Genomic DNA, 57,671 nt, shown 5'->3' with positions numbered 1-57,671 from the left:
CAGGTCACAATAGTTACCCCCCAACCTGATGAAGTTCTCCCAAAAAACGCAGTCTCAGTCAAGTTTCAGGTAAAAGATCTGCCTATATTTAAAGATGCCCAATGGGATTTGGGGCCTCATCTCCACGTAATTCTAGATAACCAACCTTACATAGCGGTTTATGACCTGAATCAGCCTCTAGTTTTACCAGACTTATCTCCAGGTACCCATACCCTGCGCGTTTTTGCTTCTCGTCCGTGGCACGAAAGCTTCAAAAATGAAGGTGCTTACGCCCAGACAACATTTCACGTTTTCACTAAAACTGAAGATAACAACCCCGATGCTGCACTCCCAATGCTAACCTACAGCCGTCCTAAAGGCGACTATGGGGCAGAACCAATTCTATTAGATTTTTACTTAACTAATGCCCCTCTGCACCTGGCATCTGAGTTAGATGGCAATAATCCTATTAATGATTGGCGCATTCGTTGCACAATTAATGGTGAAAGCTTCATTTTGGATCGCTGGCAAGCAGTTTACCTCAAGGGCTTTCAACCTGGGCAAAACTGGGTAAAGGTAGAATTTCTGGATAATCAGGGAAATCCTGTAAAAAATGCCTTCAACACTACAGCCAGACTAATCAATTACCAGCCTAAGGGTAAAGATACACTTTCCAGAATTGTCAGAGGGGATCTGAAAGCTGATGAGGTGCGTAGCATTGTAGATCCAAATTACACTGCGAAGAAATCAATTACTGAACCGACACCCACCCCTACTAAAATTCCCACTGTTGAAACAATACCCAAACCAATACCTTTACCACTTCCTGAAACTACTGAAATTCCAGAGATACCCCCAACTGAGTTAAAACAACCAGAAGTAAAACCCACACCTAGCGTCTCGCCAACGCCAGAACCACAACTAGAAATTACACCCCAAGCTACCGAAGAACCAGAAACAGTAGTACCTGAGGTAGAAAAACCCAGATTTGGTAAATTTTTCCAGCGTCGTTCACGTCCTAGCATTGAACCAACACCTAGCGTCTCGCCGAAATTACCTGAAATAATTGAGTCGCCAACACCAGAACTACAACCAGAAATTACACCCCCAGCTACCGAAGAACCAGAAATAGTAGTACCTGAGGTAGAAAAACCTAGATTTGGTAAATTTTTCCAGCGTCGTTCACGTCCTAGCATTGAACCAACACCTAGCGTCTCGCCGAAATTACCTGAAATAATTGAGTCGCCAACACCAGAACCACAACCAGAAGTTACACCTGCGCCTCAAGTAGAAATATCTCCAGAACCACAGCTAGAAATACCTGAAAAGGAGGTTACTGAATCACCAACATCGAGATTTAGTAAATACTTCCAGCGTCGTCCGAGTCCAACTTCTACGCCTGCGCCTAATGTGTCTTCAACACCAGAGATACCAGAAAATCCCATAGTGGAACCTCAGGAGGAATAGAAACACTTCGAGAAAACCCTTATTTACAAGTAAAAAGCCCACCTTGCGTGGGCTAAAATTTTTGTTTTAAGCAGGACTTACGCAAGTGTGACAAAAAATAAAAATTTTTTGCTTGTAGTCAGGGCTACTCTACGGGTTCTGCGAAGCAGTACAGCCCTTAGCATAGCTGCGCTTACCGCGGAGCGTCTCGCAGAGAGGACTAAAGTCCTCACTACAAACTTAAAATAATATGCCAGTTGCGTAAGTACTATTAAGTACCTGTAAATATTGTTGCAAATTATTTTTTATGTTTTTGCAGTTTGCAAGTTACTTCACAGTGATGAACAAGATATGCTACTAATCCTGTCCATCCGGTTTGATGATTTGCTCCTAGTCCTGCACCATTATCACCATTAAAATACTCGTAAAATAAAATTAAATCACGCCAATCTGGATGAGTTTTTAACAAATGATTGTTACCATGAACAGGACGATAATTTTCATCATTATTGAGGAAAATATGAGTTAATCTTTGAGATAACTCTGTTGCTATATCCAATAAATTCAGGAATTTACCCGAATTAGTAGGATACTCAATTGTAAAATCATTTCCTAAATATTCATAAAATTTGAGCAAAGACTCGATAATTAAATAATTCATTGGCCACCAAATCGGGCCGCGCCAGTTAGAATTACCACCAAACATCCCACTAGTAGATTCAGCTGGTTCATATTTTACTTGATGTTGTTCACCATTGACGTTAAAGGTATAGGGATGTTCGGCGTGAAATTTAGAAACAGAACGGATACCATAAGAACTCAAAAACTCGGTTTCATCTAACATTCTTCTCAGAATTAATTTGAGTTTTTCTGGACTGACAATAGCTAATAAGCGTCTAGATTTATAACCTGATTGTTCTAAAGAAGCAATATTTTCTTGGAGATGGGGGCGATTTTTAATAAACCACTCAAAGCGTTTTTTAAACTCAGGTAAATCTGCCAATACTTGTGAATCTAATGTTTCTACAGCGAATAAAGGAATTAAACCTACCATCGAGCGCACTTTAAGATGAATGCGTTCATCATGGGGTAGATGTAGGACATCATAAAAGAATTGGTCGGTATTATCCCACAAGTGGATACCATCACACACTAGATGATTCATCGCATCGGCGATATAAAGAAAATGCTCAAAAAATTTACTAGCGATATCTTCATATGCTGGGCGAGTTTTTGCTAATTCTAACGCAATTCCTAGCATATTTAAACAATACATACCCATCCAACTAGTGCCGTCAGATTGCTCTAAACTGCCACCTGTAGGTAATTCGGAACTGCGGTCAAAAATTCCAATGTTATCTAAACCTAAAAAGCCACCCTGAAAAACATTGTTACCATCATTATCTTTGCGGTTAACCCACCAAGTAAAATTAAGTAATAGCTTTTGAAAGACTCTTTCTAAAAAATCGGTATCAGCTTGTCCATAAAATTCTTTTTCAAGTTGATAAACTCGCCAAGTTCCCCATGCATGAACAGGAGGGTTAACATCGCTAAAATGCCATTCATAAGCAGGAATTTGTCCGTTAGGATGCAAATACCATTCACGCGTTAATCTATCCATTTGACGTTTAGCAAAATCTGGATCAATCATTGCTAAAGGAATTACATGAAAAGCTAAATCCCAAGCAGCATACCAAGGAAATTCCCATTTATCTGGCATAGAAATAATGTCATCGTTAAATAGATGCATCCATTCTTGGTTACGGACATTTTCTCTTTGCGGTTTTGGTTGGGTGGGATCACCTTTAATCCAATCTTCTACTACATAGTGATAATACTGCTTTGTCCACAGCAATCCTGCAAATGCTTGTCGCTGAACGTTGCGGATATCTGCGGATAAATTGCCTGGTGTTATATGATGATAAAATTCATCTGCTTCTTGCTGACGTAGAGCAAAAATTTCCTCAAATTCTTTTCCTAACGGCTCTTGAAGATTATCAATATCCGTTAATCGTAGGCAAATAGATTGAGTTTCTCCGGGAGCAATATTTAATTTGTAATGAACTGCTGCTTTAGTTCCTATCTGTTCAGGGTTGACTGCTGTAGTTTTTCCTTGAACAATGTAATTATTAATGCCATCTTTGACATAGGGAGAGTTATTAGGTACTCCAAAAATCAACTCATTATTAGTTTCATTTTCGGTAAATAACGTATTTTGACAGTTTTGAAAATAAAGCGATCGCCTGCCTAATGTCGGGTGATCAGCATCTATAATATTCGATGTTTTTTGTTCTAGTTTTGGCTTGGGTGCGTTTTCTTTCCAAGACCATGTATTGCGAAACCACAATGTAGGTAATATCTCTAGAGTTTTAGTTTCAGATGCTCGATTAATAATATTTATTTTAATTAAAATATCTTCATCAAAATTTTTCGCATATTCTACAAATACATCAAAGTATTCATCATTGTCAAAAATACCTGTATCGACTAATTCAAATTCTGGCTCATCATAGCCTCGGCGCTGATTCTCTGCTACTAATTCTGCATAGGGAAATGATTTTTGGGGATATTTATACAGATATTTCATGTATGCATGAGATGGGGTATTGTCAAGATAAAAATAATATTCCTTAACATCTTCCCCGTGATTACCTTCAGGCCCAGATAAACCAAATAATCGTTCTTTGAGAATAGGATCTTCACCGTTCCAAACTGCTAAAGCAAAGCACAATCGTTGATGATTATCAGAAATACCAGCAATGCCATCTTCACCCCAGCGATAGGTACGAGAACGAGCATGATCGTGGGGAAAATAGCTCCAAGCGCTACCATCAGAACTGTAATCTTCTCGTACAGTACCCCATTGGCGATCGCTTAGGTAAGGGCCCCATCTGCGCCAGTATGCTTTGCGGGTGTGGTCTTCTTCTAACCTTCTTTCTTCGGCGGTCATTTTTTTACCTCTTATACCAATTTGTTCCCAGCCTCTAGGGCTAAAATATCTTTGCATTTCTAGCTAAACTAGCTTGGTATAAACAAGCCTTTTAGTAAAATATGCTGCTTAATTAAAGTCAGTATAGCAGTCATATATTTGATGGTTTCTCTATCAATTGAAATAGTTTTACTCAGTCCCTCAAATTTTCTTCCTCTCCTTGGGGTACTCTGCATTTAGGTGATTATTTTCATCATTGAAAATCAAAAATCACGACCATACACATACCGCATTTCAAATCTGCTTTCTTCCCAAAGAGGTAGTAAAGCTTGTTTTGTAGCATTTAATTGCGATTGAGAAAAACGAATTTTTCCATGTTCGATAATCCAGATAAATATCCGCGTCATTAAATCTGCTTTCCAACTATTTTCATGTGTGGAATTATTGATTCTAGCTACTTGTTGAGATAAAGAATGCATAGCATCTTTGAAAGTTAGATATTCCCCATCTATTAAATCACTAACAATCTCATCTTTATTATTGACCCATTCTATTTTCCGCAAATTCCCTGTAATATAATCTATACCTATGATTGCCGAATCAGTGTTACGTACCAAGTCTGTAAATGATTGATAATATTTTTGCAATATTACAGCAGGAATATTTTCGACATAAATATTTAGCCAAGATTGAATATTTCGTAGATAAGGAATTAATTGTTTAATCTCGTTAATTTCGGAAATTGAAATAATATTAACTTGGCAATTGCCTATGTTTTTGCTTAATTCAAATTCCCATAATTGACATTTTTGTGAATAATAATCAATAACGTAAGGAATATATTTTTCTAATAACCACTGTTGAGTATATTTAGCTGTCCAAGTTCCTTGAGGCCCAATGTCTTGCTGCCATGAAGTTATTTCGCCTCTTTCTAAAGATTGTAAATGCACTTCATTGATTTCATACACAATATTAATTTTTTCTAATTTTGAGCCATAATTGTCAATTTTTGGCAATATAAACGCATGGTCACGAATACCTCGACTGATTCTAATTGATGTTGCTTCTTGATGAAAAATATGCCATTCAGATTTACCTTGAGCATAATTAAATTCTTGAGCGAATTTTTGCATTAATTCCCAGATTTTTGGATCTACAGAGAAAAGCTGAAATCCTCGAATACCTGCAATATCTATTAATGGAAACTCCCATGTTTCTAATATATTTTCCAATCCGATAACTAATTTCTTATAATCTTGGCAAATTGCATCAATACATAAACACAAATCTGCTGTTTCTATTGCAGATAAAATCACTGTTGTTTGTCCTAAACATACTTCAAAAGTATGATTATCTAACTGATGTAAAAAACGACGACAGCCCCAATGTGCTTGAGTATATAATCCTGTCATTAATTGGCTTAAAATATCTTGATGATTTAAATGAATTTTCAAGCCCCTTAAAGTTAAATTGCTAAATTGTATTTGACAATTACCTTCAGAAAAAGCTTTTGGTAAATTACATTCAACTAAAACTTTAGGTCTGACAATAATCAGGCGATCGCCTTCTCGAATTATGGTAGGCTCAAAGTCAGATTTTGATATAATTTCTTGTAAATTTGAATGCTGTGCTAGAGCTTTTTCGATAACAAAATATTTAATATATGAAAAATTTTGATTTTTATCAATGCTTTTAATATACTCAAAATGTAGTTGATTATAAAACTTAGATGCTAAATTAATGTTAATCAATAAATCTGTATTGATATCAAAAATAATTTCTTCTTGGCGATAGCTCAGACATTTGAATACATTAATCTCATATCCATTGGTAACTATGAAAAACAACAACTTGAGATAATTGCTATAAAATTTACCTTGTGCAATAGCATCTGCAAAGTTAGTAATATTTGGTTCTAAGCAGATAACAACAAATAAGGAGGTGTCTGCATTTTGATACACCACATTATCAGTAGAAAAATAAATATGAAATGGCTTGAGGTTTTTTGCTTGATTTTCATAATTATGGGTTTTTAGAGGAGATTTACTTTGTCTAAATTCTTCTGAATAGCCGAGATATTGAAACATCGGTAAAACTAATTTTGTTTCTACATCGGTTTCGTTTTGCAAAGTCCGACTATCAAAAGTTTGTATCCATTGAATAAACTGCTTAATTGTATTGGGAATAGACATTAGGCAATCTACCTGCTTGTATTAAGGGAATTTTTAAACCGCTAAGGCGCGAAATACGTCCAGGAAATCAAACGTTTTGGAGTATTCAATTTTGACAAAAATGCCTACATAATTCTATTCGCAGCTATACAAAAAATTAAAAGGTACAGCATTGCTGTACCCTTACTTTGTTGACTATGAAAGGCGCGGGCGTAAAGTTCTACGCTAACGCGGCTATTTCCTCTAGTAAGCCCTGAAACATCCTCAACCCATCACTACATCCCAATGAGGCATCTGATGCCCTTTCTGGGTGGGGCATCATGCCCAAAACGTTGCCTTGACGATTGCAAATTCCAGCAATGTTATTTAGTGAACCGTTGGGATTTTCTCCTGCATAACGGAAAACTACTTGCCCATTATCTTCAATCGCTGATAAGGTTGCTTGATCGGCATAAAATCGCCCTTCACCGTGGGCAATAGGCAGGGTGATAATTTCCCCAGTGGTGTAGGTTTGCGTCCAATTGGTATTAGTACGTTCAACTTTCAGGGGAACGCGATCGCAGATAAAATGCAAATCTTGATTCCTCGTTAATACTCCAGGTAACAGCCCCGCTTCAGTTAATACCTGAAAACCGTTGCAAATACCGAGAACGAATTTACCTTGTTTGGCATGGGTAATCACCTGCTGCATCACAGGCGAGAACCGGGCGATGGCACCACAGCGCAAATAGTCACCGTAACTAAAGCCACCAGGAACGATGACGACATCCAAGTCACTAATATCGGTTTCTTGATGCCAAACCATGCGAGTTGGTTGTCCCAGCAAGTCTCTGGTGACATAAGCCACATCACGATCGCAATTAGAACCCGGAAAAACCAAAACCCCAAATTTCATCTGTTTAATTGTTTAGTCAATAGGGACTGGGGCTAGGGACTGGTGACTAGGAACTGGGGAAGAGTTTTCCCCATACCCAATCTCCAATCCCCAATACCCGTTAAATGACTCCCGTCTGTGTTTCTACCTCTATCAAATCAAAGCGATAATTTTCAATCACTGGATTTGCTAGCATTTGGTCACAGATATTTTCGAGGTCTTGACGCGCTTTCTTCTCTTCAGTCGAAGTGATGGTTAGTTCGATGTACTTACCAATCCGCACTTGTTCCACGTTGTCGTAGCCCAGTTGCTGAAGACCGGATTGTACAGCCACACCAGCAGGGTCTAAGACTGAAGGACGAAGCGTTACGAAAATTTTAGCTATATACTTCCTTTGCACAGGCTTTTTGCTGAATGCTGCGATCGCTATACTATAACTTTCTGCCCCAACTGAGTGAAAATAAGATTACGGAGCAGTTACAGTTAATTAATCAGTTAGCCAGTATAACAGCTTCTATTACAGTGGCGAATTTCAATAATTGTCTATGAGAGCCATCCGCACCCGCAGTCAAGAACGTATTTTGAACCTCCTAAAAACTATCAAACAAGGTATTTCTGCCCAGGATATTTACGTAGAATTACGTAATCGTAATCAAAGCATGGGTTTAGCAACCGTTTACCGTTCCTTGGAATCTTTAAAACTAGAAGGTATGGTGCAGGTACGGACTTTGGCTAACGGCGAAGCCCTCTATAACCTGGCCCAACAAGATAAACACCACCTTACTTGTTTGCAATGTGGTGTCTCAATTCCTATTCATCAATGCCCCGTCCATAATTTAGAAGACGAACTAGAGTCCAGCCACAAGTTTAAAATTTTTTACCACACCCTGGAATTTTTTGGTTTGTGTAGTCAATGCCAGATGAATCACGCTACTGGCATTGCTACTGATTAATAAATCTGATGATTCAAAAGGGTTTTATTCAGAAATTCTCACTTCTAACTCCTGTTTTCTCAGTTGGGACGATTATTGTTTACACTTGGCATTTCACTGCCAAATAAGGGGTTAGCAGAAGCGTCGGAAACAATGGAACGCATCCCCTCTAAAGTGGCAGGAATACTGCGGGGGTCCATAAACATTACCTTGCTGCTGTCGCTGCTACCAATCTTCATACCCATTTCCAAATAATTTTGGGCAAGTAAGAACTGCAATGCTTCTTGCGCCCTTGGTTCTGTATTCAGAGTTTTGGTGATAATTTGTAGTGCTTCTGCTGTTGCTTGTGCCTTGAGAACTTGCTGTTGGCGTTCCGCTTGGGCTTGCAAGACAATGGATTTTTGTTGAGCTTCTGCGTGGAGAATTGTGGATTTTTGCCGGGCTTCCGCATCCAACACCTGCGCTTCTGCTTTACCTCTAGCAGTATTCACAGCAGATTCGCGTTCACCTTCAGAAGTGAGAATGGCTGCCCTTCTGCGCCGTTCCGCCGACATTTGTAATTCCATTGATTCCCTGACGGTTTGAGATGGGCTAATATCACGCAGTTCTACCCGCGTAACTTTCACCCCCCAAGGATCAGTAGCTTCATCTAAATCACGCAGCAAAGTTTCACTAATTTGAGCGCGGGCGGTAAAGGTTTTATCTAACTCTAATTTACCCATTTCCCCGCGAATTTGAGTTAGCACCAAGTTAGTCATGGCCGCCTGAAGATTTTCCACCTTGTACCAGGCTTTTTCCATATCCAAGATGCGCCAGTAAACTACTGCGTCTACTTCAATACCCACGTTATCCCCAGTAATACATTTTTGGGGAGGAATATCTAAGACTTTTTCTCGGATGGTTTGTTGGTAGACGATTTTATCCAAAAAGGGAATGACGAAATTTAGCCCTGGTTCCAGTTTTTTGTTGTAGCTACCCAATCTTTCTACCAAAGCTTCATTACCTTGATTGACGACTCTGACAGATCCTGCAACCGCAGAACCACCAAGGGCCAAAAAGACTAGCAAAAAGAAATTTTCTAACATTATTCATTCTCCTAATTTCTGAGTCGTCAGCATCCACTGTCAAGTTTTCGCTTAGTACTCAGCACGTTTATCGCAATAGGTATTCTGGCATCACAATCAAGGTGTTGCCTTCTCTGCGGACTACATACACTTTTTGATGGGGTGCTAAGGTGAGCTTTTCGTCTTCACATTGTGCGCGCCAAGAATTTCCCTCGTATAGCACCCGTCCTAGTTGTCCGGCGGGTATTTCTGTTAAAGTTTCGGCTAAAACTGCATTCTGAATTTTTGACTGGCGTCGTCGCGGTTGCAAATACCGCCGGGAAAGTACAATCAGCATTGTGGAAAGCAGTAACCAAACCGCAACTTGCAGCCATAAATTCGTCAAACCCACAAAAGATAGTAGCGCCACAATTAAGGCACTAATCCCCATCATGAATTCCACAAAAGCCGATGGTAAGAACAATTCCATTAAACACAGAACTGCTCCACCTAGAAGCCAGATTAATGTATAACTTGGCATATAACTTGGCATAGCGCCATCCTAGACACTACATTTACGTAGATGCATTTCTGAGATAAATACACCCAGATACAAACTGTTTACAGAAATCCAGGTTTGGTATTTGTACCATTCATCAATGTTTAATTAATTTCAGTAACAACTTGTAGTCAGGTGTATACAAATCCAGTCTATTCTAGCGTTCAAGTCTTTGACACTTAAATTTAACCGAAATTCACGAGTTAATTTATTCTTGAAATTTATACTTACATGATTTCTACATCCCAGATAATTTATTGTATAAATCCAGACTGTAGTGATCCCATTAATTTTGTGAGCGATCGCCTGTGTGCAAATTGCCAAACACCCTTAGTTCATCGCTATCTCTGGGCTATTGGCTCATGGACAGCAGAAGTATCACCAGGAACTAAAGTAAAAAATAGGTATGAGGTAATTACGCAACAAATTTGGTTGGATACTCAACCAGGACTACCGCCAGAGGTTCCTGAAGAGTTACCAAAAATAGTGATTCCTTACCTCAAATTATGTCAAGAACGGTTACACCTACCCGCAGCCTATGGATTTGTTAATTCCCCCACCGAAGATGCTGACGATATCCTGCTGCTGGAAAATGTACCCATAGATGAAACAGGACAAATTTACCCAAGCATTGCTGAAGCCTGGGAGCAAGTAACGTCCGTTAGACAAGTTTACTGGCTATGGCAAATCCTCCAACTGTGGACTCACTTATTAGAATTAGGAGTTGCCCAAAGTTTACTGATACCAGAAAATTTGCGTGTCCAAGGTTGGTGTGTCCGATTGTTGGAACTGCACCAAACAGCACCCGACCAAAAATTGAGTTTACAGGATTTAGCTCAAACTTGGCAGCCTTGGATAGCATCTGTAAATACCCCAGTCGCCTCAGAGTTAGAACGGATCATTCAACAGATGTGTAGCACTGAGGTAGAGTTAGAAATTATTACGACTCAACTCAATACTTTATTACTAGCATCGGCGGCAGAATTGCCCTTAAGTCTGAAGGTGGCAGGGGCAACGGATATTGGCCCGGAACTGAGACAAAATGAAGATAATTGCTACCCCATTGCTTCTACTGACCCAGATGAGCCAATACTTCCCCGTTTATCCATTGTTTGTGATGGTATTGGTGGACATCAAGGCGGTGAAGTGGCCAGCCAATTGGCTGTACAGTCCTTGAAATTACAAGTTCGTGCCTTATTAACTGAGGTATCAGAACAAAATGAACCCGTATCACCACAGTTATTACAAGAACAAATAGAAGCCAGCTTACGGGTAGTGAATAATGTGATTTGCTCCCGCAATGATGAACAGAAACGCCAAGGCCGAGAACGCATGGCCACAACCCTCGTGATGGCGGTGCAAGTACCGCAACGAGTGAAAACAATTTCTGGATGGCATTCAGACAATGCTCATGAACTGTATTTAGCAAATATCGGTGATAGTCGTGCTTATTGGATAACTCACAACTACTGCCAGCTACTAACAGTAGATGATGTTGTCGCCACAAGAGAAGTCCGCTTTGCCCGCAGTTTGTATCATCCAGCCCTTGAAAGAATGGATGCAACAGCCCTCACCCAAGCCTTAGGCACAAAAGATGCCGAATCTCTACATTTTGTCATGAAACGTTTTATTTTAGAAGAAGATGGCATATTACTCCTGTGTTCTGATGGCTTAAGTGACAATAATTGGGTAGAAAACTCTTGGCGAGATTATGCAGTTCCCGTTTTAACAGGACAGCTAGCCGTTGAAGATGCTATCAGCAATTGGATTAATCTAGCCAACGAGAAAAATGGTCATGATAATACTTCTGTGGTGATGACTGTTTGTCGAGTATCACGACAATATCTAGTCCCAGTTAGTCAATCGCAGTCGTCAGGAGAAATTATCAAAGTCCCAGAACCAGAAGCATCAGAAGAAATAGAACAATTAGTCAGATTAGAGGAGGAATCACCACAAATAGAAGCAGCCTTTTCTCTAGCAGACAGTTCTCAAGCATTACTAGATTTAGATTTGACACCAGAACCAATCCCCGCAACTCCAGTAACCCAAGTCAAACCAACAAAAAAACGTCAGCCTCTGTTACTGGTTGGGGGATTATTAGCTTTATTGATAGGGGGTACAAGTTTAGGATTATTAGCTTGGTGGCAACTTAATCCTCTACAATTTCAACAAATGTGCAGACAACTTCCCCAAAGAGTGCAAACACTTTGTCCCACGCCTAGATAATGAGGAAAGTGGGAACTGGTTATTTGCTTATTCGTATGGGATACAGGAATGGACGATTTCAATCGTCATCTCGGTGGTAAAATGATTTTTAGCGGTAAAGCGCATAATAAGGTGTTTCTTTGCCAGTGAAAGCTGGATTTCTTCACTCAAGATAGCTGGTTAATTCCCTCTGAGACGTACCGACGGACAAGGCCTACCCAGTTAAGTAAGAAAAGATAATTTTTTCGGTTGTAGAACATCAGATGACGGAAAACCCATCCACCGTACTGGCTAAATGATCTACATTGCGGTCTGGCAGTCCGTGAATGCTTGTGGAGGGCTAGACTACGACCTAGAAGTCGCAAAACTCAAGTCCCCTGTGAAGCAAGAATCCCCCGGCTTTTTGTCAAAATGAGCCGAGCGAAGTTTTTGCAGTCGTGGGAGTGTCAATGATGACAATTGAAGCCTGCGTGGGCAGGCTTTGTTTGTGTAGCAGTTACAAAGGTGTGAAACACAGCTTTTGCCTGAATGGGAGGTTACAAATTACTGTTATCAATAGTCTATTTTTTAAGAAAGCAGTTCAGTAAGGAATGCCTGTAGAGATGCTTGTGGAACAGCAAAAGCTAGGTGTAAATGTTGTTATGAAAGTTGGCGATCGCGTCCGTGTTAAAGAGTCGGTAGTAGTCTATCATCATCCTGAGCATCGAGGTCAGGCTTGTGACATCAAAGGTACAGAAGGTGAAGTCATGGGGATAGCTACTGAATGGCAAGGTAGGCCTGTCAGTGCCAACCTGCCGATTTTAGTCAAGTTTAGTAAAAAATTTAAGGCTCATTTACGTGAAAATGAATTAGAAATCATCTAACTCACTCACGAGCGGCGAAACCACTGCAAAATATTCAGTTCGCCGCGCATTTTTTTCAAGTCTTGTCGGTGCTGTTCAGCAGTTGCGTAATACCATTCACGATGACGCTGCAACTCTAAGCGCGTATGCACTTCCTGGTAAAACTGGTAAGTTATTTGGTAATTAGTAAAGCCTTCCTGTACTTCAGATTGAGAGGCTGGAATGATATAAGGTAAATTTTTAGACATAAGTATAAAGGTTAGGGGCTAGTACCGCTGCGCGGAAGTCAAAATTCAAAATATCTCTTTCAGAGACGCTACGCGAACAAAATTCAAAATTCAAAAAGCTTTTATTTTAGACTTTTCAACTTTGAGAAAAGGTATCCATAATTTACGCCTTACTTTACTAGAGGCTAGAAAATATATATTTTCCAATATAGCAATCATCATTAGAGCCAACCGCGCAAGCGATAGACAAAACTACCAATATATTCTTTGAGGGCGCTAGTAAATTGGTGGAGGTTGTTGGTATCAGGTAATAAATTGAGGATAGCCGCTTTGGGTGTGCTAGTAATTTCTTGCATTTCACCTTGACTGACTAGAAAATCAGTAGGTGCAGCAATAGCATCAATCCCTTGGCGTTGGAAAATTTTCAGCGATCGCGGCATGTGCATTGCCGATGTGACTAATAATACTTGGCTAATATTACGAGCCTCTAAAATTTTCTTGACATTTGTAGCGTTTTGATATGTATTCAGAGATTCTGGTTCTTGAATCAGGGCTTCAGAAGGAATACCAATAGAAGTGAGAACATCAGCCATATCCGCCGATTCTGGGGAACCACCGCCACGCCAATCAATGCGTCCCCCACTCAAAATAATCAGAGGAGCTTTATTTTGGCGATATAGTTGAGCCGCATAAATCACGCGATCGCCTGCTTCACTTAAATCAACAGTTGGTCTAGGCGGATAAGCTGATTTGGTCGCCCCACCCAATACTACAATGGCTTCAGCAGTAGGTATAGGGTCAGGTGGAAGATGTTGCCATTCGAGCGATCGCACCAAAGATTTAGATACCCAAGCATTACCACACAAGAATAATAAACCCAAAGCCAAAGAGATAGCGATCGCCGCTACACGTGGTCGTTTCCATAAGGTAATTAGTGCCACTATCAAACTCACACTAGCTAATCCCAGTGGATAAAAAAATAGTGGCAGCAGCTTAGAAAGGTATAAAAACATATTGTCTACTAGAAAATAAGGGAGATTAAAAAAGTATTTTTGTTCTTATCCCCTTGTCCCCTTGTCCCCTTGCTCTAAATTCCCAATCCCTCACCTTTCCCAAAACCTAAAATTAACACTACCAGAGGGACGACGATAACGCCGAGTAGTTCTTCTTTTCTGCTGTCTGGTGATTCTGTCTCTAGAGTTTTCATCTGTGACTACTTCTAAACTTTCAACTGGTAACTGAGTTCTCGCTACCTCATTGCTTCCCCACCAAGCGGTAATCCAGCCACCACCAATAGCCGCTATTCCTCCCAGCAAGATACTCATAGGTGGAGAATATCCCAAAAATACAAAGCCTAAGAGAAAAAATAACCAGTATTTAAGTCCAGCATCAATGCCATCAGAAGAAGCTACAGTTGTCGGCTGGGGACTGTGTTTACTGGCATTGGTAAACCAACCTAAAATTAACCCAGCAATAATTCCCAGGAAGATGCTCAGGGCTAATGTAAACCCTGCCATCAATAGGATGAAGATGAGGAATCCCCCAAAGATCAGTTGAGACAGGAATGCAGGCGATATGGGGGGCAAACCGTTATTTTTTTGTGCCATAAGATAAAAACACTATTGGCGAATTACTTGATCTAATTGTGCTTGTTGTGGTTTAGTTGTATCCCAAATTTGCACGTAGGGTTTTTCAGATGGGGTAAATGGTTCGGCTTGCTGGAGTTGTGATGTTAATAAATCTACTGTGGCATCAGCAATATCACCACTACGATTGGCAAGACGTTCTTGTACCACTTCTAAAGGTGCTGTGCAGTAAATAATTTGTAGAGGGATTTGGTGGATTTTGGCTTGAGCGATCGCTTCTTGTCGCAGTTGTTCTTTGTCATATTTGGCATCCAAAATTACATTAAAACCTTGATTAGCCAGTATAATTCCCAAATTCAGTAACCGCGCATAAGTTTTTTGGGTCATCTCAGGTGTATATAAATCATCCCCACCGCGTTCCCGCAGAGAAATTCCTCCCAAATGTTTCCGCACAGCATCTGAGCGAATCTGAATTGCACCCAATTGACGGGCTAAATATTTTGCTGTTGTGGACTTACCAGAACCCGACAAACCAGACATCAAGAAAAGTTTTCCTTGTTGGGGTTTAGTATACTCCCAAGACTGCTTGTAATAGTCGGCTGCTGTTTTTGTCGCTTCTTCTTTGGCCGCTGCTGGTACGTTGGGATCATCTAACAAAAATGAAGTCACCTTAGCGCGGACATAGGCTTGGCGGCTTAAATACAAAGGTAGTACCTGTAAGCCTTCCCAATCCCCTGTTTCCTCAACATAGGCATTTAAAAACGCATTACCTAAGTCTTGGCGTTGTCGTGCTTCTAAATCCATGACTGTAAACGCCACGTCATACATGACATCGACAAAGCGAAATGGCTCGTTAAATTCGATACAATCAAACAGGGTAATTTTCCCCTGCCACAGAGCAATATTTCTTAAATGTAAATCACCGTGACATTCACGAATATAGTTATTTTCAATTCTGCTGGTAAATAATTCTGGACGTTCTATAAAAAACTTATCTGTATATTGCTTTGTTTCCTTAAACTGTGGCTTTGTTTGGGGGCCACCTATGTATTTTTCAGTTTGCTGGTAGTTCTCATCAAATGCCGCCCGCACTTGCAGGATTTCTCCAAAACTACGAATATAATCATTAATTGCAGCCTGGGCATGGTATTGAGCAACAACACGGCCCAATTCTTCCATGTGGTCTTCAGTTAATTTACCTTGCTCAAATAATGTGGTAAACAACAATTCTTGGGGAAACTGACGCATTTTTAAGGCATATTCCACCGCCTTTCCGGTTCCTCCCAGATGATATTCCTCATCATTCACAGTCACAGGTAGCACTTCTAAATAAAGTTCAGCTGCACTGCGTTGATTTAAACGCAACTCTTCGTGACAAAAGTGCTGACGTTTTTCTAAAGTGGAAAAATCTAGAAAGCCAAAATTTACGGGTTTTTTCAGCTTATAAGCATAATCTCCCGTTAGTAGCACATAAGAAACATGAGTTTGAATAAGTTGAATTGGTTCTGTTACTGGATGGGGGTAAAATCCAGGCTGCAACATCTGCTGAATTAAAGCTGGAAGGTTGACTTCTGTCATAAAAATTTGGGGATCAGGCTTTTCTCGATGTTTCTTAATTACGAATTAGTATCATCCCATGCTTTCAAGCTGTATGACTAGCAGGCTGATAGCTTCACAAAAAAACCAGGGTTTAACCCCTGGTTCAATCAGCAATTATTACAAACTTTGAAGTAGTAATAAAGACACAATATATTTCTGTGTTAGCCTTCAGCGGAGGCAAAAAAGCTGATATGGTATGTTGTCCCCTTGGCTGGATGAGTTTGGACTTCTCTTAGTACTGTTGTACCACTCCATTCAAGCTCAGGGATATTCAATTCAATTTTTGTTTTGTTAACAGTAGCTTGTTTGAGCAAGCGCTCAACTGTTTTCGCTTCCACTACCAAAGAAATTGATTCGGTACCTTTGTGACCGTACAAATTGGCAGGGATAAGACCAGAACGGCGTAAAGCATTTGGCTTGCTACCTTCTGGGCGCTTTTGAGATTCGACTGTAATAGCCATACAAGTTGTTAGTTATCAGTTATGAGTTGTGGTTTGTCAGTTGTCATTTAATGACCAACTAAGCACTTAATAAAGATGCTGGTGTCCCATCAGGGTGCAATAAAGCACGTTTTGGCCCGTGAATTGGGTCTTCTACGATGATGGTTTGATCGCGGCTAGCTCCTAAAGAGACTATGGCGATGGGAACTTCCATTAATTCTGCTAAGAATTTCAGGTAGTCTAGTGCTTGCGGTGGCAAGTCTTCTAGGGTACGACACTCGCTGGTTGACACCTGCCATCCTGGTAAGGTTTTGTAGATGGGGCGACAGCGAGCAAAGGTTCGTGAACTGGTGGGGAAGTGTTCGCAGCGATCGCCATCTATTTCGTAAGCAACACAAACTTGGATTTCCTCTAATGTGTCGAGGACATCTAGTTTGGTAATCGCCATACAATCCATGCCGTTAATTCGCACAGCATAACGTCCGATGACAGCATCAAACCAGCCGCAGCGCCGTTTGCGTCCTGTAGTTGTGCCAAATTCCGCGCCGCGATCGCACAGTAGTTCTCCCACTTCTCCATCCAATTCGGTGGGAAAAGGCCCTTCCCCCACTCGCGTAGTATACGCTTTTGACACTCCAATCACCCGATCAATCATTGTCGGGCCTACCCCTGTACCAACGCAAGCCCCACCAGCTACGGGGTTAGAAGAGGTAACATAAGGATAAGTCCCATGATCTAGGTCGAGGAGCGTACCTTGTGCGCCTTCAAACAAAATATTGCGCCGTCGCTGAATTGAATCATATATTTTTAATGATGTATCAACCACGTAAGGCCGCAGGCGATCGGCGTACCCTATATACTCTTGAATTACCTCTTGAGGATCTAGGGGCGGCAAATTGTAAAGTTTTTCTAAAATAACGTTTTTATAATTAATCGTCCATTCCAACTGTTCACGTAGTGCATCCAGGTTCATCAAGTCTAAAATCCTGATACCTGTACGCTCTGACTTATCAGCATAAGTTGGGCCGATACCCCGTCCAGTCGTGCCGATTTTATAAGTTCCTCGTCGCTCCTCTGATGCCTGGTCAATCAATCGATGATAGGGCATCGTTACATGGGCTGTTTCAGATATCAACAGCTTGGCAGTAGAAATTTTTAATTCTTCCAGTTGATCGAGTTCTTTAATCAAGACCTGCGGATCAATGACTGTTCCACAACCGATAATACACTCGGTATTCGGATACAAAATACCAGAGGGAATCAAGTGTAGTTTAAAGGTTTGACCCTTTACTACAATAGTGTGTCCAGCATTGACACCACCTTGATAACGGACAACGACATCTGCGGAGCGGCTAAGTAAATCTGTTATTTTACCTTTTCCTTCATCGCCCCACTGGGCACCTATGACAATAACGTTAGCCAAGAGTTTATATTATGAGGTAAAGTTTCCACAAATTACAATTATCTACACATTTTGAGAATTTTGTCAAGTAATTTGGTAATAATTTATATCCATGAATGATGATGGCAAATCGTAGGGGTGCGATAGGCGTACAGCCTACGGCATCCGGAGGCTCTAGCCATGCTCTCCGGGCTTATCGCCTCTGGAACTGCGCTTTGCCTACAATTGTTAATTCTTCAAACAAAATAGCTGATCAATGTTTAGAAAAATCAGGCAATACAGGCAATATTTAATTATAAGTCAAATGCCTTGCTGACATCCTATAGGAGTTCAGGAGTTAATAATCATTATGATAGGTGTTAAAAATCGAGCCGATAGAGTTGTACTTTATAACATTAGTTGGCAACAATTTGAAAACCTTTTGCAAGATTTGGGAGAAAGTCGTGCAGCCAGAATAGCTTATGATGACGGTAACTTGGAAATTATGACACCTTTACCAGAACACGAACACTATAAAGAAGTAATTAGTGATTTAGTTAAAGATATTGCTGATACCCTTGATTTAGATTATGAAAGTTATGGTTCAACCACCTGGAAGAGAGAAAGCCGCATGGCTGGTTTAGAGCCAGATAATTGCTTTTATTTCCAAAACGAAGCAGTAATTAGAGGAAGACTAGATTTAGATTTAAACCAAGATCCGCCCCCAGATTTAGCATTAGAAATTGATGTTACCAGCAAATCGTTAAATCGGTTTCCTATTTATGCGCGGTTGGGTGTTCCTGAAATTTGGTGTTATGACTCTGGAGAATTAAAGATTTATCTGTTGCAAAATGGTGAATATGTGGAGTCAGAAACAAGTTTGGTTTTTCCTAGTTTACCAATTCGTGAGTTACCCAGATTTATTGAAGAAAATCGCACTGAGGGAAGAAGGGCGATGAGAAAAGCAGTAAGAGGTTGGGTGAGGGGTCTATTAGGTTAGATACAAGAGTGCAAATTAATCAGCACATTTTAAGGTACTGGAACCCACACACCAGAGTGTACAAACTGAAGATCATTGCCCGCCAGATTCACATTATAACTCCGGACAGCACTTGCCCAGGAAGGATTTCCACTAGGAACATTACCGCCAAAAACATTAACTTCCCATCCGGCTTGAATTGACTGGCGACAACTTAACTTTTGGTTATCAATATTCAAACAACCGTCAAAAAACTTGGGACTAGACCAGTGCAGACCAATCATATTTTCTGATACCTTTGCCCGTTTAGCTGCATCTTTTTTGATTACACTTACTAATGAACTAGGTAAACTTTGCATTCCATCAGGTATTGGGGAAAAATTGGGGACTGAAATTGCGTCTTTACGAATATAGTAAACATAGCGATTAGCGTCCATAATAACGATCATTTGCCAAGCTGTTTCTTCTATATCTGGACAAATCCCCATTTCTGGTTTTGTCGGTCTTATACCTGTACCGTCACACCAATGCCATTTTATAGCCTTAATACTTTCAACTCGCAGGTTAGAATTTAAATTATCATGGCGACTCACAACATCCTCTAACACCTTCTCGCCAATATTTCGGGGCATTTCTGCTGTTTCTTGGGGCAAATATAAACTTAAATTCCCATAATTCAAATCTTGGCCATCAAGTCCCAATAAGAATGGTTTCTCTCTACCTTCTGCCAGAATACGCCATCCTAAAATTGGCTGAACTTTGCAAGTAGTATTAATAGGACAGGCCGGAAGACCTTTGCTTAGTTGTGCGGCAATAATAGAAATATCGTTGGTTTCTAAGGATAATCTTGTGGATAAAGCTGAGAGAATAGTTTTATTTAAACTTGCAGTGGCATCAAGGGTAATCAATCCATTATTAGTTACATAATAAACCCAATTTTCACCTTGACCATTCATCGTTACACGCCAGCCAGAATGGGATTTAGCTGAACAAGGTTTATTCGGAATCACACCTGATTTATCAGTTAAACAGTCTTCCCAAGTAGCTACTTCAGATTTAGTTAGTTTAAGTAGTTCGCTGTTAATTTCCAATTGCTGCGCCATTTTCTCACGCACTGCGGTTTCTAGGTTTTGAGGGAGATTTTTTGGCGTAGTAGCCACCTCTGCTTTAATAAAATTCTGGGGCTGTGTTGTTGCGTGAAAAATCAGGCTGCTGATACCAAGTAACGCCACAACACTACATAAAAATATTTTGGTTTTCATAAATTTTGCTCTAAATGAGCGTTAATCAACCTTTTGAACGATTTTATTGTATATTTGACTAAATTTAGGTAATTTTGGTTCTAATTCCCAAAAATTCGTAAAAAGTAGAGATTTTTTTATTTGTGGCTTTTGTTACAATTAATGAACTTTATATTTACAAAATACCATTATGGCATTATATGCTGAGTTACATAGACATCTGGGGGGTTCCGTTGTTCCTCGTGTGTTGTGGCGATACTTTGAGCGCCATGCTACGGATTTAATTACTCGTTTTGCTGAATATTCAGAATTTGAGGACTTTTACACTCGTCCCCGCAATACTTTAGATGAGTATTTAGAATTACACACTTTAGTAGAAAGTGTCCAAACTGTAGAAACTTTACCCTACTTTATTTATCGTTTATTGCGCGGTGCTTATATCTTTGAAAATTTGGCGTATTTAGAATTACGTTATACACCATACTTGCGTACACCGGAACATCTGAGTCAAACCCAGAGAATTGACAAGATGGCGGAAATTGTTGAGGTGGTAGGTAAAGCTAGTCATTTGCCAGAATATCCCATTGTGACTAGCCAAATTCTCTGTATGCACTCGCGCTTACCTTATGAAGTGAATAAGGCCATTATTGATTTGGCAGCGCAAAATAAACAGTATGTTTGTGGCATAGATGTAGCTGGGGGCGATCGCTACTATAATGAACGATTAGAAGAATGGATCAGCTTGTATGAGTATGGGCGATCGCTTGGCATTAATACAACGGGACACCTTTACGAAACCACAGATGGTTGTTACCCCAAACTGTTGCCTTACCTGATGCGGATTGGTCACGGTATTCAAATTCCGCTGTTATCTCCAGAATTACTTCCAGAAGTCGCTAGGCGAGGACAGTGCTTAGAAATTTGTCCCACAACTTACCTGAAGACAGGGACTTTACAGGATATCCGTCAACTGAAATTGGTTTTTGACCGTTGTTTTGAAGCTGGGGTAGATATTGCCATTTGTACTGATAACGCCGGGTTGCATAATGTGCGTTTGCCGTTTGAGTATGAAAATCTGTTAACTTACGACATTATTAATTTTGCACAGTTACAAGCTTGTCAAAATGCAGCTTTCCGCCATGCTTTTGCTTGGCCTCACAATCAGCCTCCAGCATCTTTATTGAACAAGTTACTTAAACCCGAACTACCTAAAGTTTTGGCAATGACAGATTAGTTTGCAAAAATTAAAGTTTTGTTTTGTGGGGTGGGAAGGCCTATCCCACAATGGAATTTTAGATATTTTATTAATCAGGCAAAAGATAACACTGGTTACGTAAGAGTAATTTAGGTTACAACAAACTGAGAATGTAACTCTGTACGTAATATGAAAGTTATTCAAGAAAGCCATAGCCAGATGACGCTGCGCCTACGTCCCTGGTTTTTGTGGGTTTTTGGTGCTATCTTCACTAGTGCTGGTTTGTCCGTAGCACTTTTAGGTTCACAAGTACATACTTTCGCTTGTCGTCGTGATGCTACTGCACCAGCCACTTGTCAACTTTCTACTAAAGGATTATTTTGGTCAAACCAGCGAGTTTTACCCATCAACGAGATTCAAGGAACCACAATTAATAGTTTCAGAGATAGTAAAGGCAAGTATAGCTATCGTTTAATATTATTAACTAACACAGGCGAAGTTTCCCCCATCCCCACAAATATTTCTCATCAGGAAACAGTCAAAGACTGGGTAAAAGACATTGAGCTTTTTCTCAAGGATACTCAACAACAAACTTTATTAATTGAAGATGATAATCGAATATTTGTTTTTTTATTTGGTGGTTTATTTGCAGTTGTAGGCTTGGCTGTAGCAGTTTTAATGGGTAAAGTTGTTGTTTGCAATATAGACAAAACATTAGGACAATTAACTTTAGCCAATTATGGATTATTAGGTAATTCCCAAACAGAATACAGAACCCGTGATATTCATGGTGTAACTGTACAAAAATCGGTGAGTAGCAAAGGTGGTAAAACCTATAGAGTAGCGTTAGTTATGAACTCTGGGGAATATATACCATTTACGGCTTACTACAGTTCGGGATTTCGTCAACACCAGCAAACAGCTGATCACATTAGCCAATTTCTTAATTTAAAATCTATTGAAGAACAACATCAATCACCTTCAATGCAAGAAGTATTTTCTGCGGTTAAAGATGTAATAGGACTGGCATTTACCGGAAAAGCTGAGGATAATTTGGAAAAATTACAACAGGCTGTGGTGAATAATCCCGAAGATGCCGAAGCAAATTATCAATATGGTTTTACTTTATATTTTCTCCAGCGATATCAAGAAGCTAAACCTGTTTTAGAAAAAGCAAAACGACTTTTTATTATGAATGAAAAAGTTCAGAAAGTGCAACAGATAGATTCACTTTTACAATCACTAAATCAAAAATTATAAGTTGTCACAAGTAATTTTGTTAACGCAAAGTAAGCACGGAAGTACGCAGAGGTTGTCAAGAAATCGGAGAATGTCACGCAGCTACGCCTTCTATTGCACCACCAACTGTTTTCCACGCTGTCAGGCCACCTTTGATTTCAGTGGCGTTAGTAAAGCCTGCTTCGCGTAACTTTTGGGCGGCGTGGGTTGCTTGTGCGTCGTTGTCGCCATAGACATAGATATGGCGTTCGGTATGCAGAGAAAATTTAGCGCGTTGTACGAGTTCATTTAAGGGGATTTGGATTGACCCAGTGATGCGACTGTGATTGTAAGTGTGGCGATCGCGCACATCTATGATTGTAAACGCTGGTTGTCCCCATTCCAGACGAGACTTTAGATCATGAACTTCCGTGACTAGATCATTACTCATAAACTTTTCTCGCTCTTTACCTCACAAGCAATCTATCAAGAATATGCTGATGATCTGGCTTTCTTTACAATTAATCAAAATTTCTGTGGAAGTGTAAATAAAAATGCTTATTCTATTCAGTGATTGGCTACTCGCCTAAACTGTAATTTATGGCATCTACTATTCAAGCTTTACCAACAGAAGTTGTATATCTCATTACAGCTGGAGAGGTTATCGACTCCTTCGCGTCTGTGGTGCGGGAATTGGTAGAAAATTCCCTAGATGCGGGTGCAACTAGGATTATTGTTTCACTTTGGCCGCAGCAGTGGCGTATTTGCGTTGCAGATAACGGTTGCGGAATGGATGAAGATGATTTGCAACAAGCAGCTACCGCCCACAGTACCAGTAAAATTCGCTCTAGCGATGATTTGTGGAAAATTAACAGTTTGGGGTTTCGTGGTGAGGCGTTACACAGCTTAACAACTCTAGCTGATTTGGAAATTTTGAGTCGTCCACCGGGAGAAAATGTTGGCTGGCGGGTTGTCTATGGTGATAATGGCCAAGCAGTAGAAGTTGAAGCAACTGCGATCGCACCTGGTACAGTGGTCACAGTCTCAAATCTCTTCGGTAATTGTGAACTGCGTCGTCAGGGTTTACCCACAGCGGCACAGCAAATGAGAGGCGTACAATTAGCAATTCAACAAATCGCCTTATGTCATCCTCACGTAACTTGGCAAGTTTGGCAAAATGACCGCCAATGGTTCACCATCTCCCCCGCGGCGACAATCGGACAACTTCTACCGCAAATTCTCACCCAAGTGCGACAAGGTGATTTACAAGAAGTCAAACTAGAACTTCCAAATCCCAACTCCCCACTCCCAACTCCCCACTCCCAAATTAATTTAGTCGTTGGTTTACCAGACCGTTGTCATCGCCGTCGTCCAGATTGGGTGAGGGTTGCAATTAACGGACGCATGGTGAAAGTGCCAGAATTAGAGCAAACGATTTTAGCAGCATTCCACAGAACATTACCACGCGATCGCTACCCTGTTTGTCTATTGCATCTTGCCATTTCTCCTGACCAAATTAACTGGAATCGTAATCCCGCCAAAAGCGAAATTTATCTAAACGAAATTGGTTATTGGCAAGAACAAATTACCAAAGCCATTGACCAAGCACTTCGTATTAGTTCCGTCAATCTTAAAGAATCTGTTCACACAACGCGAGTGAGTAAATTACTCAAAGCCGCAGAAGCCAAAGGCAGTTACAACGTTAACCCTGAAAATTCACCTGAAGACAATAACACTCAGCTATCTCTAAAAGCGATCGCTCAACTTAGCAAAACATATATAGTAGCTGAACATCCTAGTGGTATGTGGTTAGTAGAACAGCACATTGCCCATGAGCGAGTTTTATATGAGCAAATATGTGATAATTGGCAACTTGTGACTATTGAACCACCCATCATTCTTTATCAGTTATCATCAGCCCAGGTTTCACAGTTACAAACAATTGGTTTAGATATAGAACCATTCGGTGAACAACTTTGGGCAATTCGCACAATACCCGCACTTTTACAGCAGCGAGATGATTGTGCAGACGCGATTTTAGAACTAAGTTGGGGCGGAGATTTACAAGTAGCCCAAGTAGCCGTTGCTTGTCGCAGTGCCATTCGTAATGGTACACCCATGAACCTAGAAGAAATGCAGACACTTTTAGATCAATGGCAACGGACACGTAATCCCCGCACTTGTCCCCACGGTCGCCCAATTTATTTATCTTTAGAAGAGACATCCTTAGCGAGATTCTTCCGCCGCAATTGGGTAATTGGTAAAAGTCACGGAATTTGATAAATAACCAAAAATTTCCTGAAATCTCCGCGTGCTTTTGCGTTTAAAAAAAATGTCTAATAGAACTTACAATTTGCATTATTCTTTAACTAAAAATTCAAACAAACCTTTAATCCTTTTCTTACATGGCTTCATGGGTAATATTCATGAATTTGACGAAGCCACAGAACTAATAGCTGACGAATTTTCTTGGCTCACCCTAGACCTCCCGGGACACGGAAAAACTCAAGTTTTGGGAGGAGATGAATATTACACAATGGAAAAAACTGCTAATGCTGTAATTAACTTATTAGATGAATTAAAAATCACCCAATGCTACTTAATTGGTTATTCAATGGGTGGAAGATTAGCCTTATATCTTACCTTACATTTTCCCGAACGTTTTACTAAAGTTGTTTTAGAATCAGCCTCCCCAGGTTTAGCAACTGAAATAGAAAGACTAGAAAGAGTAAAACGTGATACTCAAATAGCGAGAAAGTTAGCAAGAAGTACGACGAAAGAAGATTTCGCAGCGTTTTTACTCAACTGGTATCAGCAGCCAATTTTCGGCGCAATTAAAAATCATCCTAAATTTGCAATTATGCTAGAAAGCCGCTTGCAAAATCAGCCCCGTGAATTAGTTAAATCACTACAATTTATGGGTTCTGGCAATCAACCTGCTTTATGGGAAAAACTCAAGGAGAATAACCGTCCTTTGTTATTATTAGCTGGGGAATACGACGAAAAATTTATAGTTATTAATCAAGAAATAAATAAAATATGTAAGCTAGCCCAACTAAAAGTAATTAATTATGCTGGGCATAATATTCACTTGGAAAAGACTCAAGAATTTGTGCAAGCTGTAAAAGAGTTTTTGATTCATTAAGTAGCCATCATCAACTGCTAAGGAACTGGCGCCGCATATGCAGAACCTGGATGATTAGCTGCCTTTAATTCTTCTGCCAACATTTTTTCATAAATCTTTGGCAAAGAACTACTAATAGAATTAGTTTCTATCCCGTATCCTAGACTTGTCCAAGTAGGAGACAGTCGCCGTAAAACATCATCTATTTTTCCCTTTTGCAACAGTTGAGAAATATCAGTTCCCCAAACCTTAGAATCACTCAACCAACGGTAAACCACTGCATCTTGATATTGTGCTTCAAAACTATAAGCAGCCCAAAACATCATTGACATGGGGGGATTGGGATGATAGCGAGGTGCTATTTCAAACCAAGTATTATTGATGATTTGATATCTACCAGCAGCAGTAGAACAATTGCCCTTGTTTGGCCCTGTGACAATGGTGACGCATATTTCAGGATGGCGACTAAGGTCATTTACCTGCTGACCACCATACAACAAAGAATAGGGACGATTACCACTAGCCTCACTAGCGGAGATGGTTCGCATCAAAGCCCGGATATGAGGATCACCCCCTTGCATCACCAAAGGCGGCTGTTGGACTCTAAATACAGGATCATTAGGCGATCGCAGTGAACCATAAATATACCACTGCAACAAACAGATAAAGCCGATCAGTGCGGCTATGGGGCCAATCAGATTTTCTACGCCCTTGAGTCTAAAGCCTTTCAGAATCAAACTCCTTCAAATTCGCTCTTAACTAACAACAATATTTGACGTAATTATTTCGTCAAAGTTCACCAATCGATATAAATTCACAATTATAATTTCAGTCTACTCTTTAGCGGGGTCGTATGTTTGCTGAAAACTTAATTAACAGCCTATATATTAGCGATGACTCACTAACTTTATAAATAATCGGTAAGAAATGATAGTTCTTTGTGTAACCAGGGAAAACTACTAGTAGTGCAAGAATTCGTCATGTAGAACAGACAAGCAAATGTCAATAAAAAGACAAGTTGTACCAAGGGCAGAAAATTGTTAATTTGAGCCTTCGGTTGAATATACTCTGTGGGAAATATATGGGTATGTCAATCTTGTTCAAACTTGATTCGGATTCCAGAAAGCTATAACCACGCTAGCAGGAGAACTATACATGTTAAAAAACCTTACAAGCGTCTTTCGTCCTCGTAAAGTGATTGAACAGCATATAGCTGTTTTCGGGGAATCTGGAAGTGGAAAAACAATGCTGTTAAACACCTTATATGGTTGGCATCAAGAGCCTCAATTCCATAAAAACAAAGGTTATAGACTTACTGCAACTGATACATCACAGGGACATCACTTGTTGAATGGATACTTAAAAATGAAAGACAGCTTTTTACCAGTTACCACAAGTTTTGTGTATAAGTCTTTCAAATTTGATATTAACGTTCGTGGTTTAGATGCACCAGCAGGCTCTTTGGTCTGGCACGATTATCCGGGTGAGTGGTGGAATGAAACAAAAGAGGGAACCGAAGGTGCTCGCAAATTAGAAGCTATTCGCTTACTTTTACAGTCTGATGTGGCTTTTATTCTATGTGATGCACAAAGACTCAAAGATGATGGAGAAAAATATCTCCGGCGCTTATTTATGAGTTTTAATAGTGAACTTGTTAATCAAAAAAAAGCTCTTATGCCTGATGGTAATCCACTTACCTTATTTCCAAGAATATGGATCATCTGTCTTTCTAAGGCAGATTTATTGCCAGACAAAGATGTTTACTGGTTCCGATCTCAAGTTATTAAAGCAGCTAAAGAAGACTTAGAAGTACTTAATGAAACTATCAAATCAATGATTTCAGGAGATAGTTGTCAATCTATAGGTGAAGATTTTTTACTTCTATCCTCTGCTGAGTTTGATCCAGAAAATGGCAAACTTACTAATCCAGAACATCATGTTGGTATTGACTTAATTCCTCCAATTTCTATTATTGTTCCCGTTGAACGTGCTCTTTTCTGGGAAAGAGCAAAGGGTAATAGTCAAGCAGCAGTTCACAAGCTTACAGAGAGTTTTCGGTCATTAACAACTAATTGGATGAAATATCTTCCACTAGTTGGGGGCGTATTTTCGTTAGTAGATGATGGTGCAAAATCACTAGTCACAAAACTTAAAGAAGTAGAAACTGAGGCACGGGAAAGGGGTGATTCAGTAGAAACAGTAATTGCGGCCTTTCGAGGCAGACTGGAAGATGAAAGTACAAAGCAAATTTATTTATCAAAAAAATTATGAAATTGAACACTATACTCTGGTCAACACGTGGACGTGATTGGGGATTCCGAATGCTTTTACAACCCAAAATACCTTGTGATGATTGGCTTCTACCTTATGAAGCTATGTTTAATCATACTTCTACTGAAGACACAAAATTGAGTCGGGGTAAAGTAACAATTCATGGTAATCATGTTCCTTATGTTGCTGTTACTTTTGCAGATCCAGAATCTCGAAAAGACCGTGCTGGTAGAATAATTCCCCACAAAATTGCGATTGTTGGTGAGGAAAGCAACAAATTTCAAGACTTTGATTCTGTGCAAAAAGATGTTTGGCAAAAACTGTCAAGTGTCTATGCACAATTATACGAACACGAATCAGTCGCAATGGAAAAAATTCAATTAATTTGCAATGATGGGCTAATTAAAATTAGTAAGAAGGAGCACCAGCAAGAAGCACACACTGAGGAAAAACAGCCAAATTTTCAAATAGCGGTAGTCATTATGGCAGCAATGACTCTCGCAATCGTGGTAGTAATATTGCTGCAAATCGTCAGCAAAAAACCGGAAATCCCATCCCCATCTTCAACGGTAAGAGAAACCAACCAAATAGTCAGCAAGGTACGGCAGCAGAATTTGTTGGAGAAGTCCACAAAGTCTTCAGAAAACAATTCTTCAGACTCAGACAAGTCTCTAACATTAATGGAGAAAGAGTTAAATCCGATCATGCAATCAGAATTCAAAGCCCCCATTACAGCGAACTAGATTATGTAGCAAATTTTATTGCACAACAAGAAAAAATCAAGAAAAATGCTGAACGAGGTGAACTGAGTGATGATGACAGAAAACTACTCAAGCAAGTAAAAGCTGATTTAAAGCAATATCTTTTACTAATTGAGGAAGTCGAAACTATATCAGGCGACAATTTTGACTGATACTGTAGCTCAAATATGAAATCAAGGTTTCATGACACAAGCGGCTTTACTTCTGATAAGCCGCTCTACGTAAAAGATACTTTACTTGGTCAAATAAGTAAACTCAAGCGACGTTAGCAAATAACTCCCCAAAACTTTTAGCCGGCGCTTCTGATTTGGCAACAATTTCCACAATTTTATTACGTGCAGCTGGCTCAAACAGTGACTCTACGCAAACCTGGGCAACTTTTTGGCGAGGAATACTACCATCGAATAATGTATCAGCACCCTGCATGACGATAGAATCGGTATTGTCTTCATTCTTTAAACCACCAGGACGCACAATCGTATAAGTTAAACCACTTTTTTGAATGTATTCTTCTGCTTGCTTTTTCCACACCAAAATCAGCCAAAACAAATTCAAAGGATGGAATAACTGGGAAGTACATAAAGAAGACACCAAGACAAAATGCTCAATACCTTTGGCCTTCGATGCTTCCACTAAATTTTTAGTACCTTCAAAATCTACCTTATAGGGGCCAGTTGGGTCGAAGCTAGGTTTTGCACCTGTAGCGCATAAAACGACAGTACTATCACCTAAAGCAATATTAAGACTTTCTGTTTGTAACACATCGCCCATGACTAACTCAGCTTCAGGAGGTAGAATGGCTCTGGCTTTTTCTACATCCCGCACTAATGCACGCACGGGAATATTCCGCGCTACTAGCTCTTGTACTATGCGGCGACCTGTTTCACCTGTTGCCCCTGCTACAAATGCTTTCATGAAAAACGCTATCCTGGGAAACTAATATGTAATTATTCGGTTCTTTAATTTTAGTGATTTTATGAAGTTCGTGACAGATTTGTGAGGTTTCGGCCAAAATGGCAGTTTATTGCGAAACAAGTCCGTCAACCTGGGAATTATTAATTTATAGACAAACGCCAATTTATAGGGGAATGTGTTGATGCTTTCAACAAACGGCGAATATCAATCTTTGGATATAAAAGAAACAGTTTTGCCCGTAGCGTCAAATGTCACAGCAGCCGAAGACACACAGATAGAAGCAACTGTAGGGTCACCAAATAGGTTTTACGGTCGATATAGTGACTCAATGGAAATGTATGCTCCAGCAAACTCAGTTGCTGAGTATCTCGATGCCCACAACTCATGGTTTTCGCGCTGTGCTGAACCGATGAAGGTAGAACCGTTAAATGAAAATGGTTATGCTTTAATAATTGGTCGTTTTGGCTCCTTTGGTTATGATGTGGAACCAAAGATTGGTCTAGAACTTTTACCCCCAGATGAAGGGATTTACCGCATTCGGACTATCCCCATTCCTGATTACCATGCGCCTGGTTATGACGTAGATTATCAGGCATCCCTACAGTTAATCGAAAATGTGGTCAATGAATCTTCCGCCTGTGGGGGTGAAATAACGCGAGTTGAGTGGGAATTGGATTTGAGTGTTGATATTCACTTTCCTAAATTTATTCAGCGATTACCCAAGTCTTTAATTCAATCTACAGGCGATCGCTTGCTTAACCAAATTGTCCGTCAAGTCTCTCGTCGGTTAACTCGCAAAGTCCAAGAAGATTTTCATCAATCTTTAGGAATATCCTTTCCTGGTAATTCTAAAAGGAAATGGTAAATCAACAGTCATTAGCCATTAACTGGTACAGCTTGGCTAATGACCAATGACTAATAACTAAGCATTAGTGAGTATTCTTTGGACAATCTGCACACCAGTAATGGCTTGCCAAGTAAAAAGCCCTAAAATAACAAAATTTACGAGAATGTGAGTGGCACGCGCCCAATTTGCTCCTTTTTGCATGAAAGGAGATAAAGCAGCAGAAAATGCAATCAAACCAGTCATCCCCAGTCCGGCTAGCAGATGTGGCCCCACAAATAATTTACCGTTATTGATGTAAGTGACAGCCATCCCACCAATTGCACCCGTCACCATCAAAGCTAACAGTACAGATCCAATTTGGTAGTGTTTGACATTATATCTACCTTTAATCAATTCTTTTTTTTCTTCCCCTTGAGCGCCTCTGGTACGCTGTACTTGTAGCCCCAAATAGGCAGCGTAAAGTGAGAGTGCTAACAGTCCCCACATAGTCAGTGGGTGAAAAAAGTTCAGCCAATATTTAACTTCAGGTGACAGTTCCAAACTCATTGTGTTCTCGCCCAATTCTTAAATCTTCATAAAAGGTAGTATAACTTTAAGTTCTGTGCTTAAAGTTGCCAGAGGTGAAAGAGGCAAGGGGGCAGGGGGCAGGGGGAAAAGATTTTTGTTGAGTGCCAACATCTTGGTTTTTCATATCTTCTCTATCTCCCCTATCTTTCTTCCCAGTTTTCAGTCACCCTCTTGCCAAAGTGGTTAAACAATTTCAGACTAAATTTTGGGAATAAACGAACAAAACCTGCTTGTGCGGGACTAATTCATGGCTGAAAATAACGATATCTTGCTGCTGAACGCTGCGAAAAATGGGGATATACAGCGGCTTTGTGGGCTACTGGCTGCTGGTGCTGAGGTAGATTTTGGCGATGGCGATGGTACTACTGCTTTAATGTTTGCGGCTAATTTAGGTTATACCGAAATTGTGCGATCGCTCTTGGATGCTGGCGCAAATATTAATCTACCGAGAAAGCGCTATGGTTTGACGGCTTTAATGTTGGCTGCTAGCTCTAACCAACTTGATATTGTGCAGCTGTTAGTATCCAGAGGTGCTGATGTGAATGCCATTAATGAAGATGGTAGTACGGCTTTAATGGCAGCTGCACTTAAGGGTTATGTAGAAGTAGTAAAAGTCTTACTGGCTGCTGGCGCTCAAGTAAATATCCAAGATAACGATGATGATACTGCTTTACAGCTGGCTATTAAACAAGGTCATGCAGCGATTGTAGAATTTTTACTACAAAATAACGCAGATGTCAATGCCAAAGATGAAGAAGGTGAGACACTGTTAATGATTGCGGCTGACTTGGGCAATTTGGATGTTGTACAGGCATTACTAAGAGCCGAGGCTGACGTGAATTTGAAAAATGAGGATGGTGGTACTGCGCTTTCGGCAGCTGTAGCAGCTGGACATGGAGCAATCGCAGCTGCTTTACTCGATTACGGTGCGGAAATTAATCTTCAAGACAAAGATGGTGAAACTGCCCTCCACTTAGCTGTCGTCGAAGGTTACATAGATATTGTGCAATTGTTACTTGAGCGGGGTGCAAATCCGCAAATTAGCAATCATCTAGGTGATACACCAATACTTGTAGCTGCATTACAGGGACATAGCGAAGTCGTGGAAGCACTGCTGCGATGTAGTGACAAGATTCATCAGGGAAGCCTGACTATACCTTTGATATTGGCAATATCTCAGGGATGCATCCAGATAGTTAAGGTATTACTAGACTACGGTGTTGATGCCAATAGTTTAGGCGATGATGGCAAAACAGTTTTAATTAAAGCTGTAGAACGCAATTACACAGGGATTATCCGGTTGTTACTAGACAAAGGTGCAAATGTGAATTTCCAGGACGTAGCAGGGGCGACAGCGTTAATGTGGGCAGCTTCTGGAGGTTATAACGCGGCTGTACAGATATTGTTGCAAGCTGGAGCAGATGTCAATGTGAAAAATCGGGGTGGTTATACTGCTTTGATGATTGCAGAATTTAATGGATATAAAGACATAGTGCAAAAGCTGCAAAAAGCTGGGGCCCAGGAATAAATACTTATGGGCATGGGGCATATTAAAAATTTTCTAAAAACACCTTGACAAGCAATGGAATTAAAGGTATTTGCTTAACGTGAGTTCGACGGATAGGAAAACGCAAAAGGCTTGTTGTATATGAATTTGCTGAACGAGGCAGAAACAGGCGATAGCGCCAGCGTTGTTTCTTGGATGCCCGGAGGGCTTTTGTCAGTTCGCCAGAGCGCACAGTGGGGGAGGGAATTACTACGATTAATTGAGAAGCGGTAAAAAAGTGACAAAAAAATGCCGAAACTAAAAATATCTAAGAAAAATCCAGGTTTCGGCTATGTCCACCATTGTATTTCGCCTCGATATCACGCAAATTTTCTGCGACGTAGATGATTTTTGTCACCAATGGTCAAACCTCTGGCGGCAGGTACCACAATTGCCATCAACAATGGGAGAAAAGCGTAGCAAATCGAGGATGCATTTATCAGAAGTGATGACAATAGTCATAGCCTTTCATGGCAGTGGATATAAGACGTTCAAAGAATTTTATACACTGCACGTCTTACCAGGTTGGCGTGAAGCATTTCCGAATTTGGTGAGCTACACAAGGTTTGTGGAATTGATGCCTTGGTGCTTAATGCTTTTATGTTGCTTTTTACATACACGCACAGGAGAAATTACTGGGATTAGTTTTATTGATTCCACACCGATAAATGTTTGTCATAACTGTCGAGCGCATTCTCACAAAGTATTTAAAGGTTTAGTCAAATGGGGCAAAAATTCTGTGGGGTGGCACTTCGGATTTAAACTGCATTTGATTATTAATGATTGTGGAGAATTAGTCGCATTTTCATTAACTCCAGCAAATGTGGATGACCGAAAACCAGTCCCAGATATGACTAAAGACTTAATTGGCAACGCCAGTTGCTTCTCTTCGAGACGCTCCGCGAACAAGTCGGCAGAGCCGCCCAACGCACTGGCTCAACTCTTTGGTGACAGAGGTTACATCTCTCAAAAACTATTTGAGGAGTTATATGAGCGAGGATTGCAATTAGTCACAAAATCTAAAAAGAAAATGAAAAATCGCTTGGTAAAACTGATTGATAAAATTCTGTTACGCAAGCGTGCTGTGATTGAGTCCGTCAATGACCATCTGAAAAATATATGTCAAATCGAACACTCTCGGCATCGTAGTCCATTTAACTTTTTGGTTAACTTGATGGCTGGTTTAGCTGCTTACACCTATTTGCCTAAAAAACCGTCGATTGATATTTACCCAAAAGATTTGCCTGCTCTACCTCCTGCCATTTTTTAGTTCCTTCGAACTCACGTTAAAATAATATGCCAGTTGCGTAAGTCCTGTTCTCAAGCCAATAAGTCTATACCAAGATGTTGCCAAACCCTAATAGCGACTCTCTTTCCTGTATCTGTGGCAAGAATACACAACTATCTTGCTGTAAATTTTGCAGGTGAACTTGGATTTAAACTTTGCTACTACCTAATAAATACAAAAGTGCCATGCGAATGGCGATACCACTGGTAACTTGCGCCTGAATCAAGCTAAATTCTGGATCGTCCATTAAATCTGAGCTAATTTCTACACCACGGTTGACTGGGCCTGGATGTAAAACTTTGACATGAGGTTTGCACAGTTGCAACTTCGGGCGTGTAATGCCAAACATTTGATGATATTCTCGCAAACTTGGTAGTAAGTGAGCAGTCATGCGTTCTTTTTGCAGGCGCAAAGTCATGACAAAATCAGCATCTTGTAAGGCGGGTTCTAGCTCCCAGTGTAAGAATAGTTGGCGATGAGGTGAAGGGGGAATAGGACATGAGGAAGGATGTTTTGGTTCTGGGCTTTCTGATTCCTCATCAAAAACATACTCGGCAAATAATTTGGGTAAAAGGGTGGGTGGTGCTGCTAGATGCACTTCGGCACCACTGGCGGTTAAACTCCAGATATTAGATCTGGCTACGCGAGAATGTAAGATATCGCCAACGATCGCAATTTTTTTATCTTTTAATAGTTCCAGTCGTGGATTAGCTGGATCAATCAAAGTACAGATTGTAAATAAATCCAGTAGTGCTTGGGAAGGATGTTCGTGTTGTCCATCACCAGCATTGAGGACGCTAACTCGTACACCTAGACGATCCATTTCTTGAGCGATCGCATTGGGTACCCCTGCTTCTTTATGGCGAATCACCATAATATCTGTTCCCATAGCCAAATAAGTCTTGGCTGTGTCGAGAATAGTCTCTCCCTTAGTCATGGAAGAAGATGCAGCGGCGAAGTTAAGGGTATCTGCACTCAGACGTTTAGCAGCAAGTTCAAAACTGCTTCGGGTGCGTGTAGATGGTTCAAAAAATAAATTGGCCACCACCTGTCCCTGTAAACTTGGTACTTTCTTTGTCCGTCGTGATAGTACTTCCTGAAAACTAGCAGCAGTTTGCAAAACAGTATCGTATTCGGCGGTTGTGAAGTCGGCTAGGGAAAGAACGTGATGACGATTCCAGGTAGTACTAGGCATAAATAGCTATCAGTTATCTCTGTACAGACACAATACTGTGCGCCCCTACAGCTTTTTCATTTACTATGCAGTGGAAATAATAGCACTTGCCCTATATCAAAATAGATACTGTTTTCCCCGTTAGGGCTTTGTGGCGATCAGCCGAAGGCTTGAATATCTATGGAACACCACCAGCAGCTGACAATATGCTGCTGCGCGTCTATGCATCCTCGTTGGTGGCTTCAGGTTCAAACTGCACTTGTCGGTACAAATCAGCGATCGCTATTTCTACATCCACCGATTCCAGTCGCAATCTATCGCCTAGATTATACTCCGACAGCACCCATTTCCCTTGTTCGTTACGCCGAAACACTTCTACACCTGGTTGGGCTACTTGTACTAAGACATATTCTTGCAAGGTGGGAGATTGGCGATATTTGGCAAACTTCTTCCCCCTATCGGCTGCTTCTGTTGACGGTGATAACACTTCGATAATTAAGCAGGGAAATTTTACCCATTGTGGATCGATGTCACGCGGATCGCAAGTAACCACCACGTCAGGATAAAAATATTTTTGTCCCGGTTCCACCTCCACCTTCACATCAACAATGTATACTTCACAGGAGCGATGGGCTAGGGCATCATCTAAGAGTTTTGAGAAATTGAGAGAAACCCGATTATGGTTGCGTGTACTACCGCTCATGGCCACTACTTCGCCATCCCAATACTCATAGCGTTGCTCTTGGGTGGCTTCCCAAGTCAGATATTCCTCTGCACTCATCAACAGGCGATCGGGTAAAGCAACCATTGGGGCGATTAAGCAATGATTTACTTTTATAGGATAGCGAAAAAGCTCGTGTTCTTGATTTCTAGCTTAACGAAAGCACTAACTCCCAGCATTTTGTCTCGCAAATACTTAATGCGATCGCCTATGGAATGCTACACTAATTTCTCCTAGACTTGCCGTAATAATTCCCGAATAGTGATGGCACAGTCAGGAAAGGCTAAAGGTGAAATGGCCACATCTTCGGCAAGTATGCTCTCACTGTGATAGCCGTCGAGAGTGGGAAGACGATACATATACAACTTGCGCCCATTGACATCTAAAATCCAGTAATCAATAATACCTGATTTAGCATAGGCGATCGCTTTGACTTCTCGATCGTACTTGAGACTGGAATCAGCGATTTCAATTAGTAAAAAAACTTCGGAAGCGTCGGGATGGTGATCATCATAATCTAAGGGATTGAGCTTCACGACTGAAATATCTGGTTCTGGTTCCGAGTAATCGTCAAGTTGCACTGGTGACTGGATTCTTAATAAAACTTTGTCCCCCAAGCGTTGACGTAATAATCTTTCTGTGCGGGTAATGGCTGACTCGTGAGCAGTTCCTTTTGCTGACATTCTGATGATTTGTCCCGCTATTAATTCTAAGCGTTCTTCAGGATGAAAAATTCCTGTTTCCGCCATTTGATGATATTCTTGAACGCTAATTAGACGAATATTGGTGAGCATAAGGTTCAAGCTAACGTCCCAGCATTTTATCTCGCAGATGCTTAATGCGATCGCGCAATTTGGCGGCTTCTTCAAATTCTAAATTTTTCGCTGCGGCTTTCATCTGTTCTTCTAACTTGCCAATCAACTCTGGAATGTGTTCTAGTGGCAATTCATCTAGATGTTCATCGACAATTTTCAAATCACTGGCATTTAATCGTCGAGAAACATCCAAGAACGATAAAATTGCATTACTTGATTTCTTGACAATGGGTTGGGGTGTAATTCCGTGCATCCGGTTATGAGCAATCTGAATACCACGCCTTCTGTCTGTTTCCTCAATGGCTTTAATCATGCTATTTGTCATATTATCTGCGTACAAAATTGCTTGTCCCCGGATGTGACGTGCTGCTCTACCGATGGTTTGAATTAAGGAACGTTCGGCGCGTAAGAAGCCTTCTTTGTCTGCATCCATAATTGCTACTAAGGAAACTTCTGGTAAATCTAAACCTTCCCGCAACAAGTTTACCCCTACCAAAACATCAAATTTCCCCCCACGCAAATCCTGTAAAATTTCAATGCGTTCAATGGAATTAATCTCGGAATGTAAATAGCGCACCCGCACACTGTGGTCTTGTAAATATTCAGTTAAATCTTCCGCCATGCGCTTGGTTAATGTGGTAATTAACACTCGTTCTTGGCGGTCAACTCTGTCTTTAATTTCGCCTAATAAATCATCAACTTGTCCTTCTGTGGGACGCACAAAAATTTCAGGGTCAACTACGCCAGTGGGTCGAATTACTTGCTCGGCAATATGACCTTCAGATATTTCTAATTCCCAAGTTCCTGGGGTAGCGGAAACAAAAATACATTGATTCACTTTTTGCCAAAATTCTGTTGCTTGTAAAGGACGGTTATCAGCAGCACTAGGAAGGCGAAATCCATGATCAATTAACACTTTTTTTCTGGCTTGGTCGCCGTTATACATACCACGAATTTGCGGTACGGTAACGTGAGATTCGTCTATCACTAATAGCCAATCTTTGGGAAAATAATCAATTAAACATTCTGGCGGTTCTCCCGCTTGTCTTCCTGCTAAGTGACGGGAATAGTTTTCGACGCCGTTACAGTAACCAACTTCACGCAACATTTCCAAGTCATAGCGTGTCCGCTGGTCTATGCGTTGTGCTTCTAATAATTTCCCAGTTTCCTCTAATTCGGCTTTTCGCTGTTTTAATTCGCTAGCAATATCATCACAAGCTATTTCTAAGCGTTCCTCTGGGGTGACAAAGTGACGCGCTGGATAAATATTCACAGCTTCCAGGCTGCGGATAATTTCCCCTGTTACTGGATCAATATAGCGAATTGCGTCGATTTCATCGCCAAAAAATTCTACCCGAATAATTCGGTCTTCGTAGGCGGGGCCAATTTCTAAGACATCACCCCGGACGCGAAAACGTCCCCGACCCATTTCTATATCGTTACGGTTGTATTGTACGGATGCTAAATCTCGTAAAATTTGGCGTTGATTTACCTCCATACCTATCTGGAGGGGGATGGCAGCTTTGAGATATTCTGCTGGCATACCCAAACCATAGATGCAGCTAATGGAAGCTACCACAATTACATCACGACGTTCAAACAGCGATCGCGTGGCTGAATGCCGCAACATATCTATTTCATCATTAATTGAAGCTGTTTTTTCAATATAAGTATCGCTAACGGCAATATACGCCTCTGGCTGATAGTAGTCGTAGTAGCTAACAAAATATTCAACTGCGTTCTCAGGAAAGAACTCTCGCAATTCATTACACAGTTGGGCCGCCAAAGTTTTATTATGGGCTAGTACCAATGTCGGCTTACCGATTTTTTCAATGACTGCGGCTATGGAAAATGTCTTACCTGTTCCCGTAGCTCCTAGTAAAGTTTGGTAACGGTTGCCAGACTGGATACTTGTAGATAATTGGGCGATCGCTTGTGGTTGATCACCTGTGGGAATAAAGGGAGCTTGAAGACAAAATCCAGACATACACTTCTCTTGGAAATACCCTATTTCATGGTAGCGATACTGTTTCGCCTGTGCTGAGATGGCATCAGCAAACTCATAAACAGCAATATTTTTTTACAAAAATTTACTATTCATCTTTACTTATGCATCAGTTTAAAAAATGTTTATATACATATCAGGTTTTTTAGGGTTAAACTCTTTGATGTATAAGGAGAAAAATTCATTTTTCCTTAATTATTGTAAAATTTAGTTAATAAACCAGAGGTGTCCGTTTATGAGTATTAGCAGCACTGGTCAAGAAATCAGTCCTCGACAAAAGGATACCAAGCTAAAAGGGGAAACTACAGTGGAAGAAAACAATAAGAATAATAGCTTGAATACAGATAAGAAAGTCGAAAAAGGTGCTGATCTGCCAGTGCATGAAGAGCAAGGTAAACTAGTAGTCGCTGGAGCGCGTCCCATTGGCAGCAGTGATTTACAATTTGCTGGGACAGTGACAATTTCCGGAATCCGACCTATTGGCATTAGTAATTTGGAAGTAGTTGAGACAGTAAACATCATGGGGATACGTCCCATTGGCGCTAATACATTTGAAGTTGTTGACAGTATAAATATGTCTGGGATACGTCCCATTGGTTCGAGTTCACTGGTAGTTTCTGATAGCTACTCCGTAATGGGCAATCGCCCTGTAGCATCAAATGTTACTGATAATTCAGAAATCATGATGGGTTTTCTAGATTAGTAGCAAAAGTAATCACCATAACTTAAAATTGACCCGGTTCTTTAGCAGAACTGGGTTTTTTAATCAATACTTACACTAAAATTTGATTCTTTAGAAGGATAGGACTTAACAAGTAAAAACTACATTTAAGTTCTAGTTAAGTTTTAAATAGAGATATCAGAAAATAAATGATCTCATTTTGGATGATGAGTATCCTGTGTGTCCTTATTTATTTTTCTTACTATAAAAAATAAAAAAAATGAAATATTTAACTTGCTTTTGCTTTATCTCTTTTTATATAGACAACTAATATGTCTTATGGCGGAAGGCTTGAGTCCAAACGTTAAGCTACCTTGTAAAAGTAACAACAAATGATTTCAAAGTTGCAAATTAACTTTGAAGCTAATATTATATCAAATCAGGAGCGTAATATGAGTATAGAAGATCGCGCCAAAGCCACTGGTAAAAATATTGAAGGTAAGGCTCAAGAAGCATTAGGAAATGTTACTGGAGATCCAGAAGATAAAGCTGAAGGTAAAGCAAAACAAGCTGAAAGCGAAGTACGTCACGGTGTAGAAGACGTAAAAGATTCTGTAAAGAAAAAACTGGACTAAGTAAATGTTAGATACTTGGCGAAATTGCTAAAGATGTGATTAGAGTCAATACAATTTTGTCAAGATAACAAGCCAATAAAATTAACTCGGCTAAACCCCCTTGATCCCTAAAAACAGGGATTTAGGGGTTACTTAAGACAGTATATAGACAAAGAGACTGATAGCCGTTGGCAATTGCTTAAGTAACTTAGATAAATACAAATAAGCACCAAGTCAGGATGCATTTTATTTATGTGAGTTCAGCAATTTATACCAATTTGCAACCAATAATTTGACAGACACAAAATTTAAAAACCAGAGAAATTAAATTTTCTGAATTACGAATGACAAATTGGTATAACCTTTAAAAATTATTTGATGGGAGGGAAAAAATGAATTTGCTTCAGCAGAGTCGTAAAATTGCCACGACTCTAATATTGATTTTGGTGCTAACAATAACTACAGCTTGTGGTAGTGGTACAGTCACCCAAGCTGACCGCACAATTGCCCCACAAATAGGTAGTGATGTAGCTTATGCAGAGTTGCAGCGGGGTAATACCCCAACCGGACAAAGTTTCGGTGATTGGGTGGTACAAACATCTAAGGGATTAGTTAAAGACGCTTACGTGCGCGATAACAATAAGCTAGGTGTGGTTATTTCTTCTCAAGTTCGTCCTAATGAAGTGCGGACTTTAGCAAAATCTTTAGTGCAAGGTTTTCAGAGAAACTTTCCCGACAAACATTTAACTGTCTTGGTATACGGGCCAGACAAAAAATTGATTTTGACTACTGAGTATGACAGGGCAAGTAATCAAATTCAATATAGCTAATTTGATTAAAATCAAGCCCTCACGTGACGAAAAAATTTGACCTGATTTCAGGAGATAAGTAAAGTGACAAGCAGCGAAGAATATAGAAGGCAAATCATGAATGATTTGTCACAGGGTAATACCGAATCTCTCGATGATGTCTCCTATGACAACTTCGATGATTTTGCCCAACGGACAACACCAGATCAAAGACGCCATTTATTTGGTAAGTCAGCAACTTCAGCGCCGATTCCCGCCAACCAAATGGAGCCGGAATTACAAAAGGCGATCGCCCAAATTAAACCCAACGAACGGGATGATGTAGCTAAGGCCTTTTTCAAAGAATTTAAATCCAGAGGTTTAGACGAAAAGCGCTTAGAACAACAATTAAATCTTTCTACTCACCATGCTAGCCGCATGAATGCTGATGATGTCAGCAAATTAGCAGGTTTCGCCTATCATAACCATCCCGACGTTTTCCGGGAAGTCATGGCAGAACAACCAGCAATCATGAAATTCCTCAGTAATCCTGTTGTAGCGGGGATTATTGGTATTGCAGCAGCCAAGTGGTTGGGTAGCCGGAAGTAAAAGAAGCAGGGGGGCAGGGAGCAGGGGAGAAGAGGAAGTATTTTTCTCCTTGTCCCCTTATCCCCTTATCCCCTTCCACTCCCTAATTACTCCGCCCCTTCAATGGGTGCAAAACCCTGGCGTTGGATATTTTCTGTGATCGTACGTGGTTCTAGGAATTGCAAGAGATAATCAGGGCCTCCAGCTTTAGAACCCACACCAGAAAGTTTGAATCCTCCAAAGGGTTGGCGGGCCACTATAGCACCTGTAATATTGCGGTTAATATACAGATTACCAATTTCAAAGTCTTCCTGGGCTTGTTGAATATGGGAAGGCGTTCTTGAGTAAAGTCCCCCAGTTAAAGCATAGTTTGTACCGTTAGCAACAGCTAAAGCTTCGGTAAAATCTTTCACCTTAGTAACTGCTAACACTGGGCCAAAAATTTCTTGCTGGGCAATGATCGCATCGGGTGCTACTTCACTAAAGATCACTGGGCCGATAAAATAACCGTGTTCTGGTGCTGGTAATGCCAACGCCAACTGTGCTTCAGCCTTACCCTTCTCAATATATTCCAGAATGCGATCGCGGGCATTGGCATCAATTACTGGCCCCACTTGAGTACTTGGTAACTCCGCCTCACCAATATTTAAGGATTTTGTCGCCTCAACCAACCGCCGCACAAAGGCTTCATAAATCGGTTGCACCACAATCACCCTGGAACAAGCAGAACATTTTTGGCCACTGTAACCAAACGCCGATTGCACTACCCCCACAACAGCTTGGTCTAAATCAGCACTTTCATCCACGATAATGGCATTCTTACCGCCCATTTCGGCAATTACCCGCTTCATGTGCTTTTGTCCCGGTTTGAGAGTAGCGGCTTCGGCATAAATCCGACAACCAACTTCCTGAGAACCAGTAAAAGCAATAATGTGAGTATCAGGATGATTTACCAAATAAGCACCGACTTGGGAACCCTTACCAGGCACGTATTGAAATACACCCTTAGGAATACCAGCCTCAATTAAAATTTCCGTCAACTTAGCAGTAATCACAGAAGAAGTTTCCGCAGGTTTGAGCAAAGTACAATTACCCGCAACCAAAGCAGCAACAGTCATTCCACAGGCGATCGCCAACGGGAAATTCCAAGGAGAAATCACCACAGCAATTCCCCTCGGCTGGTAAATATAACGATTAGTTTCCCCCGCCACGTCATAAACGACACCAGCATCCAACCGTTCCATTTCCTCAGCATAATAGCGACAGAAATCTATCGCCTCAGAAACCTCAGCATCAGCCTCCTTAACAGGTTTCCCCACCTCCAAAACAATCCAAGCCGATAATTCCGCCCGACGTACTTCCATTAAATCAGCCGCCTTTCGCAGAACCCCAGCCCGTTCCTTTACAGGAGTCTTCCGCCAACCAGGAAACGCCGCCTTAGCCGCCCGCATAGCCGCTTGTGCCTGTTCCACACTCATCAAACCAACCTTACCCACCACCTCACTAAAATTAGAAGGATTCAGCGAATCCACAGACTCAGAAGTCTCAACATACTCCCCATCAATCAAAGGAAGATAAGTTTTACCTAATTCCCCACGCACCGCCTTAAAAGCCTCAGCCGCAATCCTTATTTCTTCTACTTCCGCATAATCCGTATCCGCCGCCCCAAAAAACCCCCCTTCTTCTCCGCGACTTTGCGCGCCAGTTGCTACAAGTCGGGGAACCCGCCCAACGCACTGGCTTGCCTTTGCGTGAGCTAAATCCACCTCCGGCCGCGCCAACAACTCCTCAATCGGCCTATTTTCCAAATTTTGCCGTAGAAACGAACTATTAGCCGTATTTTCCAACAACCGCCGAATCAGATAAGCCATCCCCGGTAACAACTCACCATAAGGACAATAAACCCTCACCCGATAACCCTGATCCACTAAAGCCTTAGCCAGCTTATCCCCCATTCCATACAACACCTGCATTTCAAAATTACGCCGGGGGACATTCAAACTTTCAGCAATAGCAATAGCCACAGCTTGCGATCGCACATTATGACTACCAATGGCAGCATATACATATTGATGATTTTCTAGCAATAACTGAGTAATAGCTTCAAAATTGGCATCTGTAGCCGCCTTATCGTTATAAACAGGCTGTGGCCAATGCTTTTGTTCAGCCTTAATGGTTTCCTGATCCCAATATGCCCCCTTCACCAACCGAATAGTCAAGGGATAACCGCGCTGCTGCAACCAAGCAATCAACTTTTTAGTATCCTCATAACTATCACGCAGATATGCTTGAATAGTCATCCCAACATCTGTGCGTTGCCTAAACTCATCTTCCAACAACAGCTTTTGCAGAATATTCAGAGTTAAATCCTTGTAGGCATACTGTTCCATATCAAAATGCACAGATGCGCCCAATTCTTTCGCACGACGTAACAAAATGCGAATGCGATCGCTTACTTTTTCCTCACTACCCTTAGCATCTAACGGGTCAAATTGCGAATAAAACGCCGTTAACTTCACCGAAACCTGAACCTTTGGTAGCGCTTCGCCATCAGCCTCATCAATAGCCGGAATTTTAGACCAATTTTTCGACGCTTCCACCAATTGTTGCATTAATTCTAAATAGCGTTCTAAATAAGACTGCGCTTCCGCTTCAGTAATTACCGCCTCACCCAGCAAATCGATAGTGAACGCCATTTTGTCTTTTCGCAGCCGTTCAACTGTCTTGATGACTTGTTTAATATTTTCTCCAGAAATATATTTATGCGCCAAAGTTTCCACAGCTGTAGAAACAGTAGTCGCCGCAACTTGTCCCGGCATAGAATCAGGGTTAGCAAAGTTCAGCATTCCCTTGAGGGCTGCGGGTAATTCGACAGACTCATCTCCTAAATATTCTTGTAAATGCGCCGCAATTTCGGGCTTACTACCCAAAGCAGGTAGTGTGTCTATAAAGCGGAATAATTGCACCCGCAATCCAGGATTACTCATGGCCCAAGCGAGTAATTTATCATCCCAGCGCATCTGATCGCGGAGGGAACCTAAAAACGAACGATTTTCCTGAGTTGCGGCTAGAAGCTGTTTAGCAATTTCTTGAGTTTTAGCTTCGTAAGTGCTGGTTTGTACTTGTATTACCACTGATAACTCCTTGTTTGGGGTTTAGAGGCTGTGGGGAATAGGGACTGGTTTTCCCTCCCTCATCCCCCCTTATTGTGACTCTTTCAATTCGCTGTCACCATATTTAAAACCTATCGTTGTAAGTAAGTCGGCGAGAAAAAATCAAACTATGTTAAGCAATGTAAAATAATTAAAATTCATTTCGTAGTAAGGGCTGAAGCCCTTATTTGAGGACTAAAGTCCTCACTACAAACCTTTAATTATTTACTTCGTCTTACTTAGGGAAGGGGTTGGGGTTAGGTTCCGTCGAACTGATGTCAGATTACTTTGGTAAGCCATGAACTTGCATTAAATCTAAACTTTGGGCAAATATTTCATCAATTGGCAACATTTGTCCCTCAGTAGTCATAAATTTATGGTCTTTTGTCGCCCGAATTATTGAACCATCTTCTAAAGCATACTCAAATACTTCTTGTTGTCCGCGATTGTGCCATTGGGCAATGGGTTGGGTGTAAACATTACCATGACTATCAACACTGTATACACTACATTCAATATTTTTTTCGACAATCTCCCCAATGGGAATCAAGCCATATTCTACTGTTAATATTTCCGTGTCATAACTTAAGCAATATTCAGCAAACTTCAACATTTGCTCAAATAATTCATCAGCTACTTGTTTTTTAACTCCATTTTTTGCCGCACCATCGACAAATTTTTCTCGCTGTTTTTGCATTTCTGCAACTTTCTTTTTACCCATTGCACGACGCAACAAGTCAGCTTGTCCTAAAGAATATCCAGCCATATCTTGAGCAATTTTCATAATCTGCTCTTGATAAACCATAATTCCATAGGTTTCATTTAAGACGGGTTCGAGAATGGGACTTTGATAGTCTATGCTTTCTCTGCCGTGTTTACGATTTATAAATTTAGGAATTAGTCCGGCATCCAAGGGGCCTGGTCGATACAATGCCAAAATTGAAGAAATATCTTCGATGTTAGAAGGTTTCAAATCTCGGACAATTTGCCGCATTCCCGAAGATTCTAATTGAAATATTCCTTCTAAGTCGCCGGCTTCTAAAAGTTCATAGGATTTTTTGACATCTTTAGGTAGGGTGGTATGTTCACCTTTAGCTAGTATCTTTTGCGCTTTTCTTTCTTGACTTGTAATTTCATCTGGGTCAATGCGATAGCCACTAGTTTGTTCAATTAAGTCAATTGTTCTTTGAATTAATGTCAGGTTCCGCAAACCCAAAAAGTCCATTTTCAATAGACCCATTGATTCCAAGTCTTCCATAAAATACTGGGTAATCACTGAGCCGTCATTATTTCTTTGGAGTGGAACAATTTCATCGAGGGGGTCAGCGGAAATCACAACCCCGGCTGCATGAACACCAAAGGTTTTATTAGTACCTTCAATTCGCATTGCCATATCTAACCAATGGCGGACATGGGGTTCATTATCATATTTTGCTTTAAACTCTGGTGCTGGGGTGGCATCAGAAACCATCACTTTAAGTTTGGTGGGTTTACCCCGCACTACGGGAATTAATTTCGCCATTTTGTCGGATTCGCCGTAAGGAATATTCAACACTCTGGCGACATCTTTTAAAACAGCTTTGGAAGTTAAACGGTTAAAGGTAATGATTTGAGCAACCCGATCTTTGCCGTATTTCTCAGTTACATATTCAATAACTTTATCTCGTTTTTCAATGCAGAAATCTGTATCAATATCCGGCATTGATTTACGTTCTGGGTTCAAGAATCGCTCGAATAGTAACCCATGATGTACTGGGTCAATATTGGTAATTCGCATGGCATAGGCAACTAAGGAACCAGCAGCCGAACCACGACCAGGCCCCACGGGAATATTATTATCTCTGGCAAATTTGATGTAGTCCCACACTACTAAAAAGTAGGTAGAAAAACCCATTTTTTGTAGCATTTTTAATTCATATTCCAATCTTTCTTTGTAGACTGGATCGACTTCGCTGCGAGATTTGCGATTTAATCTTTCTAATAATCCTTGCCAAGCGACTTCTTCGGCGTATGTGTCTGGTGTGTGACCAGAAGGAATGGGTGGTGTGGGGATTTGCGGCTCACCCATGATGTTGTAAGGCTCGACTTTATCGGCTACTTCTTCAGTAGTGGCTACAGCTTCGGCAATCACATCATCAGTTAAATGGTCACGAAATAACAGGTGCATTTCGGCGGCAGATTTGAGATATTCTGTGCCGCTATAACGCATTCGATTATCTTCAACAATTAGCTTGCCTGTTTGAATACATAATAATGCGTCGTGAGCTTCTACATCGAAACAAGAGATAAAATGAGAATCATTTGTAGCAATAATTTTAATATCTAATTCTCGCGCAATTTTAACGATTTCTACATTAACAATGCGGTCTTCTTGGGAACCGTGGTCTTGAATTTCTAAATAATAATCATCACCAAAAACATCTTTATACCATTTGGCAACTTTACGCGCGGCATCTGGTCTACCACTAAGAATTGCTTGGGGAATTTCTCCACCTAAACAAGCACTAGTAACAATTAAACCTTCATGATATTGTTTGAGTAAATCTTTATTAATACAAGGACGAGAAAAAATACCTTTACCTTGTACACCTTGGAGGTGGGAAATAGTGGTTAATTTAACTAAGTGTTTATAACCTTGGGTATTTTTTGCTAAAACAACTTGATGATATTTAGGACGGCGTTCTTGCTTTTCGATATCGCCGTTAATAATATACATTTCATTGCCAATAATTGGCTTAATATTCTTACTACGACAGATTTTAATTAATTCCACAGCACCATACATGACACCATGATCAGTGAGGGCGATCGCTTTCATTCCCAAGGCGATCGCTTGATCTACCAACTCTGGTAGCTGACTCGCCCCATCCAGCAAGCTGTAGTCACTGTGAATATGTAATGGCACAAACGACATATACGGCTCCCCGAACTAGTAATACAATTGTACTAATATTTAACCAGCAGGTTACAGATAACTCTGACCTGCTGAATTACGAATTAGCACAACGGAATATTTAGATTAACTTGTTTGGGAAAATTTCACTTCCGCGATGTATGTTCTAATAATCACATGGGTTGCATTGTCTAGCATTTAGCCAACCGCTAGTTTTTTCAATTCCAACCCAGTGCTGTAGCCACCTCACCAGCTAATTCTAAAGGATTGAACGGTTTAGCGATCGCTGTAATTATTCCCATCTGAGCATATCTTTGACGATCAACACTTTGAATTTTCGCAGTTAATAAAATTACCGGAATGCCTTTAGTTGATGGATTTGCCTGTAGTCGTTCAAAGGTAGTAATACCATCCATATCTGGCATCATCACATCCAGCAAAATCGCATCTGGTTGGCAAGCCTCGGCTTGAGTTATCCCCTCTTTCCCCGAACTCGCTGTCACCACGTCCCAACCGGCAACGGTTTCCAGACAAATCTTGGCCACTTCTTGAATATATTGTTCGTTATCAACTACTAAAATTCGCTTTATTGTCATTGGTCATTCATCTATTTTAATTTGGCTGTGGTCTCAGCACTAAGAATAGGTAAAGCCAAGTAAAATGTACTACCTTCACCCAACATACTCTCTGCCCAGATACTCCCGCCATGTTGTTGCACAATGCTTTGGCAAATTGCCAGGCCTAAACCTGTCCCATCATGGTTGCGGGAATCTGAAGAATCAACTTGTTGAAAGCGCTCAAAGATACTTCCAAGTTTATCTGTTGGTATACCACGTCCGGTGTCTTGAATGATTACTAATACCTCATCTCCTTGCTGTTGTGTCGTCAACGACACTTTAGATCCAGCAGAGGAAAATTTAATTGCATTACTTAGTAGATTAGTCAACGTTTGGACAATACGATCCGGATCTGCCCATATCTGGAGGGGTGAGCTAGAGATAGATAAAGTTACTTCTGCTTTATGGGCCAGAGGCTGCATGAGACTGACAGCTGAATTAATTAGTTCGGCAAGATTACAGGTTTTGTGTTCCATTTTTACCTTGCCTGACTCAATGCGCTCAATATCCAGAATGTCATTAATTAAACGTACTAAACGCTCAGTACTATCGGTAGCAATTTGCAGTAGGCGTTGGCCCTGTGGCGAGTCTGGCTTGAGTAAGCCACTGGCTAACATTCCTAAAGAGCCGTGAATTGAAGTTAGAGGTGTGCGGAGTTCATGACTGACAACAGAAACAAACTCATCTTTCATTCGATCAATTTGCTTGCGTTCTGTGATATCACGCAATATTACAGTATAAAAAAACTCGCTTCCTAAATGAAATTTAGAAATAGAAGCCTCCGCGGGAAATTCAGTTCCATCTTGACGACGACCAAATATTTCTCGCCGTTCTCCCATGCGACGGGCGAGACTGGGTGATTGCCCAAAGTCAACTACGTGGTGACGGTGTGCCTCGGCAAAACCCATAGGTAACAGCACATCAAGCTTCTGCCCAATTATGTCATGGGCAGTGTAGCCAAAAATTTTCTCGGCACCTTGATTAAACAAGGTAATATATTGGCTGCTATCAATAGAAATAATGGCATCATCAGCAATATCTAAAATTCGTGCCAATCGCACTTGCGATATGCGTAATATTTCTTCGATGCGCTGGCGTTCATTCAGCTGTGATTGTAACTGACGATTGACATTGACTAACTCGGCTGTGCGCTCTGCTACTCTTAATTCCAGTTCATTATTAGCTTGCTGTAGTGCGGCTTCAGCTAATTGGCCATTTTTTCGCAGTAGTTCACGATCGCGTTGATTACGCAAGGCGACAATGCCATATGATAAATTTTCTCCTAGTTCGTCTAACAGTTTGACTTCATCGACATCAAAAGCATTTGGTTCGCCAGCATAAATACTCAAAGCGCCGAAAGCTTTACCATCAGCTTTGAGAGGTAAAGCGATTAACGCGGCATAGCCTCGTTGGTTAGCCTGACAACGCCAAATCTCATACTTGGGATTCAGAGAAATGTTTTGAATAATGGAAATTTCACTAGTACGAATAGCTGTTCCGATGGGGCCTTGTCCATTAACAGTATCCGACCAAGTGAGGTTAAGAGATTGCAAGTATCCATCTTCATAACCTGCTTGGGCCAATGGAAGGATCTTTTTTTCAGGATCATTTTCCGCAAAACCAACCCAAGCCAGCCGATACCCTCCGATTTCCACAAGAATTTGGCAAATTTTTTCTAGTAAATCATTCTCTTGGGTAGCGCGAATAATTACTTGATTGCAACTACTCAAAGTCTGAAGTGTACGATTTACCCGCCGGATTTCTGCCTCTATTTCTTGATACTGAGTAATTTCCCGGCTAATTGCTGATGAGGGAGATGGGGAAGCATAGTTATTCTTGTCCCCTTGTCCCCCTTGTCCCCCTTGTCCCCCTTGTCCCTCACTCCCCACTTTTTGGGAGACGCGACGCAGCAGTTTGACTCGTTCTAAGCGATTGATAATACGAGTTACTAGTTCTGGGCCGATGATGGGTTTGTTAACAAAGTCATCTGCACCAACACTAAAAACTTGATTTAGTATTTCGGCATCGCTGTGAACGGTGAGAAATAAAATTGGTAATTCACTCCAACTGAGATCATGACGTACTTCCTGACAAAGTTCTAGACCACCGATGTGAGGCATTTCTATATCTAAAATCAATAAGTCTGGGGCTACGGTGGTCAAGGTTTCCCAAAACTGGCGTGGGTCATTGAGGGTAATTACTTGCAATCCCCAAGGAGGAAGTAAAGTTTGTAACAAGGCAAGAATTTGCGGATCGTCGTCTACAGCTAAGATTTTGGCTTCTGCTTGGGCTAAGTTGTTTTTTAAAGTGCCATCCCCAGGCAGTTCTGCTGGGGTTTTTGGTAAGTTTGTTGTTGAATCTGCCTTAGCGGTGATTTCTTGGCGTAGTAGCTTTATCCAATTTTGTAAGTTAGCTATGTCATCGGATTGCCAGGGTTGATTTGATTTCAATAACTGCTCAATTTGACGTGCTAACCTGGAGCCTTCGGGTAAACCAAAAGTACCTAAAGATCCCGCCAAGGTATGTGCTTCTTTGACTGCTGGCGACAATCTTTCATGCATATCAGACAATTTTAAACCCATCTGAATTAAAGCGATCGCCTGCTCTATTATCCTCACCTGTTCATCTACTCGCCCTTGAAATTTCTGCCAAATTCCGGCTATTGCAGTTAATGTTTGTTCTGGCGTCGGTAATTCTTGTGGAGGTTGAGATTTTTGAGCTTTTGGCTGTTCTACTTCTGGGTTTTTCTTGGCTTCTTCTTCCTGCTGTTTGAGTCGATAACCAATTCCATATACTGTTTCAATTAAATCACTGGGCGCTCCCACAGCTTTGAGTTTTTGCCGTAATCCTTTAATATGCGTGCGAACTGCTTCTTCTCCTGGGGTGTCTTCATAAGACCATAAATGTTCCAAAATCATGCCACAGCTAAATACCCGGCGATGATTTCGCAAAAATAGTTCTAATAGTGCATATTCTTTGGGAGTTAGTGATAATAAATTGTCAGCATAATGGACTTCACAACTACTAGGATCAAGCTGTAAATTTCCCCACTCTAATATTGGTTGTACTGTCGTCCCGCTGCGACGCAATAAAGCCCGCACTCTCGCTACTAACTCTTCTTGTTCAAAGGGTTTGACTACATAGTCATCTGCACCTGCATCTAGACCAATGGCTTTCTCGTGACTACTATTACACCCTGTTAATAACAGGACAGGCATTTGCCGACCACTAGAGCGAATTTTACGACAAAGACTAATGCCATCTAGCTTAGGTAGCATTATGTCTGAAAGAATTAAATCATAGTCGTAAGTTTCAATTAAATCCCAAGCCATGTCACCATCATGAGCAACTTCTACTGCATAGTTCTGGTTGCTCAAAATGGCACTAAGGACATAAGAATTTAACTCGTCATCTTCAACAACTAAAATTCTCATATAAATATATTCCAGGCTCTATTTATGTACAAAATCTTAATAAAATAAAAGTTCATATTCAGCGGCTCTAGCCTTGGAAAATCTGGCAAGAGAGCGATAAATCGCTCACTACAAACAAAAATTTATTTTATATTTAATTGTGTCTACTTATTTAACAATAATTAACAAAATGTGATTATTTATCAATTTTCAAAAAATGTATAGCCAGCCGATTACTCATAGATGTAAGAAAAAATAACTCATTATAGATTGGTTACCGTCTTCACAAGTTCCTCAAATTGTTGTTCTATAACTTAAGTGTAGGGAGAGGAGGTTTGATACATCATACAAGCTAACTACTAAAATTTTTGAGGATAATTACCAAAAGACAGATGTAGATTTGGCAATTTGTGTCAATTCTATTTCTAAAAATTAAAAACTCAATTATCAGTAAAAACTAGAGGTATATATGCTAAAAAAAATTCTCGTTGCATTGGATCGCTCACAGATAGGTCAACAAGTTTTTGAGGAAGCATTAGCTTTAGCTAAATTAACACAAGCCCACTTATTACTATTACATGTTCTCGCACCAGAAGAAGGAGGTAGTTCCTATTTACCTATGTTATACAACATAGACTACTATCCCCGACTGAACAGTCAAAATTTCGAGTTATATCAACAACAGTGGAATAGCTTGAAACAAGAAAGTTTACAAATGCTGCAATCTTTCAGCGCCCAAGCCAATACAGTAGGAATTACTACAGAATTTGCTCAACCCCTTGGTGATCCTGGTCGTACAATCTGTAAGTTAGCGATTAATTGGGGTGCTGACTTAATTATCATGGGTCGTCATGGTCGCTCTGGGCTAGCGGAAATGTTGCTGGGTAGTGTGAGTAGCTATGTTGTCCATCACGCACCTTGTTCGGTTCATATTGTCCAACGCCCAATTATGCATCAAGATTTGGAAAAAGTTGTCACAAAATCTACCACTGTAGCCAGTTCAAGTGAGTAAAACAACTTAGATGCGAGATTGTGATGAAAGCGGCTCTTCCCCCAAATCATGCTCCAGCCAAAACCGATAAACGCTGGAAAATCCTAGACGTTACCATCAAGCGTCATCAGTATCAGCAAAACGCCTTAATTGAAATTCTCCATCAAGCCCAAGAACTCTTTGGCTACTTAGAAACCGATTTATTACTGGAAATTGCCCATAAATTAAAATTACCACCCAGTCGAGTTTATGGTGTAGCTACCTTCTATCACTTATTTTCCCTCGCACCCCCAGGAGTTCATACTTGTGTGGTGTGTACAGGTACAGCTTGTTATGTCAAAGGTGCTACAGCCATCTTGTCTCACCTAGAACAAGAGACTCACATCAAAGCTGGTGAAACCACGGAAAATGGTCAACTTTCACTACTGACATCAAGATGTTTGGGGGCTTGTGGAAGCGCGCCTGCGGTAGTATTTGACGGCGCAGTCTTAGGATATCAAACCCCAGAATCAGTTAGCGATCGCATCCAAGGATGGCTCAAAGATGGAACTGACTGAATTACTAGAAATAGCCCAAAAAGAAGGTTCCCAGCAAAAACCTGTGCAGATTCGTTGCTGCATCGCAGCTGGTTGCTTATCTGCTAACTCCCAAGCAGTGAAACAACAACTAGAAGCAGCTGTTACAGCAGCAGAATTGGCGGAAACAGTCCAAGTTTCCGGTGTTGGTTGTATGCGCTTGTGTTGTCAAGGGCCATTGGTGGAAGTGGAGACTGGGGAAAAAGTGGATAATGCTTCGTCATCCGCCTCCACCGATTCCCAATTGTACGAAAAAGTCACCCCAGAAGATGCACCTGCAATTATTGCCACTCTGCATGGACAAGCCGCAACTGTGCAGCAGGGAAGTCTGACGCAGCCATTTTTTGCAGGACAGATGCCCATTGTGTTGGAAAATAGCGGCAAAATTGATCCAGAACGCATTCAAGCTTATATTGCGGCTGAAGGTTATCAAGCTCTTTACCACGTGCTGCGGGAGATGACTCCCAGTGAGGTGGTAGATACAATTACCCGTAGTGGTTTAAGAGGACGTGGCGGTGCTGGTTATCCCACAGGTTTGAAGTGGGCGACTGTTGCTAAAGCCAAAGGTGAGCGTAAATTTGTGATCTGTAACGCTGATGAAGGCGATCCTGGTGCATTTATGGATCGGAGTGTCATGGAAAGTGACCCTCATCGCGTTTTAGAAGGCATGGCGATCGCCGCCTACGCTGTGGGTGCCAGTCAAGGTTATATTTATATTCGGGCAGAATATCCCATTGCGATCAATCGTCTGCAAACTGCCATTCGCCAAGCTCAACATCTGGGTATGTTAGGCAGTCAAATCTTTGAGTCTCCCTTTGATTTTAAAATTGATATCCGCATCGGTGCTGGGGCTTATGTTTGCGGTGAAGAAACTGCCCTCATGGCTTCTATTGAAGGAAAACGTGGTACTCCTCATCCCCGTCCCCCCTATCCGGCTGAATCTGGTTTGTGGGGTTATCCTACCTTAATTAACAATGTGGAAACCTTTGCCAATATTGCACCCATTATTCGCAAAGGCGCTGACTGGTTTGCCAGTATCGGTACAGAAAAAAGCAAAGGTACAAAAGTTTTTGCCCTAGCTGGTAAAGTCCGCAATACAGGTTTAATTGAAGTGCCAATGGGTACTTCTTTACGGCAGATTGTCGAAGAAATGGGCGGCGGTGTCCCAGATGACGGGATCACCAAAGCCGTACAAACAGGAGGCCCTTCTGGGGGATGTATTCCCGCATCAGCTTTTGATACACCTGTAGATTATGAATCCTTGAGCAACCTTGGTTCTATCATGGGTTCCGGTGGCATGATCGTCATGGATCAAAGTACCAATATGGTGGATGTCGCCCGGTTCTTCATGGAGTTTTGCATGGACGAATCCTGTGGTAAGTGTATTCCCTGCCGAGTTGGCACTGTGCAGTTACATGGACTACTAACCAAGATTCGTGAAGGTAAAGCATCTCTAGCTGACTTGGAACTACTAGAAGAACTGTGTGACATGGTACAAAACACCAGTTTATGCGGTTTAGGACAATCTGCACCCAATCCGGTATTTAGTACTTTGCGCTATTTCCGAGATGAGTATTTGGCTTTGATTAGGAATTAGCCCTTTTCTATCACTCTGGAGAAAGAAAAATAAATGTAGGTTGGGTAGAACGTAGTGAAACCCAACAATAACAAAGTCTTTGGGTGTTGGGTTTCGCTGTGCTTAACCCAACCTACGCCTAAATTGATAACTTGAAAAATAAGGGTTTTAGATTTTTCTAAGCGCGATAGTGATTAAAGAGGATTAGGGACTAGGAATTGGAGATTATTTTAATTACGAATTACTATATTTATGACTGTAAAAACTTTGACAATAGATGGTCAATTAATCAGCGCCCGTGAAGAGGAAACTTTACTGGAAACGGCGGCGGATGCTGGTATTCATATTCCTACATTGTGTCATTTAGAGGGTGTGGAGAATGTGGGTGCTTGTCGGTTGTGTTTGGTGGAAATTGCCGGAAGTAGTAAACTCCAACCAGCCTGTGTGACTAAAGTTACTGAAGGCATGGAAGTAAAGACAACGAGCGATCGCCTGCAAAGATATCGGCGCACTATTGTAGAAATGCTGTTTGCTGAAGGTAATCACATTTGCTCGGTGTGTGTGGCTAATGGCAATTGTGAACTGCAAGACTTAGCTATTGAAATGGGCATGGATCATGTGCGTTTAGAGTACCATTTCCCCCATCGCCAAGTTGATATTTCTCACGATCGCTTTGGTATTGACCACAACCGTTGTGTTCTTTGTACACGTTGTGTCCGGGTTTGTGACGAAATCGAAGGCGCTCATACTTGGGATATGGCGGGGAGGGGGACAAACTCTCATGTGATTACCGATTTAAATCAGCCTTGGGGAACTTCCTCAACTTGTACTTCCTGCGGTAAATGCGTTAATGCTTGTCCGACAGGGGCAATTTTTGACAAAGGTTCCAGTGTCGGCGAAATGAAACGCGATCGCGCCACACTCGATTTTCTAGTTACCGCCAGGGAAAAACAACAATGGAATTTTTAACAGGAGATAAACCAATGTTTCGCCGACGTATCCGATTTATCCAAAAAATATTTTGGTGGCTACTACTACTGGCAATATTGACTACATATATATTCTTCGGTTTAGGAAGCCTCACATCCCAGACAGTAATTGCTGCTGTCAACAAGTTAGAACCAGCACCTGGAGAACTAGTTTATCGCGCACAGACAAAATTAGACGATCAATCAGGTAATGTTTGGCAGGTTGTTTTATTTAAGCAAGTTTACCCAGGTCAAGCAACAACTGTAAACCTGCGACTAGTGGGGTTTCCCGGCTATGCAGAACTGATTCATCCCCAACCCTTAAAAATCACTACTTCCACAGGTAAAGTCTTAACTGCTAACGATGTTTTCTTAGACGAAGCACCAGCACCCACCATTGGTCAATATGACTTCAAAGACATCTTACCCCAACTACCAACTGAGCCGCTAATGCTGAGTTTACCTTTACCGGGTAAAAACTCTATCAACATCTCAGTTCCTCAATCTGTAGTTCAAGAATGGCAATTGGTGATGGGGAATGGGGAGATGAGGAGAATCTGATTTCCAGACTGATTCGCTTGTAGTAAGGGCTTTACCCCTGTTTTTATACAACTTCAATGCTCACTAGCATATTATGGCTCGTTTGAAATTAGCAACAGTATGGTTAGGTGGCTGTTCTGGCTGTCATATGTCCTTTCTCGACTTGGACGAATGGCTAATTGATTTAGCTGCACAGGTGGATTTGGTTTATAGTCCCTTCGCTGATATTAAAGAATATCCCCAAGGTGTGGATGTGGTTTTAGTCGAAGGTGCGATCGCCAACGAAGAACACCTGCAAATGATTGAGATTGTGCGGGAACGTTCCCAAATATTGGTTTCCTTTGGTGATTGTGCTGTAACTGGCAATGTCACCGCTTTACGTAATCCTTTAGGTAGTGCAGAACCTGTGCTTCAGCGTTCTTATATAGAAGCAGTGGATATTCATCCTCAAGTTCCCCAAGAACCGGGTATTGTACCCACCTTACTAGACCGCGTGACACCCGTACATAGTGTAGTCCCAGTTGATATTTATTTACCCGGTTGTCCACCCTCAGCCACTCGCATTAAAGCTGCATTGGAACCACTGTTAAAGGGCGAAATGCCACGGCTTGAAGGACGTGAATTTATCAAGTTTGGTTAACTTCACAAGTTACTCAAACTCTTTATCTAAGTTGAAGGTGTGGCAATCGTAATTAGAAAATTGGGAGATTATTATGTTGAAAGCATCTGACATTATGACTAAAGATGTTGCCACGATTCGTAGTTCAGCGACAGTAGCCGAGGCTGTGAAATTAATGCGGGCTAGAGACTGGCGATCGCTCATTGTAGATCGTCGTCACGCACAAGACGCTTACGGCATTATTAGTGAGAGCGATATTGTATATAAAGTCATTGCCTACGGTAAAGATCCTGGCAAAGTCCGTATATATGAAGTCATGACCAAACCTTGTATTGTCATTAATCCTGACCTTGGTGTCGAATACGTAGCCAGATTATTTGCTGATCATCATTTACACAGAGCGCCAGTGATTCAGGGTGAGTTACTAGGTATAATTTCACTCACAGATATTGTGGCGCAGAGTGACTTTTTAGAACAACCCCACTCAATATTGTTAGAGCAACAGCTACAAGACGAAATCAAAAAAGCCCGTGCTGTTTGCGCTCAAAAAGGTATTCATTCTGAAGAATGCGCCGCCGCCTGGGATGTCATCGAAGAACTGCAATCAGAAATGGCACACCAACGATCTGAAAAAATTCATACAACCGCCTTTGAAGATTACTGCGACGAGTATCCAGAAGCATTAGAAGCCAGAATTTATGAGATGTAATAGAAGGGAGTCTTGAGTGGAAGGGGACAAGGGGACAAGGGGACAAGGGGACAAGGGGACAAGGAGACAAGGGGACAAGGGGACAAG

At 41.0% G+C, this 57,671-nt stretch carries 50 protein-coding genes (1 of these 50 running past the window's edge); 25 read left to right on the top strand and 25 right to left on the bottom strand.

Features of this window, described 5'->3' with window-relative positions; translation table 11 throughout:
* Window positions 1-1,446: the 3' portion of a hypothetical protein gene (locus ACM0OS_RS08485; RefSeq protein ID WP_414542733.1), read on the top strand. 249 nt of this gene lie to the left of the window's left edge; 1,446 of the gene's 1,695 nt are visible here — the last part of the coding sequence; the start codon falls outside the window, past its left edge; its stop codon occupies window positions 1,444-1,446.
* A gap of 277 nt (window positions 1,447-1,723) precedes the next feature.
* On the opposite strand, the gene ACM0OS_RS08480 is transcribed toward ACM0OS_RS08485, so the two are convergent.
* From ACM0OS_RS08480 to purS, 4 genes are all read right to left on the bottom strand, one after another.
* Window positions 1,724-4,375: an MGH1-like glycoside hydrolase domain-containing protein gene (locus ACM0OS_RS08480; RefSeq protein WP_414542732.1), complete on the bottom strand. Its 2,652-nt coding sequence runs from the start codon at window positions 4,373-4,375 to the stop codon at window positions 1,724-1,726.
* Window positions 4,376-4,617: 242 nt separating this feature from the next.
* The gene (locus tag ACM0OS_RS08475) at window positions 4,618-6,546 is read right to left on the bottom strand and encodes a type I restriction enzyme HsdR N-terminal domain-containing protein (protein ID WP_414542731.1); all 1,929 of its coding nucleotides are present in this window, start codon (window positions 6,544-6,546) and stop codon (window positions 4,618-4,620) included.
* A gap of 199 nt (window positions 6,547-6,745) precedes the next feature.
* Complete coding sequence (gene purQ / locus ACM0OS_RS08470) at window positions 6,746-7,420, bottom strand: phosphoribosylformylglycinamidine synthase subunit PurQ (RefSeq protein ID WP_414542730.1); 675 nt, start codon at window positions 7,418-7,420, stop codon at window positions 6,746-6,748.
* Window positions 7,421-7,520: 100 nt separating this feature from the next.
* Window positions 7,521-7,799 (bottom strand): phosphoribosylformylglycinamidine synthase subunit PurS, encoded by a 279-nt coding sequence (purS, locus tag ACM0OS_RS08465; protein ID WP_414542729.1) that lies wholly within the window; start codon window positions 7,797-7,799, stop codon window positions 7,521-7,523.
* A 145-nt stretch (window positions 7,800-7,944) separates the two neighbouring features.
* Here purS and ACM0OS_RS08460 point away from each other — a divergent pair, with 145 nt between their 5' ends.
* Window positions 7,945-8,352, top strand: a complete 408-nt coding sequence (locus tag ACM0OS_RS08460; protein ID WP_414542728.1) for a Fur family transcriptional regulator — start codon at window positions 7,945-7,947, stop codon at window positions 8,350-8,352.
* Window positions 8,353-8,411: 59 nt separating this feature from the next.
* Here the strand turns inward: ACM0OS_RS08460 and ACM0OS_RS08455 are convergent, their stop codons facing one another.
* Window positions 8,412-9,416 (bottom strand): SPFH domain-containing protein, encoded by a 1,005-nt coding sequence (locus tag ACM0OS_RS08455; protein ID WP_414542727.1) that lies wholly within the window; start codon window positions 9,414-9,416, stop codon window positions 8,412-8,414.
* 67 nt (window positions 9,417-9,483) lie between these two features.
* Entirely contained in the window at window positions 9,484-9,915 is a 432-nt protein-coding gene (locus ACM0OS_RS08450; protein WP_414542726.1) for an NfeD family protein, read from the bottom strand.
* Between the two features lie 249 nt (window positions 9,916-10,164).
* On the opposite strand from ACM0OS_RS08450, the gene ACM0OS_RS08445 reads away from it, so the two are divergent.
* Both ACM0OS_RS08445 and ACM0OS_RS08440 read left to right on the top strand, forming a co-directional pair.
* Window positions 10,165-12,159 carry a protein phosphatase 2C domain-containing protein gene (locus ACM0OS_RS08445; protein ID WP_414542725.1) on the top strand — a complete coding sequence of 665 codons (1,995 nt, stop codon included), beginning with the start codon at window positions 10,165-10,167 and terminating at the stop codon, window positions 12,157-12,159.
* A gap of 569 nt (window positions 12,160-12,728) precedes the next feature.
* Window positions 12,729-13,001 (top strand): ferredoxin-thioredoxin reductase variable chain, encoded by a 273-nt coding sequence (locus ACM0OS_RS08440; protein WP_414542724.1) that lies wholly within the window; start codon window positions 12,729-12,731, stop codon window positions 12,999-13,001.
* Window positions 13,002-13,006: 5 nt separating this feature from the next.
* On the opposite strand, the gene ACM0OS_RS08435 is transcribed toward ACM0OS_RS08440, so the two are convergent.
* The 6 genes from ACM0OS_RS08435 to ACM0OS_RS08410 form a co-directional block, all read right to left on the bottom strand.
* Window positions 13,007-13,228: a hypothetical protein gene (locus tag ACM0OS_RS08435; protein WP_414542723.1), complete on the bottom strand. Its 222-nt coding sequence runs from the start codon at window positions 13,226-13,228 to the stop codon at window positions 13,007-13,009.
* 200 nt (window positions 13,229-13,428) lie between these two features.
* Window positions 13,429-14,220, bottom strand: a complete 792-nt coding sequence (locus ACM0OS_RS08430) for a YdcF family protein (RefSeq protein ID WP_414542722.1) — start codon at window positions 14,218-14,220, stop codon at window positions 13,429-13,431.
* Between the two features lie 90 nt (window positions 14,221-14,310).
* Complete coding sequence (locus tag ACM0OS_RS08425; protein ID WP_414542721.1) at window positions 14,311-14,814, bottom strand: hypothetical protein; 504 nt, start codon at window positions 14,812-14,814, stop codon at window positions 14,311-14,313.
* Window positions 14,815-14,826: 12 nt separating this feature from the next.
* Window positions 14,827-16,371: an AAA family ATPase gene (locus tag ACM0OS_RS08420; RefSeq protein WP_414542720.1), complete on the bottom strand. Its 1,545-nt coding sequence runs from the start codon at window positions 16,369-16,371 to the stop codon at window positions 14,827-14,829.
* Between the two features lie 182 nt (window positions 16,372-16,553).
* A complete protein-coding gene (gene rplY / locus ACM0OS_RS08415; protein WP_414542719.1) occupies window positions 16,554-16,853 on the bottom strand; it encodes a 50S ribosomal protein L25 in 300 nt (99 codons plus the stop codon).
* Window positions 16,854-16,911: 58 nt separating this feature from the next.
* Window positions 16,912-18,255 (bottom strand): adenylosuccinate synthase, encoded by a 1,344-nt coding sequence (locus tag ACM0OS_RS08410; protein ID WP_414542718.1) that lies wholly within the window; start codon window positions 18,253-18,255, stop codon window positions 16,912-16,914.
* Window positions 18,256-18,583: 328 nt separating this feature from the next.
* On the opposite strand from ACM0OS_RS08410, the gene ACM0OS_RS08405 reads away from it, so the two are divergent.
* Window positions 18,584-19,213, top strand: coding sequence for a Uma2 family endonuclease (locus ACM0OS_RS08405; protein WP_414542717.1), 630 nt, complete (start codon window positions 18,584-18,586; stop codon window positions 19,211-19,213).
* Window positions 19,214-19,242: 29 nt separating this feature from the next.
* Here the strand turns inward: ACM0OS_RS08405 and ACM0OS_RS08400 are convergent, their stop codons facing one another.
* Window positions 19,243-20,454 (bottom strand): hypothetical protein, encoded by a 1,212-nt coding sequence (locus ACM0OS_RS08400; RefSeq protein ID WP_414542716.1) that lies wholly within the window; start codon window positions 20,452-20,454, stop codon window positions 19,243-19,245.
* A 169-nt stretch (window positions 20,455-20,623) separates the two neighbouring features.
* Here ACM0OS_RS08400 and ACM0OS_RS08395 point away from each other — a divergent pair, with 169 nt between their 5' ends.
* Window positions 20,624-21,667, top strand: a complete 1,044-nt coding sequence (locus tag ACM0OS_RS08395) for an adenosine deaminase (protein ID WP_414542715.1) — start codon at window positions 20,624-20,626, stop codon at window positions 21,665-21,667.
* Window positions 21,668-21,817: 150 nt separating this feature from the next.
* Complete coding sequence (locus ACM0OS_RS08390) at window positions 21,818-22,888, top strand: tetratricopeptide repeat protein (RefSeq protein WP_414542714.1); 1,071 nt, start codon at window positions 21,818-21,820, stop codon at window positions 22,886-22,888.
* A 73-nt stretch (window positions 22,889-22,961) separates the two neighbouring features.
* Here ACM0OS_RS08390 and ACM0OS_RS08385 read toward each other — a convergent pair whose 3' ends face one another.
* Window positions 22,962-23,297 carry a rhodanese-like domain-containing protein gene (locus tag ACM0OS_RS08385; protein ID WP_414542713.1) on the bottom strand — a complete coding sequence of 112 codons (336 nt, stop codon included), beginning with the start codon at window positions 23,295-23,297 and terminating at the stop codon, window positions 22,962-22,964.
* 149 nt (window positions 23,298-23,446) lie between these two features.
* On the opposite strand from ACM0OS_RS08385, the gene mutL reads away from it, so the two are divergent.
* Both mutL and menH read left to right on the top strand, forming a co-directional pair.
* Entirely contained in the window at window positions 23,447-25,126 is a 1,680-nt protein-coding gene (mutL, locus tag ACM0OS_RS08380; protein ID WP_414542712.1) for a DNA mismatch repair endonuclease MutL, read from the top strand.
* A 52-nt stretch (window positions 25,127-25,178) separates the two neighbouring features.
* Complete coding sequence (gene menH / locus ACM0OS_RS08375; protein WP_414542711.1) at window positions 25,179-25,991, top strand: 2-succinyl-6-hydroxy-2,4-cyclohexadiene-1-carboxylate synthase; 813 nt, start codon at window positions 25,179-25,181, stop codon at window positions 25,989-25,991.
* Window positions 25,992-26,008: 17 nt separating this feature from the next.
* Here the strand turns inward: menH and ACM0OS_RS08370 are convergent, their stop codons facing one another.
* Entirely contained in the window at window positions 26,009-26,704 is a 696-nt protein-coding gene (locus ACM0OS_RS08370; RefSeq protein ID WP_414542746.1) for a glycoside hydrolase, read from the bottom strand.
* A gap of 421 nt (window positions 26,705-27,125) precedes the next feature.
* Between ACM0OS_RS08370 and ACM0OS_RS08365 the strand changes: the two genes are divergently transcribed.
* Window positions 27,126-28,241: a TRAFAC clade GTPase domain-containing protein gene (locus ACM0OS_RS08365; protein WP_414542710.1), complete on the top strand. Its 1,116-nt coding sequence runs from the start codon at window positions 27,126-27,128 to the stop codon at window positions 28,239-28,241.
* Window positions 28,238-28,984: a hypothetical protein gene (locus ACM0OS_RS08360; protein ID WP_414542709.1), complete on the top strand. Its 747-nt coding sequence runs from the start codon at window positions 28,238-28,240 to the stop codon at window positions 28,982-28,984. Before ACM0OS_RS08365 ends, ACM0OS_RS08360 begins: the two co-directional genes overlap by 4 nt.
* 273 nt (window positions 28,985-29,257) lie before the next feature.
* On the opposite strand, the gene ACM0OS_RS08355 is transcribed toward ACM0OS_RS08360, so the two are convergent.
* Entirely contained in the window at window positions 29,258-29,917 is a 660-nt protein-coding gene (locus tag ACM0OS_RS08355; protein ID WP_414542708.1) for an NAD(P)H-binding protein, read from the bottom strand.
* 181 nt (window positions 29,918-30,098) lie between these two features.
* Between ACM0OS_RS08355 and ACM0OS_RS08350 the strand changes: the two genes are divergently transcribed.
* Entirely contained in the window at window positions 30,099-30,782 is a 684-nt protein-coding gene (locus tag ACM0OS_RS08350) for a DUF1997 domain-containing protein (protein ID WP_414542707.1), read from the top strand.
* Window positions 30,783-30,839: 57 nt separating this feature from the next.
* Here the strand turns inward: ACM0OS_RS08350 and ACM0OS_RS08345 are convergent, their stop codons facing one another.
* Complete coding sequence (locus ACM0OS_RS08345; RefSeq protein WP_414542706.1) at window positions 30,840-31,310, bottom strand: DUF4079 domain-containing protein; 471 nt, start codon at window positions 31,308-31,310, stop codon at window positions 30,840-30,842.
* Window positions 31,311-31,578: 268 nt separating this feature from the next.
* Between ACM0OS_RS08345 and ACM0OS_RS08340 the strand changes: the two genes are divergently transcribed.
* A complete protein-coding gene (locus tag ACM0OS_RS08340) occupies window positions 31,579-32,859 on the top strand; it encodes an ankyrin repeat domain-containing protein (RefSeq protein ID WP_414542705.1) in 1,281 nt (426 codons plus the stop codon).
* Window positions 32,860-33,169: 310 nt separating this feature from the next.
* Window positions 33,170-34,147, top strand: a complete 978-nt coding sequence (locus tag ACM0OS_RS08335) for an IS982 family transposase (protein WP_414542704.1) — start codon at window positions 33,170-33,172, stop codon at window positions 34,145-34,147.
* Window positions 34,148-34,313: 166 nt separating this feature from the next.
* On the opposite strand, the gene ACM0OS_RS08330 is transcribed toward ACM0OS_RS08335, so the two are convergent.
* The 4 genes from ACM0OS_RS08330 to uvrB all read right to left on the bottom strand — a co-directional run bounded on the left by ACM0OS_RS08330 (window position 34,314) and on the right by uvrB (window position 38,862).
* A complete protein-coding gene (locus ACM0OS_RS08330) occupies window positions 34,314-35,360 on the bottom strand; it encodes an aspartate carbamoyltransferase catalytic subunit (protein WP_414542703.1) in 1,047 nt (348 codons plus the stop codon).
* Between the two features lie 199 nt (window positions 35,361-35,559).
* Window positions 35,560-36,147 (bottom strand): Uma2 family endonuclease, encoded by a 588-nt coding sequence (locus ACM0OS_RS08325; RefSeq protein ID WP_414542702.1) that lies wholly within the window; start codon window positions 36,145-36,147, stop codon window positions 35,560-35,562.
* Between the two features lie 146 nt (window positions 36,148-36,293).
* On the bottom strand, window positions 36,294-36,854 hold the full coding sequence (locus ACM0OS_RS08320) for a Uma2 family endonuclease (RefSeq protein WP_414542701.1): 561 nt from the start codon (window positions 36,852-36,854) through the stop codon (window positions 36,294-36,296).
* A 10-nt stretch (window positions 36,855-36,864) separates the two neighbouring features.
* On the bottom strand, window positions 36,865-38,862 hold the full coding sequence (gene uvrB / locus ACM0OS_RS08315; protein WP_414542700.1) for an excinuclease ABC subunit UvrB: 1,998 nt from the start codon (window positions 38,860-38,862) through the stop codon (window positions 36,865-36,867).
* 253 nt (window positions 38,863-39,115) lie between these two features.
* Here uvrB and ACM0OS_RS08310 point away from each other — a divergent pair, with 253 nt between their 5' ends.
* From ACM0OS_RS08310 to ACM0OS_RS08295, 4 genes are all read left to right on the top strand, one after another.
* Window positions 39,116-39,583 (top strand): hypothetical protein, encoded by a 468-nt coding sequence (locus ACM0OS_RS08310; RefSeq protein ID WP_414542699.1) that lies wholly within the window; start codon window positions 39,116-39,118, stop codon window positions 39,581-39,583.
* Between the two features lie 410 nt (window positions 39,584-39,993).
* On the top strand, window positions 39,994-40,176 hold the full coding sequence (locus tag ACM0OS_RS08305) for a CsbD family protein (RefSeq protein WP_414542745.1): 183 nt from the start codon (window positions 39,994-39,996) through the stop codon (window positions 40,174-40,176).
* Between the two features lie 371 nt (window positions 40,177-40,547).
* The gene (locus ACM0OS_RS08300) at window positions 40,548-40,985 is read left to right on the top strand and encodes a hypothetical protein (RefSeq protein ID WP_414542698.1); all 438 of its coding nucleotides are present in this window, start codon (window positions 40,548-40,550) and stop codon (window positions 40,983-40,985) included.
* A gap of 63 nt (window positions 40,986-41,048) precedes the next feature.
* A complete protein-coding gene (locus ACM0OS_RS08295) occupies window positions 41,049-41,552 on the top strand; it encodes a hypothetical protein (protein ID WP_414542697.1) in 504 nt (167 codons plus the stop codon).
* A gap of 86 nt (window positions 41,553-41,638) precedes the next feature.
* Here the strand turns inward: ACM0OS_RS08295 and pruA are convergent, their stop codons facing one another.
* From pruA to ACM0OS_RS08275, 4 genes are all read right to left on the bottom strand, one after another.
* A complete protein-coding gene (pruA, locus tag ACM0OS_RS08290; RefSeq protein WP_414542696.1) occupies window positions 41,639-44,665 on the bottom strand; it encodes an L-glutamate gamma-semialdehyde dehydrogenase in 3,027 nt (1,008 codons plus the stop codon).
* Between the two features lie 301 nt (window positions 44,666-44,966).
* A complete protein-coding gene (locus ACM0OS_RS08285) occupies window positions 44,967-47,597 on the bottom strand; it encodes a DNA polymerase III subunit alpha (protein WP_414542695.1) in 2,631 nt (876 codons plus the stop codon).
* A gap of 197 nt (window positions 47,598-47,794) precedes the next feature.
* On the bottom strand, window positions 47,795-48,172 hold the full coding sequence (locus ACM0OS_RS08280) for a response regulator (RefSeq protein ID WP_414542694.1): 378 nt from the start codon (window positions 48,170-48,172) through the stop codon (window positions 47,795-47,797).
* Window positions 48,173-48,183: 11 nt separating this feature from the next.
* Window positions 48,184-51,627 carry a response regulator gene (locus tag ACM0OS_RS08275; protein ID WP_414542693.1) on the bottom strand — a complete coding sequence of 1,148 codons (3,444 nt, stop codon included), beginning with the start codon at window positions 51,625-51,627 and terminating at the stop codon, window positions 48,184-48,186.
* Between the two features lie 448 nt (window positions 51,628-52,075).
* Here ACM0OS_RS08275 and ACM0OS_RS08270 point away from each other — a divergent pair, with 448 nt between their 5' ends.
* The 7 genes from ACM0OS_RS08270 to ACM0OS_RS08240 all read left to right on the top strand — a co-directional run bounded on the left by ACM0OS_RS08270 (window position 52,076) and on the right by ACM0OS_RS08240 (window position 57,584).
* Window positions 52,076-52,618 carry a universal stress protein gene (locus ACM0OS_RS08270; protein WP_414542692.1) on the top strand — a complete coding sequence of 181 codons (543 nt, stop codon included), beginning with the start codon at window positions 52,076-52,078 and terminating at the stop codon, window positions 52,616-52,618.
* 23 nt (window positions 52,619-52,641) lie between these two features.
* On the top strand, window positions 52,642-53,154 hold the full coding sequence (gene hoxE / locus ACM0OS_RS08265; protein ID WP_414542691.1) for a bidirectional hydrogenase complex protein HoxE: 513 nt from the start codon (window positions 52,642-52,644) through the stop codon (window positions 53,152-53,154).
* Window positions 53,141-54,769 carry an NADH-ubiquinone oxidoreductase-F iron-sulfur binding region domain-containing protein gene (locus tag ACM0OS_RS08260; RefSeq protein ID WP_414542690.1) on the top strand — a complete coding sequence of 543 codons (1,629 nt, stop codon included), beginning with the start codon at window positions 53,141-53,143 and terminating at the stop codon, window positions 54,767-54,769. The genes hoxE and ACM0OS_RS08260 overlap by 14 nt, the downstream gene beginning before the upstream one ends.
* Before the next feature lie 231 nt (window positions 54,770-55,000).
* Entirely contained in the window at window positions 55,001-55,717 is a 717-nt protein-coding gene (hoxU, locus tag ACM0OS_RS08255) for a bidirectional hydrogenase complex protein HoxU (protein ID WP_414542689.1), read from the top strand.
* Window positions 55,705-56,277 (top strand): DUF3122 domain-containing protein, encoded by a 573-nt coding sequence (locus tag ACM0OS_RS08250; RefSeq protein ID WP_414542688.1) that lies wholly within the window; start codon window positions 55,705-55,707, stop codon window positions 56,275-56,277. The genes hoxU and ACM0OS_RS08250 overlap by 13 nt, the downstream gene beginning before the upstream one ends.
* A 73-nt stretch (window positions 56,278-56,350) precedes the next feature.
* Window positions 56,351-56,896: an oxidoreductase gene (locus ACM0OS_RS08245; protein WP_414542687.1), complete on the top strand. Its 546-nt coding sequence runs from the start codon at window positions 56,351-56,353 to the stop codon at window positions 56,894-56,896.
* A gap of 73 nt (window positions 56,897-56,969) precedes the next feature.
* Window positions 56,970-57,584, top strand: a complete 615-nt coding sequence (locus ACM0OS_RS08240) for a CP12 domain-containing protein (RefSeq protein ID WP_414542686.1) — start codon at window positions 56,970-56,972, stop codon at window positions 57,582-57,584.
* The last annotated feature ends 87 nt before the right edge of the window (window positions 57,585-57,671 follow it).

Origin of the sequence: Nostoc sp. CCY0012, from assembly GCF_963920855.1 — a bacterium.
In the GTDB taxonomy this organism is placed as follows: domain Bacteria; phylum Cyanobacteriota; class Cyanobacteriia; order Cyanobacteriales; family Nostocaceae; genus Cyanocohniella.
Note: the sequence above shows the minus strand (reverse complement) of the source record. Positions and strands in the feature narration are given on the sequence as shown.

What these genes read in the sequence shown, in the direction of transcription:
- ACM0OS_RS08270 (WP_414542692.1), top strand. Translation starts at nt 52,076, where the DNA reads ATGCTAAAAAAAATTCTCGTTGCATTGGATCGCTCACAGATAGGTCAA.
- hoxU (WP_414542689.1), top strand. Translation starts at nt 55,001, where the DNA reads ATGACTGTAAAAACTTTGACAATAGATGGTCAATTAATCAGCGCCCGT.
- ACM0OS_RS08450 (WP_414542726.1), bottom strand. Translation starts at nt 9,915, where the DNA reads ATGCCAAGTTATACATTAATCTGGCTTCTAGGTGGAGCAGTTCTGTGT.
- ACM0OS_RS08320 (WP_414542701.1), bottom strand. Translation starts at nt 36,854, where the DNA reads ATGCTCACCAATATTCGTCTAATTAGCGTTCAAGAATATCATCAAATG.
- ACM0OS_RS08250 (WP_414542688.1), top strand. Translation starts at nt 55,705, where the DNA reads ATGGAATTTTTAACAGGAGATAAACCAATGTTTCGCCGACGTATCCGA.
- ACM0OS_RS08430 (WP_414542722.1), bottom strand. Translation starts at nt 14,220, where the DNA reads ATGTTTTTATACCTTTCTAAGCTGCTGCCACTATTTTTTTATCCACTG.
- ACM0OS_RS08460 (WP_414542728.1), top strand. Translation starts at nt 7,945, where the DNA reads ATGAGAGCCATCCGCACCCGCAGTCAAGAACGTATTTTGAACCTCCTA.
- ACM0OS_RS08405 (WP_414542717.1), top strand. Translation starts at nt 18,584, where the DNA reads ATGATAGGTGTTAAAAATCGAGCCGATAGAGTTGTACTTTATAACATT.
- ACM0OS_RS08400 (WP_414542716.1), bottom strand. Translation starts at nt 20,454, where the DNA reads ATGAAAACCAAAATATTTTTATGTAGTGTTGTGGCGTTACTTGGTATC.
- ACM0OS_RS08300 (WP_414542698.1), top strand. Translation starts at nt 40,548, where the DNA reads ATGAATTTGCTTCAGCAGAGTCGTAAAATTGCCACGACTCTAATATTG.
- ACM0OS_RS08280 (WP_414542694.1), bottom strand. Translation starts at nt 48,172, where the DNA reads ATGACAATAAAGCGAATTTTAGTAGTTGATAACGAACAATATATTCAA.
- ACM0OS_RS08475 (WP_414542731.1), bottom strand. Translation starts at nt 6,546, where the DNA reads ATGTCTATTCCCAATACAATTAAGCAGTTTATTCAATGGATACAAACT.
- ACM0OS_RS08365 (WP_414542710.1), top strand. Translation starts at nt 27,126, where the DNA reads ATGTTAAAAAACCTTACAAGCGTCTTTCGTCCTCGTAAAGTGATTGAA.
- ACM0OS_RS08360 (WP_414542709.1), top strand. Translation starts at nt 28,238, where the DNA reads ATGAAATTGAACACTATACTCTGGTCAACACGTGGACGTGATTGGGGA.
- ACM0OS_RS08390 (WP_414542714.1), top strand. Translation starts at nt 21,818, where the DNA reads ATGAAAGTTATTCAAGAAAGCCATAGCCAGATGACGCTGCGCCTACGT.
- ACM0OS_RS08480 (WP_414542732.1), bottom strand. Translation starts at nt 4,375, where the DNA reads ATGACCGCCGAAGAAAGAAGGTTAGAAGAAGACCACACCCGCAAAGCA.
- ACM0OS_RS08330 (WP_414542703.1), bottom strand. Translation starts at nt 35,360, where the DNA reads ATGCCTAGTACTACCTGGAATCGTCATCACGTTCTTTCCCTAGCCGAC.
- rplY (WP_414542719.1), bottom strand. Translation starts at nt 16,853, where the DNA reads ATGGCTATTACAGTCGAATCTCAAAAGCGCCCAGAAGGTAGCAAGCCA.
- ACM0OS_RS08425 (WP_414542721.1), bottom strand. Translation starts at nt 14,814, where the DNA reads ATGGCACAAAAAAATAACGGTTTGCCCCCCATATCGCCTGCATTCCTG.
- ACM0OS_RS08395 (WP_414542715.1), top strand. Translation starts at nt 20,624, where the DNA reads ATGGCATTATATGCTGAGTTACATAGACATCTGGGGGGTTCCGTTGTT.
- ACM0OS_RS08350 (WP_414542707.1), top strand. Translation starts at nt 30,099, where the DNA reads ATGCTTTCAACAAACGGCGAATATCAATCTTTGGATATAAAAGAAACA.
- ACM0OS_RS08385 (WP_414542713.1), bottom strand. Translation starts at nt 23,297, where the DNA reads ATGAGTAATGATCTAGTCACGGAAGTTCATGATCTAAAGTCTCGTCTG.
- ACM0OS_RS08445 (WP_414542725.1), top strand. Translation starts at nt 10,165, where the DNA reads ATGATTTCTACATCCCAGATAATTTATTGTATAAATCCAGACTGTAGT.
- ACM0OS_RS08335 (WP_414542704.1), top strand. Translation starts at nt 33,170, where the DNA reads ATGTCCACCATTGTATTTCGCCTCGATATCACGCAAATTTTCTGCGAC.
- ACM0OS_RS08440 (WP_414542724.1), top strand. Translation starts at nt 12,729, where the DNA reads ATGCCTGTAGAGATGCTTGTGGAACAGCAAAAGCTAGGTGTAAATGTT.
- ACM0OS_RS08355 (WP_414542708.1), bottom strand. Translation starts at nt 29,917, where the DNA reads ATGAAAGCATTTGTAGCAGGGGCAACAGGTGAAACAGGTCGCCGCATA.
- ACM0OS_RS08245 (WP_414542687.1), top strand. Translation starts at nt 56,351, where the DNA reads ATGGCTCGTTTGAAATTAGCAACAGTATGGTTAGGTGGCTGTTCTGGC.
- menH (WP_414542711.1), top strand. Translation starts at nt 25,179, where the DNA reads ATGTCTAATAGAACTTACAATTTGCATTATTCTTTAACTAAAAATTCA.
- ACM0OS_RS08285 (WP_414542695.1), bottom strand. Translation starts at nt 47,597, where the DNA reads ATGTCGTTTGTGCCATTACATATTCACAGTGACTACAGCTTGCTGGAT.
- ACM0OS_RS08345 (WP_414542706.1), bottom strand. Translation starts at nt 31,310, where the DNA reads ATGAGTTTGGAACTGTCACCTGAAGTTAAATATTGGCTGAACTTTTTT.
- ACM0OS_RS08325 (WP_414542702.1), bottom strand. Translation starts at nt 36,147, where the DNA reads ATGGTTGCTTTACCCGATCGCCTGTTGATGAGTGCAGAGGAATATCTG.
- ACM0OS_RS08310 (WP_414542699.1), top strand. Translation starts at nt 39,116, where the DNA reads ATGAGTATTAGCAGCACTGGTCAAGAAATCAGTCCTCGACAAAAGGAT.
- ACM0OS_RS08305 (WP_414542745.1), top strand. Translation starts at nt 39,994, where the DNA reads ATGAGTATAGAAGATCGCGCCAAAGCCACTGGTAAAAATATTGAAGGT.
- purQ (WP_414542730.1), bottom strand. Translation starts at nt 7,420, where the DNA reads ATGAAATTTGGGGTTTTGGTTTTTCCGGGTTCTAATTGCGATCGTGAT.
- ACM0OS_RS08420 (WP_414542720.1), bottom strand. Translation starts at nt 16,371, where the DNA reads ATGACAGAAGTCAACCTTCCAGCTTTAATTCAGCAGATGTTGCAGCCT.
- ACM0OS_RS08435 (WP_414542723.1), bottom strand. Translation starts at nt 13,228, where the DNA reads ATGTCTAAAAATTTACCTTATATCATTCCAGCCTCTCAATCTGAAGTA.
- ACM0OS_RS08240 (WP_414542686.1), top strand. Translation starts at nt 56,970, where the DNA reads ATGTTGAAAGCATCTGACATTATGACTAAAGATGTTGCCACGATTCGT.
- ACM0OS_RS08275 (WP_414542693.1), bottom strand. Translation starts at nt 51,627, where the DNA reads ATGAGAATTTTAGTTGTTGAAGATGACGAGTTAAATTCTTATGTCCTT.
- ACM0OS_RS08455 (WP_414542727.1), bottom strand. Translation starts at nt 9,416, where the DNA reads ATGTTAGAAAATTTCTTTTTGCTAGTCTTTTTGGCCCTTGGTGGTTCT.
- uvrB (WP_414542700.1), bottom strand. Translation starts at nt 38,862, where the DNA reads ATGTCTGGATTTTGTCTTCAAGCTCCCTTTATTCCCACAGGTGATCAA.
- hoxE (WP_414542691.1), top strand. Translation starts at nt 52,642, where the DNA reads ATGAAAGCGGCTCTTCCCCCAAATCATGCTCCAGCCAAAACCGATAAA.
- ACM0OS_RS08260 (WP_414542690.1), top strand. Translation starts at nt 53,141, where the DNA reads ATGGAACTGACTGAATTACTAGAAATAGCCCAAAAAGAAGGTTCCCAG.
- mutL (WP_414542712.1), top strand. Translation starts at nt 23,447, where the DNA reads ATGGCATCTACTATTCAAGCTTTACCAACAGAAGTTGTATATCTCATT.
- ACM0OS_RS08340 (WP_414542705.1), top strand. Translation starts at nt 31,579, where the DNA reads ATGGCTGAAAATAACGATATCTTGCTGCTGAACGCTGCGAAAAATGGG.